This is a genomic window from Neobacillus cucumis, from assembly GCF_002860255.1.
GTDB lineage: Bacteria > Bacillota > Bacilli > Bacillales > Cytobacillaceae > Neobacillus > Neobacillus cucumis_A.
Window position 1 is genome coordinate 1 of the sequence record NZ_PGVE01000090.1, and the last position, 57671, is coordinate 57671.

General features: G+C 38.1%; 62 protein-coding genes (1 of these 62 running past the window's edge). 14 read left to right on the plus strand and 48 right to left on the minus strand.

Annotated features, from left to right (window positions below; genetic code table 11):
• Window positions 1–11: 11 nt before the first annotated feature.
• The 17 genes from CVD27_RS23375 to CVD27_RS23455 all read right to left on the minus strand — a co-directional run bounded on the left by CVD27_RS23375 (window position 12) and on the right by CVD27_RS23455 (window position 15861).
• Entirely contained in the window at window positions 12–776 is a 765-nt protein-coding gene (locus CVD27_RS23375; protein ID WP_101650930.1) for a peptidoglycan DD-metalloendopeptidase family protein, read from the minus strand.
• Window positions 777–953: 177 nt separating this feature from the next.
• The gene (locus tag CVD27_RS23380) at window positions 954–2117 is read right to left on the minus strand and encodes a hypothetical protein (protein WP_101650932.1); all 1164 of its coding nucleotides are present in this window, start codon (window positions 2115–2117) and stop codon (window positions 954–956) included.
• Window positions 2092–2643 carry an RNA polymerase sigma factor SigX gene (gene sigX, locus CVD27_RS23385; protein WP_101650936.1) on the minus strand — a complete coding sequence of 184 codons (552 nt, stop codon included), beginning with the start codon at window positions 2641–2643 and terminating at the stop codon, window positions 2092–2094. Before sigX ends, CVD27_RS23380 begins: the two co-directional genes overlap by 26 nt.
• Window positions 2644–2908: 265 nt before the next feature.
• Window positions 2909–4690 carry an ATP-binding protein gene (locus tag CVD27_RS23390; RefSeq protein WP_101650938.1) on the minus strand — a complete coding sequence of 594 codons (1782 nt, stop codon included), beginning with the start codon at window positions 4688–4690 and terminating at the stop codon, window positions 2909–2911.
• Complete coding sequence (locus CVD27_RS23395; RefSeq protein WP_101650939.1) at window positions 4687–5403, minus strand: response regulator transcription factor; 717 nt, start codon at window positions 5401–5403, stop codon at window positions 4687–4689. The genes CVD27_RS23390 and CVD27_RS23395 overlap by 4 nt, the downstream gene beginning before the upstream one ends.
• Before the next feature lie 167 nt (window positions 5404–5570).
• The gene (gene ccsB, locus CVD27_RS23400; RefSeq protein WP_101650941.1) at window positions 5571–6758 is read right to left on the minus strand and encodes a c-type cytochrome biogenesis protein CcsB; all 1188 of its coding nucleotides are present in this window, start codon (window positions 6756–6758) and stop codon (window positions 5571–5573) included.
• Entirely contained in the window at window positions 6759–8384 is a 1626-nt protein-coding gene (gene resB / locus CVD27_RS23405) for a cytochrome c biogenesis protein ResB (protein ID WP_101650943.1), read from the minus strand. It abuts the gene before it with no gap.
• A 23-nt stretch (window positions 8385–8407) separates the two neighbouring features.
• The gene (gene resA / locus CVD27_RS23410; RefSeq protein ID WP_101650945.1) at window positions 8408–8932 is read right to left on the minus strand and encodes a thiol-disulfide oxidoreductase ResA; all 525 of its coding nucleotides are present in this window, start codon (window positions 8930–8932) and stop codon (window positions 8408–8410) included.
• A gap of 96 nt (window positions 8933–9028) precedes the next feature.
• Complete coding sequence (gene rluB / locus CVD27_RS23415; protein WP_101650947.1) at window positions 9029–9766, minus strand: 23S rRNA pseudouridine(2605) synthase RluB; 738 nt, start codon at window positions 9764–9766, stop codon at window positions 9029–9031.
• A 257-nt stretch (window positions 9767–10023) separates the two neighbouring features.
• The gene (locus CVD27_RS23420) at window positions 10024–10560 is read right to left on the minus strand and encodes a spore maturation protein (RefSeq protein WP_101650949.1); all 537 of its coding nucleotides are present in this window, start codon (window positions 10558–10560) and stop codon (window positions 10024–10026) included.
• A gap of 6 nt (window positions 10561–10566) precedes the next feature.
• The gene (locus CVD27_RS23425; RefSeq protein WP_101650951.1) at window positions 10567–11154 is read right to left on the minus strand and encodes a nucleoside recognition domain-containing protein; all 588 of its coding nucleotides are present in this window, start codon (window positions 11152–11154) and stop codon (window positions 10567–10569) included.
• On the minus strand, window positions 11147–12289 hold the full coding sequence (locus CVD27_RS23430; protein WP_101650953.1) for a D-alanyl-D-alanine carboxypeptidase family protein: 1143 nt from the start codon (window positions 12287–12289) through the stop codon (window positions 11147–11149). Before CVD27_RS23430 ends, CVD27_RS23425 begins: the two co-directional genes overlap by 8 nt.
• A gap of 151 nt (window positions 12290–12440) precedes the next feature.
• Window positions 12441–13331, minus strand: coding sequence for a superoxide dismutase (locus CVD27_RS23435; RefSeq protein WP_101650955.1), 891 nt, complete (start codon window positions 13329–13331; stop codon window positions 12441–12443).
• A gap of 142 nt (window positions 13332–13473) precedes the next feature.
• On the minus strand, window positions 13474–13962 hold the full coding sequence (locus CVD27_RS23440) for a YpuI family protein (RefSeq protein ID WP_101650957.1): 489 nt from the start codon (window positions 13960–13962) through the stop codon (window positions 13474–13476).
• Between the two features lie 29 nt (window positions 13963–13991).
• Entirely contained in the window at window positions 13992–14411 is a 420-nt protein-coding gene (locus CVD27_RS23445) for a hypothetical protein (protein ID WP_101650959.1), read from the minus strand.
• 106 nt (window positions 14412–14517) lie between these two features.
• Window positions 14518–15105, minus strand: a complete 588-nt coding sequence (gene scpB / locus CVD27_RS23450) for an SMC-Scp complex subunit ScpB (protein WP_101650961.1) — start codon at window positions 15103–15105, stop codon at window positions 14518–14520.
• The gene (locus CVD27_RS23455; protein ID WP_101650963.1) at window positions 15106–15861 is read right to left on the minus strand and encodes a segregation/condensation protein A; all 756 of its coding nucleotides are present in this window, start codon (window positions 15859–15861) and stop codon (window positions 15106–15108) included. It lies immediately after the preceding gene.
• 212 nt (window positions 15862–16073) lie between these two features.
• On the opposite strand from CVD27_RS23455, the gene CVD27_RS23460 reads away from it, so the two are divergent.
• Both CVD27_RS23460 and CVD27_RS23465 read left to right on the plus strand, forming a co-directional pair.
• Complete coding sequence (locus CVD27_RS23460) at window positions 16074–16160, plus strand: YjcZ family sporulation protein (RefSeq protein WP_101650965.1); 87 nt, start codon at window positions 16074–16076, stop codon at window positions 16158–16160.
• A gap of 150 nt (window positions 16161–16310) precedes the next feature.
• Window positions 16311–16829, plus strand: coding sequence for a DUF309 domain-containing protein (locus tag CVD27_RS23465; RefSeq protein ID WP_101651267.1), 519 nt, complete (start codon window positions 16311–16313; stop codon window positions 16827–16829).
• Between the two features lie 21 nt (window positions 16830–16850).
• Here the strand turns inward: CVD27_RS23465 and CVD27_RS23470 are convergent, their stop codons facing one another.
• Window positions 16851–17201: a GNAT family N-acetyltransferase gene (locus tag CVD27_RS23470; protein ID WP_101650967.1), complete on the minus strand. Its 351-nt coding sequence runs from the start codon at window positions 17199–17201 to the stop codon at window positions 16851–16853.
• Window positions 17202–17695: 494 nt separating this feature from the next.
• Here CVD27_RS23470 and CVD27_RS23475 point away from each other — a divergent pair, with 494 nt between their 5' ends.
• Window positions 17696–18559 carry a DUF1002 domain-containing protein gene (locus CVD27_RS23475; RefSeq protein ID WP_101650969.1) on the plus strand — a complete coding sequence of 288 codons (864 nt, stop codon included), beginning with the start codon at window positions 17696–17698 and terminating at the stop codon, window positions 18557–18559.
• Between the two features lie 68 nt (window positions 18560–18627).
• Here CVD27_RS23475 and lysA read toward each other — a convergent pair whose 3' ends face one another.
• From lysA to CVD27_RS23565, 18 genes are all read right to left on the minus strand, one after another.
• Window positions 18628–19932, minus strand: a complete 1305-nt coding sequence (gene lysA, locus CVD27_RS23480; RefSeq protein WP_101650971.1) for a diaminopimelate decarboxylase — start codon at window positions 19930–19932, stop codon at window positions 18628–18630.
• A gap of 172 nt (window positions 19933–20104) precedes the next feature.
• Window positions 20105–21595, minus strand: coding sequence for a spore germination protein (locus tag CVD27_RS23485; RefSeq protein WP_101650972.1), 1491 nt, complete (start codon window positions 21593–21595; stop codon window positions 20105–20107).
• On the minus strand, window positions 21579–22157 hold the full coding sequence (locus CVD27_RS23490) for a stage V sporulation protein AE (RefSeq protein WP_101650974.1): 579 nt from the start codon (window positions 22155–22157) through the stop codon (window positions 21579–21581). Before CVD27_RS23490 ends, CVD27_RS23485 begins: the two co-directional genes overlap by 17 nt.
• A gap of 82 nt (window positions 22158–22239) precedes the next feature.
• On the minus strand, window positions 22240–22662 hold the full coding sequence (locus CVD27_RS23495) for a stage V sporulation protein AB (protein WP_101650977.1): 423 nt from the start codon (window positions 22660–22662) through the stop codon (window positions 22240–22242).
• Complete coding sequence (locus CVD27_RS23500) at window positions 22652–23272, minus strand: stage V sporulation protein AA (protein WP_101651268.1); 621 nt, start codon at window positions 23270–23272, stop codon at window positions 22652–22654. Before CVD27_RS23500 ends, CVD27_RS23495 begins: the two co-directional genes overlap by 11 nt.
• An 88-nt stretch (window positions 23273–23360) precedes the next feature.
• Window positions 23361–24119, minus strand: coding sequence for an RNA polymerase sporulation sigma factor SigF (gene sigF, locus CVD27_RS23505; RefSeq protein WP_101650980.1), 759 nt, complete (start codon window positions 24117–24119; stop codon window positions 23361–23363).
• A gap of 12 nt (window positions 24120–24131) precedes the next feature.
• Window positions 24132–24572: an anti-sigma F factor gene (spoIIAB, locus tag CVD27_RS23510; RefSeq protein WP_101650982.1), complete on the minus strand. Its 441-nt coding sequence runs from the start codon at window positions 24570–24572 to the stop codon at window positions 24132–24134.
• Window positions 24573–24923 (minus strand): anti-sigma F factor antagonist, encoded by a 351-nt coding sequence (spoIIAA, locus tag CVD27_RS23515; RefSeq protein WP_101650984.1) that lies wholly within the window; start codon window positions 24921–24923, stop codon window positions 24573–24575.
• A 162-nt stretch (window positions 24924–25085) separates the two neighbouring features.
• Complete coding sequence (locus tag CVD27_RS23520; protein WP_101650986.1) at window positions 25086–26258, minus strand: D-alanyl-D-alanine carboxypeptidase family protein; 1173 nt, start codon at window positions 26256–26258, stop codon at window positions 25086–25088.
• Window positions 26259–26414: 156 nt separating this feature from the next.
• Window positions 26415–27719 carry a pyrimidine-nucleoside phosphorylase gene (locus tag CVD27_RS23525; protein WP_101650988.1) on the minus strand — a complete coding sequence of 435 codons (1305 nt, stop codon included), beginning with the start codon at window positions 27717–27719 and terminating at the stop codon, window positions 26415–26417.
• 58 nt (window positions 27720–27777) lie between these two features.
• Window positions 27778–28599, minus strand: coding sequence for a purine-nucleoside phosphorylase (locus tag CVD27_RS23530; protein WP_101650990.1), 822 nt, complete (start codon window positions 28597–28599; stop codon window positions 27778–27780).
• Between the two features lie 17 nt (window positions 28600–28616).
• Window positions 28617–29801, minus strand: a complete 1185-nt coding sequence (deoB, locus tag CVD27_RS23535) for a phosphopentomutase (protein ID WP_101650992.1) — start codon at window positions 29799–29801, stop codon at window positions 28617–28619.
• Between the two features lie 226 nt (window positions 29802–30027).
• Complete coding sequence (gene xerD / locus CVD27_RS23540) at window positions 30028–30921, minus strand: site-specific tyrosine recombinase XerD (RefSeq protein WP_101650994.1); 894 nt, start codon at window positions 30919–30921, stop codon at window positions 30028–30030.
• A gap of 5 nt (window positions 30922–30926) precedes the next feature.
• Window positions 30927–31154: a YqzK family protein gene (locus tag CVD27_RS23545; RefSeq protein WP_101650996.1), complete on the minus strand. Its 228-nt coding sequence runs from the start codon at window positions 31152–31154 to the stop codon at window positions 30927–30929.
• 125 nt (window positions 31155–31279) lie between these two features.
• Window positions 31280–31744 carry a ferric iron uptake transcriptional regulator gene (gene fur, locus CVD27_RS23550; protein WP_101650997.1) on the minus strand — a complete coding sequence of 155 codons (465 nt, stop codon included), beginning with the start codon at window positions 31742–31744 and terminating at the stop codon, window positions 31280–31282.
• Window positions 31745–31852: 108 nt separating this feature from the next.
• Window positions 31853–32500, minus strand: a complete 648-nt coding sequence (gene spoIIM, locus CVD27_RS23555) for a stage II sporulation protein M (RefSeq protein ID WP_101650999.1) — start codon at window positions 32498–32500, stop codon at window positions 31853–31855.
• Between the two features lie 153 nt (window positions 32501–32653).
• Window positions 32654–33820: an endonuclease Q family protein gene (locus CVD27_RS23560; protein WP_101651001.1), complete on the minus strand. Its 1167-nt coding sequence runs from the start codon at window positions 33818–33820 to the stop codon at window positions 32654–32656.
• Window positions 33817–34371 (minus strand): NUDIX hydrolase, encoded by a 555-nt coding sequence (locus CVD27_RS23565; protein ID WP_101651003.1) that lies wholly within the window; start codon window positions 34369–34371, stop codon window positions 33817–33819. Before CVD27_RS23565 ends, CVD27_RS23560 begins: the two co-directional genes overlap by 4 nt.
• A gap of 75 nt (window positions 34372–34446) precedes the next feature.
• Between CVD27_RS23565 and mciZ the strand changes: the two genes are divergently transcribed.
• Together mciZ and CVD27_RS23575 are read left to right on the plus strand one after the other, a co-directional pair.
• The gene (gene mciZ, locus CVD27_RS23570; protein ID WP_101651005.1) at window positions 34447–34581 is read left to right on the plus strand and encodes a Z-ring formation inhibitor MciZ; all 135 of its coding nucleotides are present in this window, start codon (window positions 34447–34449) and stop codon (window positions 34579–34581) included.
• A gap of 63 nt (window positions 34582–34644) precedes the next feature.
• Window positions 34645–35556 (plus strand): aldo/keto reductase, encoded by a 912-nt coding sequence (locus tag CVD27_RS23575; protein ID WP_101651007.1) that lies wholly within the window; start codon window positions 34645–34647, stop codon window positions 35554–35556.
• A 25-nt stretch (window positions 35557–35581) separates the two neighbouring features.
• Here the strand turns inward: CVD27_RS23575 and CVD27_RS23580 are convergent, their stop codons facing one another.
• The 3 genes from CVD27_RS23580 to CVD27_RS23590 form a co-directional block, all read right to left on the minus strand.
• Window positions 35582–35836, minus strand: a complete 255-nt coding sequence (locus CVD27_RS23580; RefSeq protein ID WP_101651009.1) for a YqkE family protein — start codon at window positions 35834–35836, stop codon at window positions 35582–35584.
• A 102-nt stretch (window positions 35837–35938) separates the two neighbouring features.
• A complete protein-coding gene (locus CVD27_RS23585; protein WP_101651011.1) occupies window positions 35939–36607 on the minus strand; it encodes a CoA transferase subunit B in 669 nt (222 codons plus the stop codon).
• 23 nt (window positions 36608–36630) lie between these two features.
• Window positions 36631–37320: a CoA transferase subunit A gene (locus CVD27_RS23590; protein WP_101651013.1), complete on the minus strand. Its 690-nt coding sequence runs from the start codon at window positions 37318–37320 to the stop codon at window positions 36631–36633.
• 183 nt (window positions 37321–37503) lie between these two features.
• Between CVD27_RS23590 and CVD27_RS23595 the strand changes: the two genes are divergently transcribed.
• From CVD27_RS23595 to CVD27_RS23610, 5 genes are all read left to right on the plus strand, one after another.
• Complete coding sequence (locus CVD27_RS23595) at window positions 37504–38409, plus strand: hydroxymethylglutaryl-CoA lyase (RefSeq protein WP_101651016.1); 906 nt, start codon at window positions 37504–37506, stop codon at window positions 38407–38409.
• 74 nt (window positions 38410–38483) lie between these two features.
• Window positions 38484–38624, plus strand: coding sequence for a hypothetical protein (locus tag CVD27_RS28380; RefSeq protein WP_180960417.1), 141 nt, complete (start codon window positions 38484–38486; stop codon window positions 38622–38624).
• A gap of 241 nt (window positions 38625–38865) precedes the next feature.
• The gene (locus tag CVD27_RS23600; protein WP_101651018.1) at window positions 38866–39786 is read left to right on the plus strand and encodes an alpha/beta hydrolase; all 921 of its coding nucleotides are present in this window, start codon (window positions 38866–38868) and stop codon (window positions 39784–39786) included.
• 93 nt (window positions 39787–39879) lie between these two features.
• On the plus strand, window positions 39880–40086 hold the full coding sequence (locus tag CVD27_RS23605; protein WP_101651019.1) for a CDGSH iron-sulfur domain-containing protein: 207 nt from the start codon (window positions 39880–39882) through the stop codon (window positions 40084–40086).
• A gap of 126 nt (window positions 40087–40212) precedes the next feature.
• A complete protein-coding gene (locus CVD27_RS23610) occupies window positions 40213–41541 on the plus strand; it encodes an IS3 family transposase (RefSeq protein ID WP_101651021.1) in 1329 nt (442 codons plus the stop codon).
• A gap of 53 nt (window positions 41542–41594) precedes the next feature.
• Here the strand turns inward: CVD27_RS23610 and CVD27_RS23615 are convergent, their stop codons facing one another.
• Window positions 41595–41936, minus strand: coding sequence for a YolD-like family protein (locus CVD27_RS23615; RefSeq protein WP_101651023.1), 342 nt, complete (start codon window positions 41934–41936; stop codon window positions 41595–41597).
• Between the two features lie 19 nt (window positions 41937–41955).
• Complete coding sequence (locus CVD27_RS23620; protein ID WP_101651025.1) at window positions 41956–43215, minus strand: Y-family DNA polymerase; 1260 nt, start codon at window positions 43213–43215, stop codon at window positions 41956–41958.
• A 144-nt stretch (window positions 43216–43359) separates the two neighbouring features.
• Here CVD27_RS23620 and CVD27_RS23625 point away from each other — a divergent pair, with 144 nt between their 5' ends.
• Window positions 43360–43551, plus strand: a complete 192-nt coding sequence (locus tag CVD27_RS23625; protein ID WP_101651027.1) for a YqzH family protein — start codon at window positions 43360–43362, stop codon at window positions 43549–43551.
• Window positions 43552–43689: 138 nt separating this feature from the next.
• Here the strand turns inward: CVD27_RS23625 and CVD27_RS23630 are convergent, their stop codons facing one another.
• The 3 genes from CVD27_RS23630 to CVD27_RS23640 all read right to left on the minus strand — a co-directional run bounded on the left by CVD27_RS23630 (window position 43690) and on the right by CVD27_RS23640 (window position 48778).
• Entirely contained in the window at window positions 43690–46875 is a 3186-nt protein-coding gene (locus tag CVD27_RS23630) for a DEAD/DEAH box helicase (protein WP_101651029.1), read from the minus strand.
• A 113-nt stretch (window positions 46876–46988) separates the two neighbouring features.
• Entirely contained in the window at window positions 46989–47783 is a 795-nt protein-coding gene (locus CVD27_RS23635) for an SDR family NAD(P)-dependent oxidoreductase (RefSeq protein WP_101651030.1), read from the minus strand.
• Between the two features lie 29 nt (window positions 47784–47812).
• Complete coding sequence (locus CVD27_RS23640; RefSeq protein ID WP_101651032.1) at window positions 47813–48778, minus strand: MBL fold metallo-hydrolase; 966 nt, start codon at window positions 48776–48778, stop codon at window positions 47813–47815.
• A 221-nt stretch (window positions 48779–48999) separates the two neighbouring features.
• Here CVD27_RS23640 and proC point away from each other — a divergent pair, with 221 nt between their 5' ends.
• Both proC and CVD27_RS23650 read left to right on the plus strand, forming a co-directional pair.
• Window positions 49000–49842 carry a pyrroline-5-carboxylate reductase gene (gene proC, locus CVD27_RS23645; protein WP_101651034.1) on the plus strand — a complete coding sequence of 281 codons (843 nt, stop codon included), beginning with the start codon at window positions 49000–49002 and terminating at the stop codon, window positions 49840–49842.
• Window positions 49843–49936: 94 nt separating this feature from the next.
• Window positions 49937–51055, plus strand: coding sequence for a glycosyltransferase (locus CVD27_RS23650; RefSeq protein WP_257984469.1), 1119 nt, complete (start codon window positions 49937–49939; stop codon window positions 51053–51055).
• Between the two features lie 68 nt (window positions 51056–51123).
• On the opposite strand, the gene rnz is transcribed toward CVD27_RS23650, so the two are convergent.
• A complete protein-coding gene (rnz, locus tag CVD27_RS23655; protein WP_101651036.1) occupies window positions 51124–52047 on the minus strand; it encodes a ribonuclease Z in 924 nt (307 codons plus the stop codon).
• A gap of 239 nt (window positions 52048–52286) precedes the next feature.
• Between rnz and zwf the strand changes: the two genes are divergently transcribed.
• Window positions 52287–53753 carry a glucose-6-phosphate dehydrogenase gene (zwf, locus tag CVD27_RS23660; RefSeq protein WP_219621330.1) on the plus strand — a complete coding sequence of 489 codons (1467 nt, stop codon included), beginning with the start codon at window positions 52287–52289 and terminating at the stop codon, window positions 53751–53753.
• 135 nt (window positions 53754–53888) lie between these two features.
• On the opposite strand, the gene CVD27_RS23665 is transcribed toward zwf, so the two are convergent.
• The 3 genes from CVD27_RS23665 to CVD27_RS23675 all read right to left on the minus strand — a co-directional run.
• The gene (locus CVD27_RS23665; RefSeq protein WP_101651040.1) at window positions 53889–55166 is read right to left on the minus strand and encodes a DNA polymerase IV; all 1278 of its coding nucleotides are present in this window, start codon (window positions 55164–55166) and stop codon (window positions 53889–53891) included.
• A gap of 82 nt (window positions 55167–55248) precedes the next feature.
• A complete protein-coding gene (locus CVD27_RS23670) occupies window positions 55249–56370 on the minus strand; it encodes a tripeptidase T (protein ID WP_101651043.1) in 1122 nt (373 codons plus the stop codon).
• A gap of 126 nt (window positions 56371–56496) precedes the next feature.
• Window positions 56497–57671, minus strand: partial view of an acyl-CoA carboxylase subunit beta gene (locus CVD27_RS23675; RefSeq protein ID WP_101651045.1) — the 3' portion only. The gene runs 376 nt beyond the window's last position; only the last 1175 of its 1551 coding nucleotides appear in the window; its start codon lies off the right edge, out of view; its stop codon occupies window positions 56497–56499.

Consider the following 57671-nt stretch of genomic DNA (forward strand, 5'->3'; position numbering starts at 1 on the left):
CTGCGGATTTTTCAGTGTAATGACGGAACAATAAGTATCTGATTTGGTTTAATGAGATCTGTAGTTAACTGGTTAAGATTCTTTACTTCGATAACAGAAGTATTCTTTCTTTCAGCTATGGATGACAAGGTGTCTCCCACTTTAACAATGTACTTCTCCTTTTTTCCAGTGCCTTGTATACTGTTATTCTGTTGTGAGTGGAGCTGAGAACTTGCTGCTAGCACTGAATCCCCCCTGCTTGCAATCCCCGCCTGTACCCATTCACCAACATCCGCTTTACCTAAAACCACTTCAGGGTCCAATGCATATTTCTTATCATATCTCCACTCTAATTGATGTGCTTCAAAATGAAGATGTGTTCCTGTAGCTTGTCCTGTTCTGCCCATCTTCCCAATAATATCTCCTTGTTTTATCAATTGATCTTTAGATACATTCCTTCTATTTAAGTGTGCATAAACTGTCACAAAATGACTGGGATGCTTAATAAAAACTACATTTCCATATGTATTAGAATAATAGGATTTCTCCACAACACCATCCTCAACGGCAAGTATGGGAGTATCAATTCTTCCAGCAATATCAATTCCTTTATGTCTCCCTTGGCGTGTTCCATATGTATCGGAAATGATGCCGTCTGCCGGCCAAATCCAATGACCATTTATCACTACAGCTGATTTTATAGTTGCTGCTTGTGAATGTTTACCTCCTAAAAATAATAAACTGACACAAAGCGCCATAAGAATGGCAATTAAAAATCTCTTTATGTAGTCACGCATTACCTTGTTTTCCTCCTTAATATCTTGTCCTCTCCCCACACAATATGTTCAAAAGGTTCCAATTAGAACGAACATAATCGTAAGTTCTTTGGGGAGATTGAGCATATTTGTTATAATTTGGAGACTTCTGTTATTTTATTCATAAAAAAAATCAACCACAGGGGTTGATTGAGATTTTTATGGTATGTTACGTGAGTTGGGAGCGATTGGGACATTAATTGCTTTTTTTAAATCAAATGGGCCTAGGTAGGGCAAAGTTGAGTTCTTTATCATCACCTTCTCAGCCCCAAACTCCTTTGCGGTTAACAGAAGAGCTTCAAAAGACCATAACGTTTGCTGATTATCCTCTAAGCTGGAACTCTTATTAAAGGAAAGATACATAATTTTATTAGAAATTGATACATTACTTATTGTCGGCATTGACGATAAAGAACTTTTTAGGCCCATAGATTGATCTGTCTTCATAGCTTCAAAAGCGGAGTTTATATCCTTATACGTTTCAATTGATGGTGTTAAGAATGGTAAATCACTTCCCTCGGGGTAATAAAAGAAGTAGGCGTGGTTATTTTCTGAAGCAACATCCGTATCCTCCAACCTGCCAAAATTACCTAAATCTATACCTGGCTGCCCATCTGTTGTAAACTTGATCTTCTTTATATTGCTATTGGATGAGATATCTTTCTTAATAATATTAATAAAATTTATCTCATTAGTGGACCCTTGACCATATTGATGATTAGAAGGGACATCAACTATTACTGTACTTCCGCTCTTATCTAATTCAATCTTCGCATTTATAGGGTAAAAGTCTGATAAGCCCCATTCTTCTTCCTGTAAATTTGCCATAATATCTGTATACTTAGTAAGCCAGGATTGTCCTTGATCTTGATTTACAATAATAGAAACTGGGATAAGTATCTGAGCTTGGGCATCAGGAATCCAGTAGGTTAACACCATCCCATTACCAATATCATCTGTATAAACAGCTGTTTTAACGGTTTCTGTTTTCATTAGATCCGCTTGTTTTGTTTTTGGAGATTCTGTACCTTCGGAAGAAGAACTCTCCTTTTTGTCTCTAGCTGCTGTATTACCACTAGAATATTTTTCTTCTTGGGAACTCTGATGCGGGAATTCTGTCCCATCCATTAACTTTGGAACTAAGATAGAGAAAAGAAGCAAAACAGCTGCTACAGCTAGGCCTGGCAGCATCCATGTTTTAGTTTTTTTCTTTTTAAGAGAAATATTTTGGTAAATGTCATGAGGATCGCGATGATCTTGTACTCTGGGCATTTGCCTTAATAGTTCTTCGAGCTCTCTATCGCTCCACTCTGACTTTTTCACTAATTAATCCCTCCTTTTCATAAAACATTTCCATATGCTTCTTCAATACTTTTAAGGAGCGATGCTGTGTAGTTTTTACTTTGCTTTCTGTCCAGCCTAAAGCCTGTGCAGTTTCTGCAATTGATAAATCTTGTAAGTAACGCAGGATAATGACAGACCGTTGATCCAATGAACAGAATTCCAGACACCTGTATATCCATTTAATCTCTTCTTTTTGGACTGTAATTTCTTCTGGAATTGGATACTCATCCTTTACCTGATTGGTTGACCAATCAAATTTTTCAAGTAATCTATTCTTCCAGCCCTTTTGTTTACGGAAGTAATCAATTGCAGCATTTCTTGCAATAGAAAAGAGCCATGTTTTCTCACTGCTTTTCCCTTCAAAACGATGATAAGCTTTGAATACCCGAATGTACACTTCTTGAACAAGATCCTCGGCTTGCTCCTTATTTCTAACCATATAGAATAGAAATTGAAAAACGTCGTGATGATATTTTTGATAAAGGTCATCGAAAACGGAGTCCATCCATTCCCCTCCCCGTTCATTATATTAGTCGATATATTTATAGAAAAGTTTCACTCATATAAATATAGACTTTTTTTAGATAAAAAGGAAGATATTTCAAGGTAAATACTGGATTACTCCTTTTATTTCTCAGAAAAAATAGCTCATCTGCATAGATGAGCTACTCTCTTATACCTATTGTAATTAGATAAGCAATTGGTCAAGGTACTTCCATATTTAAATGTTCCTTGTGAATCAAGAACAATCGGCATTTTTTTTGTTTATATTACTTTTTTCGTGGAAGAAAAAAGGAAAATGTCGTCCCCTTGCCCATTTTACTCTGCACAGCAACGGAGCCATGATGAGCATCGATAATATTTTTGGCAATAGCAAGTCCTAACCCCGTACCTGCCCTGCCCCTGGTTCGAGCTTTATCTGCTTTATAAAACCGTTCAAATACGAACGGCAAATCTTCTTCAGGGATACCAGACCCGGAATCTTTTACTTCCATTTTAACTCCTTTGTCTTCATTTACAACAATTACTTTCACTTGTCCACCTTTTGGTGTATGTCTTATCGCATTGTCAATTAAATTAGTTAACACTTGTTCTATTCGGTCCGGATCAAATAACACTGTTGAACTTTCGTTTTCCACTTCAGCATATAAAAGGATTTCATTATCCTTTGCTATACCTTGAAATTTGTAAATAATCCGATTTATAAAAGCGGAAAGATTTACCTCTTCCATGGATAAATGAATATGGCCTGCTTCCATTCGGGCCAAATCTAACAATTCGTTAACAAGACGTCCCATTCGCAACGATTCATCATAGATGACTCTTGCCATCTCTTTTTTCTCTTCCTGCGTTTCAGCTATATCATCCACAATGGCTTCACTATAGCCTTGTAACATAGATATTGGGGTTCTCAATTCATGGGACACATTTGCAATGAAATCTTTTCTCATTTTTTCCAATTGTCTTTCCTCTGTCATATCTCTTAGAACAGCAACAGCACCACGAATAAATCGATTGCTATAAAGCGGACTAACTAAAATCACCCAATGACGGCCTTGAAGGGATATTTCACCAATTTGCTCTTTTTCCGTTTCCAATGATTTCTGAAAAAGTTCCATTACTTGAGATGGTATGGCTTCAGCATCAGTTGTGAAACCACCTTTTTCATAATACCAATATTGTAAGAACCGGTCTGCTGGTGGATTGGTAATCAATATAGTCCCATCCCGATTAAAGGTGATGACCCCATCAGCCATACTGCTTAAAATACTCGCAAGCTGTTCTTTTTCTTGGCTCAATGCATTCATATTAAACTTTAATTGTCTGCCCATTTGGTTAAAGGCAGTGGCCAATTCCCCAATTTCGTCATGTGTCAAAATCGGGACTTTTGTGTCAAATTTCCCTCTGGCCACTTCAAAAGCGGCTTCTCTCATCTTTCTGAGCGGGGATGTTATTCTGGTTGACAAGAAGAACGCAAAGATAGTCGTTAAAATAATAGCTACACCTGCAACGAGCAAGATATATTTCGTTGTTTCATTGGATGTTTCCTTCATTACTTCAAGCGATTGATAAATAAATACTGCACCGTTTTTCTCACCAGGAAGATGCAGAGGAACACCAATAATCGAATAACTTGCATCTTCGTTGTTATTTTTTGACGATAGGTTTGAAACTTTTTCTATGGTTTTTTTATGATGAAAAACGGCTGAGAAGTCCGGGTCATTCTGAATATCTTTAAAAGACAGCTTTTTATTCTTATCCGTATTTGGAGAATAATAGACTTCATGATCATTTTTTACAATGACAACTTTGGTTACATCATCAATAATCTCCCAAGAAATTTCTAACCCCAGTGGAAATTTGTCGTTAGGATGTGCTTCCAGGACATTTGCAATTTTCTCAGCTGTATTAGTCAAGGTATTCTTTGTTTCGAGAATGTTATGGTTTTGGAAAAGCTCTAGCAGCATGACTGTTAAGATAAACAGTACAAATGAAACTAATAAAATAATGGTAAACCAGAGTTTACCGACGACACTTCGTAAAAAGGTCATTCATTAATTACCTCGAATTTGTAACCCACTCCCCAAACAGTAACAATCATTCTTGCAGCCTGCTCTGAAACTTTGTTTAACTTTTCACGGAGACGTTTTACATGAGTATCTACAGTTCGTAAATCACCAAAAAATTCGTAATGCCATACTTCTTTTAATAATTGTTCACGATCAAATACTTTGTCTGGGGCCTTTGCCAAGAAATAAAGCAACTCGTATTCTTTTGGTGTTAAGCTGACTTCCTTGCCATCGGCAGCTACCCGATGTGCATCATTATCTATTGTTAGGTGTGGAAAAACAATCACATCTTTTGTAGTTGTTTCAGTTTGTAAATAACTAGTTTGAGACGAACGTCTCAATAGTGCTTTTACACGCAGGACAACTTCCCTTGGGCTGAATGGTTTTACGATATAATCATCTGTTCCGACTTCAAATCCCTGCACTCGGTTGATTTCCTCACCTTTAGCAGTCAACATAATAACTGGAGTTGCCTTTTTTTCCCTTAACTCACGGCAGACTTCTATTCCATCCTTACCAGGCATCATTAAATCAAGCAATATAACGTCATAATCATTTGCCAAAGCTTTCGATAAGGCTTCATTTCCATCTTCTGCTTCGTCAATTATATATTCTTCACGCTCTAAATACATTTTTAATAAACGTCGAATTCTTTCCTCATCGTCTACTACTAAAATTTTCACGTCTTTTTCCATTATTAATCCCCCCATGGAGTTTATTTTACAAAATGGAACAGCAATTTGCTACATATTCAAGGTAAATACTCCTATAACTGTGTCAATAATTTGACAAATCGTTTTTTTTATAAAAAAGTTCTTGATTTTATAAAAGCCCTCACTAACTAAAGTGAAGGCAAATACATTTAAGATCCGGCATAGGAATGCAGTCCTGCAATAACTAAATTAACCGCAACTAAATTAAACATAATGATGACAAAACCGATGACCGCAAGCCATGCAGATTTCTCTCCATGCCAGCCCTTGGATAAACGTAGATGCAAAAAGGCTGCATAAAAAAGCCATGTGATTAATGCCCATACTTCTTTTGGATCCCAACCCCAGAATCTTGACCATGCCATCTGCGCCCAAATCATCGCAAAGATCAGGGCACCAAGTGTAAACACAGGAAAACCAATTAAGACGGAGCGATAACTAATCTCATCGACAAAATCCAATTTAATATTTTTCACAAGCGGTTTAAGTGCAGCAGCAATTCGCTTTCGTAAAATAGAGCGTATTATTCCATATAAGATCAATCCACCAAATAAAGACCAAATAACGGTATTTAACTTTTTAGCATTAATGAAAGCCGGCATTTCAACCAATGGGTTAAAACCATTCTTGGTTAGTAATTCACCCTTATTTGGTCCTGTAATTGCAGGCATTTTGTACTCAACAGCAACCTGATTTTCATGTTTATCTACCCAGTTAAACTTTTCACTATAACCCATAGCAGAAAAAATCGATGAAACTGCTACAAAGCCAAGTACAGTGACAAGTGCAAACATAACAATTTCGAGCCAAAAGGTTTGTTTACTTGATTTAGTTTGATCAATTGCTTTTACAAGATAAATTAGTCCCGCGGCAAAGCTAATCGCCAATATTGCTTCTCCCATTGCAGCAGTTGTTACGTGTATATGGAGCCAATAACTTTGTAAGGCTGGGATTAATGGAGTAATTTCCCTTGGAAACATACTTGCATAGGCAATTACCAAAATTGCAACAGGCATTGTAAATAAGCCAAGTAATGTTGTTCTATAAATAAAGTAAATAACAATAAATGCACCAACAAGAGCCATTCCAAAAAAAGTTGTAAACTCAAACATATTACTTACTGGAGCATGACCTGCAGCTATCCATCTAGTAATAAAATAACCAAGCTGGGAAATAAAACCTACAACGGTTATAAAAACAGCAATCTTCCCCCATGTGTTTGTTCCTGGTTTTTCACTTGATCCGTTCTTCGATTTAATTGAACCACCATAAAATAACGTGGCAATTAGATAAAGAATAAACGCAATAAATAATAAATTACTACTTATTGTTGCCAACTAGACTCCCTCCTTATCCATAGTTTCCTTTTGTTGTTGATCTTCTGGGATGTCAAGCTTGGTACCTTTTAAAACCGTCTCAATTTCCCTTTTCAAACCATACCAATTTTTATTAGTATGGGCGGCAACCCATACTTGTCCATTTTTATTCTGAACCCAAATCCGTCGGTGGTTCCAATAAGCACCTTGTATAACACCAATCATAAAGATAATTCCGCCAATAATTATCACCCATAAGGATGAATCCTTCCTTACGGTAAAACCAGAGACATTCTTGGTTTCAATACCTTGAAATGCCATTTTATACGTATTTTCTCCAAATGGTTCAATGGTCTGCTTAATGGCAACAAAACTTGTTTCAGGTTTAGATTTATCCGGTGTAGTCATACTGAACACAAAGGCAGGATTATTTGGCAAACGAGATTTTGTTGAAGGTTCGCCATTTTTATCAAATTCAAAGTCTGGAAAATAATTAATAATCTTCACGGAATACCCATTGCCTAAATCATATTTTGGTTTCGGGTCCTCTAAATCGATTTTAACCATTCCAAATGCCTGACCCGTTTTTTTATTAGCCAAGGCGAAAGTCATTGCTTTTAACTCACTGCGATAGGATGACTGAAAAATCGAATAGCCTTCAAAATCCAATGGGTGATTAACTTTGACTTTATATTCCTTCAGTTTCTTTAGTTCAGGTTTTTCACCTGGTAGATTTTTGCTAACCCGTTCATACAGGACAACATTAGACTGATAGTTTTTTACCACTTGACCGGCTTCTTCAATCGCTTTTTTAAACGTTTTATCTTTGTTTTTATCATAGTGCTGCAGAATAAACTGATTATTTTTTATGTAATACTTTTCACCGGTTTCTGGTACTACAGCCGTTTCTCCCTCTTTTACCCACAAGTCCTCATTAACATAAAATCCCGGGATAAAACGGAGCATTGCACCAAGTAAGAAAATAATCAAGCCCACATGGTTTACATACGGTCCCCATCGGGAAAAACGACCTTTTTCTGCTAACAAGTCACCGTTTTCTTCACGAACCTGATATCGTCTTTCCTTTAAATGGGTCTTGATAACTTGCAAATCCTTTTGATCAACTTTCTCGGTTACACCAAAAATTCTCTGACGTATTAAGAATCCTTCATGCCTTGTTACTCTTTGAGCTTTTAAGGCCTTGTATAGGGGTATCACTCTGTCTAGACTGCAAATCACCAATGAAATTCCAATCATAGCAATTAATAATAAATACCACCAAGATCCATATAAATCATCTAAACCTAATTGGTAATACATTTTTCCTAACCAGCCGTATTCCTGCTCATAATAAACTTCCGGCGGCAAGTTAATATACATTTTTTGCGGAAAGATTGTTCCAAGGGTAGATGCAAGTAATGTAATCACAATCAGCCAAATCCCCACTTTGACTGATGAAAAAAAGTTCCAAATTTTATCAATTATTGTCTTATTGTATGTTTGTGAACGGCGTGCACTTCCTTCGTAGCGCATGTCAAGAAGTTCTTTGTTATTTTTCTCATGCTCATCCAGCACTTTTCCACAGGCTTCACACAACACGGTTCCATGTGGATTCACATGACCGCATTCACATTTAACATCGTTCATTGTAAAAAACTCCCTCAGGTCCCTTAAGGTTTTATTTGCTCCATAAATGCCTTTATCTTATTTTCAGTTAGTTGTCCAGTATAATATTTGACTACCTTGCCGTTCTTGTCTACAAGAAATGTAGCTGGTAAAAGGTCAACCCCGTAGACATTCATAACTTCCTTCTCAGTGTCAATCATAATTGGAAAATCTAACCCAAGCCGCTCCGCAAATTGATTTACAGCAAGTTCTGGTTCTTGGATGTCCACAGTCAGGACTTGAACACCTTTATCCTTATATTGATGGTACTGATTGTTAATATATGGCATTTCTTTCTTACATGGAGGGCACCACGTTCCCCAAAAGTTTAAGAATACCCCTTGGCCCCGATATTCAGAAAGCCGATGTTTATTTCCCTGCATATCAACTAACGCAAAATCTGGTGCTGTGTCCCCAACCGCAACTTTTTGTTTCGTATCTTTTGTAAGATTAGCATAAAGTGAATAGGCAACGGCAGCACCTAAAACAATTAAAATAAGCGTTCTAATCATTAATCGTCGTCTTTTCATAGATTCCCCTCCAGTAAATCCCCCGACACATTTGATTAAAATTATAGCATTTACAACAAAACCATAGTGTTAACACAACAAACAAATGTGACGATTTTATGAATTTTTCTTCGACTGATCCATAGCAAGAGCTCTTAGTAGTTTTACTTCGTGTGGTGTCAATTCTCTTGCTTCCCCTGCTTTTAAGCCGCTCAATGTCAAAAACCCATAGCGTTCGCGTTTTAATTTCAAGACTTCATTACCAATCGCGTCAAACATTCTTCTAACCTGACGATTGCGCCCCTCATGAATCGCAATTTCAACTATAGCAGTCTGCTTTTGTCTATCCGCTGAAAGAAGCTTTACTTTAGCCGGTGCTGTTTTGCCATCTTCGAGACGGATTCCTTTTTCTAATTTTCTTAGATTTTCCTTTAGTGGAATCCCTTTGGTTTTAGCAACATAAACTTTGTCAATCTCATTCTTAGGGTGCATAAGCAAATTGGCAAATTCCCCGTCATTGGTTAATAACAACAATCCTGAAGTATCATAATCAAGCCGCCCGACAGGAAAAATTCTTTCTTTATACTGTGAAAAATAATCAGTGACGACCTTCCTCCCCTTGTCATCGCTTACACTTGAAATAACGCCTCTCGGTTTGTAAAGAAGAAAATAAACAGGCTCTTCTTTTTCTATCTGTATTTCATTAACTTCAACTCTATCAGACGGAGTAACCTTTAATCCTAGTTCTGTAACTACTTTGCCATTTACCTTTACTTTGCCTTCTTTTATTAGTTCTTCGGCCTTTCTTCTAGAGGCAATTCCTGCTCGAGCAATTACCTTTTGCAATCTTTCCATTTATTTCACCTCAAAAAATTCTGTTAGTAGCTGACTTTGTTTGTAAAAAAGAAATTCATTTCTATTGAAATTAGAAAAAAATCACTATTCTATCCTAATGAATTATGACACAATTTCTTCACTTTTCAAAGTAACGGGTATTAATTACAACAAAAAAGAATTAGTGATGTTTTTTTATAACTTAATAAATGATATGTTTATTATATTTTCCAGCAAAAAAAGCATGCTCCGCTAAGAACATGCTTTAAGCTTTAGATTTATGCTGTACCAAAAATAAGGACGACTATTAAAATAGAAACAATAATTCCTACTACGTCTGCTAAGAGACCAACCTTTAGAGCATCACCCATTTTCTTTATCCCGACCGCTCCAAAATAAACGGTTAAAACATAAAAGGTTGTATCCGTACTACCTTGAAGAACTGATGCCAATCGTCCAATAAACGAATCAGGTCCGTAAACACCAATTAAATCACTTGTCATGCCAAGGGCTGCGGTCCCAGAAATAGGTCTAATAATGAGTAAGGGGACAATTTCAGCGGGTACTCCCATTGTCTTCATAAAAGGCCTCAGCCAGTTCATTAATGCGTCTAAAGCACCTGATGCTCGAAAAATGGAAATGGCAACAAGCATCCCTACTAAAAAAGGAATAATGGATACCGCAATTTTAATCCCCTCTTTTCCGCCCTCAACAAATCTCTCATAGGTCGGTACACGTTTGTACGTGCCATATAATAAAATAAATCCTATTAGTAAAGGAATAAAAGTTAGCGAAATATACGATAGGAACCCCATACTTCATCATCCTTTTCGACGTCTGCGATAATAAAAATAGCGGTCGATCAATACTGCACCTATTGCCGATAGAATCGTAGCGATAATGGTTGGGACAACGATTTCAGTTGGAGATGCGGAATGATAGTTTATTCTTATCGCAATAACTGTTGTTGGAATTATGGTAATACTCGCTGTATTGATGGCCAAAAAAGTTACCATACTTCGAGAGGCTTCGTTTTTTCCACCATTTAATTTTTTTAGCTCTTCCATAGCTTTTATGCCTAATGGGGTTGCAGCATTTCCTAAACCAAACATATTTGAAATCATATTTGATAGAATGTATCCCATTGCAGGATGATTGGCAGGTACATCTGGAAACAATACCTTTACCAGCGGGCGAAAAAATTTCGTAAGTTTCCGAAGAAGTCCAGATTCCTCGGCTATTTTCATCATGCCGAGCCAGAATACGAGTACACTGATTAGTCCAATACATAAGGTGACTGCTTCTTTCGCTCCATCAAAGACGGCTTTATTCACTGCCTCCATGTTACCGTTTATTAATGCAAAGACAATACCAATAACAGTCATCGCTACCCATATGTAATTAACCATTGACGTTCACACCTATGACTGCCAAAAACATTTCTTTAACAGAGTTAAGCCAACCCTTTTTTTCCTTTTTCTGAACCTTTTCGAAATATATTGGAGCTTCTTGAACAACTCTTCCATCTAAATAAACTTCAGCCTTCCCAACGATTGCTTCGCCGTGGGAAATCAAGCTTTTTCGCGGCTTTTCTAGTTTATATTTAATGGAGAACTGATCCATTTCCTCACTGGTTGCTGGGTAACAAATCGTTTTTTTGACATATAAATGTCCCTTATAAGCTTTGTTTTTAGCAATGTCCACTTGGCCCTTTGGTAACACCTCGGCCATATCAAAAGCTTTAAAACCATTTTCGTACATAGAGATATGATCATTCCAGTCATCCGGACCGTTCAAAGTTACAGCAATTAAATTCATATCGCCTTTTGTTGCTGTTGTGACCAGTGTACGTTTCGCACGTTTGGTATATCCTGTTTTTCCTCCCGTCGCATATTTATATTTCGTAAGGAGGCGATTTTTGTTTCTCCATACCCGATCCCACTGTTCTGTAGGGTTTGAGGCTCGATAGACCTTTGTACCAGATACTTTTTGAAAGGTTTTATTTTGCATAGCATAACGCATTAGAATGGCCATATCATAGGCTGTTGAATAATGATCTTCATGATCATCCAGTCCATGCGGATTTGCAAAATGGGTATCATACATTCCAATTTCCCTTGCCTTCTGATTCATTAAATAGGCAAAGCCATCAACACTTCCACCAACATATTCGGCAATTGCCACTGCTGTGTCATTTCCCGATCTTAGCATTAAACCGTAGACAAGATCCTTTAACTTTATTTTTTCTCCAGGTTTTAAATATACCGATGACCCTTCAGCCCTTGTTGCTTGCTCACTTACCTTTACATATTGGTTCAATTTTCCCGATTCAATCGCAAGTATAGCAGTCATGATCTTTGTTATACTAGCGATTCTTCTCTTTGTATGTGCATCCTTATCAAACAAAACCCGCCCAGATTTTTGTTCAATCAACACAGCACTCGAAGCACTTACACCAAGGGATGCATCAACCTTTTGAGGAATGTTTACAATAAATAGTGAGAGCATGAGGGTTATTATTACTAGCTTTGAAATCATTCTCATCAGATTAACCTCGTCTCCTTTATATCTATCAAACTTGTCCAGCACCGGCGCTAAAAGGCGCCTCCGCTTTTCTTATTTGTACAAGTTTATGCGGGACGAGTTCTGTTATGACACTAAATAAACAAAACTCGCCAATTGGCGAGCCTGTATTTTAGAAAGCCAGCATGTTTTTATCAGCCGCCTTTTCAAACCTTGCCTCAACATCATGCCAGTTTATAAGATTCCACCACTTGTCAACATATTCTCCTCTATTATTTTTGTATTGTAAATAATAAGCATGCTCCCATACATCTAATACTAGTAACGGAATGGTATCCCATTGTGTAAGAATCATATGACGCTCCGACTGCAGAACCTCCAAATGTCTTGCTCTAGGACTCCAGACCAAAAGTGCCCATCCAACTCCCTCGACTTGCTTGGCAGCTTCTGAAAAATGCCGCTTAAAGGCATCAAAGCTTCCGAAATAACTCTCCATCTCCCCTTTTAGTAAACCGGTGGGACTTCCACCTCCATTCGGACTCATATTTTTCCAGAAAATTGTATGCAGATAATGTCCGGACCCGTGAAAAGATAATTCTCTAGACCAATGCTTTATAAGTGAAAAATCATTAGTTTCTCTTGCCTTCTTTAAATTGATTTCAGCACGATTTAATCCATCTACATAAGCACGGTGATGTTTTTCATGATGGAGCCTCATAATTTCCTCGGATATATACGGCTCTAAAGCGTTATATTCGTAAGGTAGTTCTGGTAATGTATGTCCGCCGGGAGGAAGTGTTTTTTCTATAATCCAAATTTTACCGACTTCTTGTTTATTCCTAAAATAATATTCCATATTACGGTGAATGTTCTCTGCTTTTTCTTGAAGACTAATAAGTTCCTCATTTGATAGATCTCGATTCGTGTTTTCAATTAATTCCGTAAATTCATCAAGTTTGTCCCATAATTCCGAGTCTGCACCAACTTTTTCAGTTTGAAGAAATTGTTTCATTTGCTCATTCCAAACAAACAAGTCGTTAACATATCTGCTAAACCGTCCCATTCAATTCCCTCATTTCAGATTAAAAATAATCCTCCTAAATGGTATGAGAAACATCATTCATTAAGAACGAGAAAAGGCTGTTCTTTTCAAAGAACAGCCTTTTCTCAATAATATTAATTTCCTAACCCTGCAAATAATATTGTTACTTAGATTGAATCATTTTTGTTCTGTAATCTGTTTCATAGTATTCAAGTTCTTCCCTTATTCTCTGGAAATCACTTTCTAAACTCTTGATAAGATTTGAGATTTGTTCAGATACATTTCGATAAAATTTAATAGAGTTCCTGCCTGTATAAGCTGATCGGCTATTTTCAAACCAAGCATCATTCTTAGGGGAGAAAAACTCTTCAATACATTGATGATAAATCTTATATAGCGTTTTTTCAGCTGCAGCCTTTTGAAAAGGTTCGCTTTGTAAAAGAACGGAGCAGGCTTCTAATCCTTCTTCACTATAAACTACTAATTTACGCATGTTTGCAAGAATTAATTTAACATATGCTCGATCTTCTTCTGTTTCAACATTTAATTGGGCGATTGTCGTTTCATTTAAAAAATTCTCTAGTATTGAAATTGATTTTGTTAAAAAATCTTTAACATCATTTAGTTGTGTTTTCACCAATGTATTTCCCATGATTACCCTCCTAAATTAACCTTGCTAATTTAATGTGATTGCAAAATGAACTCAAGTGGAGAACGAAGTTCAAATTCTTTGTTCTGCTGAATACCTAAAATGATTTCAGGTAATTTATTAAAATTTATATCTTGAAAATAAGAAGCAAATTCATACTTAGAATTAATATATAATCTTTTTCGGCTGCGAAGTCCTGGATTTTTTAAAAGGCAAACAAGTGCAACAATATCCTTAAAATAAACTTCAGTGTTTCCTTGAATTATTACAGGGTCTTGCTTGTACGGAGTAAACTCTTGAAAGAGCTCATCAAAATACCTAACATATAAAACATGAAGTGTCTTTTCCTGTCCGTCTTCGAAAAACGTTACTTCACTTCTGTTAAAAAAGTCCTCTGAAGTATTTGATTTTTCTTTCTCTAATTCATATCCCTTACACTCTTTGATTAGCAATAGACTCCCTCTCCTTATCAACTAAGCTGCTGCACAATAAATATGAGAAAAAAGTATTTTTTAAATTGTATATTTATTTTAGCATAAATTTCTTCAGAAGATTGAGTTAAGAGTTAATTGTTTCTTGAAATTTCTCAAAAAACAAGTCTGCTTCCTCTTGAATATATTCCTCTTCAACTTTTTCAGGTAGCTGCGGCAGTTCTTTTAAATTTTTTAAACCAAAATAGTCCAAAAATTCTTTTGTCGTTCCATACAGAATAGCTCGTCCTGTTCCTTCGGCTCTGCCAACCTCTTTAATTAACACCTTTGCCATTAAGGTATGGAGCGGGCGTTCTGTTTTCACACCACGGATTTCCTCAATTTCAGCACGAGTAATCGGCTGTTTATAAGCAATGATTGCCAAGGTTTCTAAAGCAGCCTGCGATAAGGTTGAAGTATGAGGAGAATCTACTAGCTTTTTTAAGTATGCAGCATTTTCCTTTTTGGTGGCAAGCTGAAAAGTACCTGCCAATTGTACAATCATAATGCCTCTTTTGTCATCACGTTCATACTCTTGCCGCAGATTCTCGATCAATTCACTAGCATGTAGTTCATCGACATCTAATACCTCCGCTAGTTGTTTTAATGATAAACCCTCATCTCCAGCGGCAAATAATAGACTTTCTAATATGCTGTTCCAATTTATGATTTCCATCTAATTTGCCCCTTCCTTAACAGCTTCAACAAAAATATCCCCAAAATTTTCCTTCTGCTCTACATCAACGACTTTTCTCTTAATTAGCTCTAATACCGCTAAAAAGGTGACTACTATATGGTCCTTTGCTGGGTATGGGAATAAGTCATTAAAATTTTTCTTTCCCTTCAATTGTATTAATTCATCCATGATTTCGGTCATTCTTTTCTCAATCGAAATCTCCTGACGGGCAATCTTTGTTGCCATTGGCCTCTGCAATTTCTTTCTGCGCAATAGTTTCTGAAAAGCAGCAAGCATATCATACAATGATACATTTAATTCGGTTTGTTCAGGATTACTCTCTTTGGTAAAATCAGAGAGATCACTTGGGGGTTTCGTATACATCAGCCCTCGTTCTTCTTCTAAGGTTTTTAAATCATGTGCTGCTTCTTTATATTTCCTGTATTCAATTAAGCGTTCTACAAGCTCATCTCTGGGGTCTTCCTCATAAGCCATTTCTTGGTCCACTTCATCTAATTCCTCTTCATGTTTCGGCAAGAGCATTTTACTCTTAATCGCAAGTAATGTCGCAGCCATAACTAAGAATTCACTGGCAACGTCTAGCTGCAATTCATTCATTGTTCGGATATATAATAAATACTGCTCGGTAATTTCAGCTACTGGAATATCATATATATCAATTTCGAGCCGATTAATCAAATGGAGAAGTAAATCTAACGGCCCTTCAAATGCATCAATTTTTACCTGATAAGGCATCTTCATTCACCAAAATTCTAAAAAATAAAATTAACTGAATTCCTGTTTCATAATAACTATTATAAGTATAGAGGATTCAAGTTTGTTATCCAATAGAAAAATCACCCTTTCCTCTTTATATCGTAAAGACTGGATGTTTGCCCATAACAATGGACAAATCTCCTACATATGATGTCATTGAAAGAACAAAAACTTACAAGGAGGTCTTTCATATGGATGGCGGATTTGGAGCCGGCTTTGCTTTAATCGTCGTTTTATTCATTTTGCTAATAATTGTTGGTGCTTCCTGGGTTTACTAAGTAGTTGTAAGCGCCCATTGGACGCTTATTAAAACATTAAGGAATATGGAAGCAAAGGGACCCATCGATACTGGTGGGTCTTTTTTTATAGTTAAAGGGAAAGCCCATTATGATAAACTAAACCTAGATCATTTATTAAGGGGGGATTTTTTGTACCCAAAAGAGTATATCCAATTTTTAGCTCATTTTCATGGTGATAGAGATTATTTTGAGTGCCACGAAATTCTTGAGGAATATTGGAAAAAAAATGAAGGAAGGAAAAATTCCATCTGGGTCGGATTTATTTTATTAGCCGTATCAAATTACCATCACAGAAGAAGCAACTTTATTGGTGCCAAGAGAACAATAGAAAAAGCAATAACAATTTTTAAAAACCAGTCCGAATGTCTAACACAGCTTGGAATTGAATCACAATCGCTATTCGCCTTATTAAAAGAGCGTTTATCGATTATTTCAAACAAACAGGAATATGTTAGCTTTAACCTCCCCATCAATGATCACGTACTATTGGAACTGGGCAGAAGATACTGTGAAATGCATGGCTTGGTTTGGGGTAAAGACAGTGATTTATTTAATGTCCATCTTGTTAATCGTCACTCCTTACGTGATCGAACAAGCGTAATTGAAGAAAGAGCTCAATCATTAAAATTAAGAAAAGGCAACGGCTAATCCGTTGCCTTTTCTCGTATCTTAACATACATCACACTTTTCAATAAATGGAGCGGTGTTCTCATTTGAAATAATTACTTTATCCGTATAGATTTCTTTTAATGCCTTCACCATTTTTTTCCCAATCCCTTGAAAACGATGTGATGGGTTTACAGATATGTGCTGAATGATAATCGTATTGCCGGAATGATCAAAAAGGACTCCTAGTAGCCCGATGATATCTTCTTCCTTCCAAAGAAAAAGCTGCCAATCCTCTTCTGTTTCGTATTTCTTCATGGTTAACTGGAGCTTCTTCAAGTCCTTTTCAGTTGGCATAAAGGACAACAAGCCCATGGCAATCTTTTCGAAAGTCTTCTTGTATCGAATTAACATTTTGATCCCTCATTATATTAAATAAACCGTTTTTCCGTCTGGTTTAACAATAGTATATTTTTTCCAAATTATCGAATAATAAACATTTATTCATTATATGTAATTTGAATTTATTATGTTTCATTAAATAACATCATACATAAATAATGGGCAATCTCCAAATTAGTTATCCATTATTTACCAGGAACAATGAAAATCCAGTAAATTAATCCCCATATTACTGAAAGACCAATTAGAATACCAAATAACAACCAGTTACTTTTCATAACAGAAAGTTTCCTCCAAAAAACATGCATTCATCCTGCCATCATTCTACACTAAATAACAAAAATAATCTATTTTCTCTTATAATTGTTGCAGAATATCCGCGAAAAGTTGTGAAACTATGAAACTCCCAGGTAAAATATTACGTTTATATAAAGGGTTTCGGTTATATTATTAAAAGGGCTTTTATATTTTATTTTACGACAGCAAAACTTCCAAGGAGGCATACTATGAAAAAATTATTCATTCTTCTTATTGTATCACTAATAAGTTTATATCCTATCCACAGCTTTGCTGATATGGCCGAAGGGGATATGATTGTTACTTTAGGAGCAAATTTAACAGAAGAACAAAAAGAAAGTTTGTTAACAGAGATGGGTGCACCTTCAGATGTACAAATTGTTACTGTTACCAACCAGGAGGAACATCAATATTTAGGAAAGTACGTTGCGAATTCTCTAATAGGCACAAAAGCCATTTCATCTTCGGCTATTACTATTGCACCAAAAGGAGCAGGTATTACTGTTAAAACAAAGAATATTAACTGGGTAACAGATGAAATGTATGTTAATGCACTAATTACAGCAGGAGTTAAAGATGCTAACATCTATATTACTGCACCTATTTCTGTGTCTGGTACAGCCGCTTTAACAGGAATTATTAAAGCATATGAAATTTCTGCGGACAAAACCATTCCTGAAGAGGTCAAACAGGCAGCTAACCAAGAGATGGTGGAAACAGCAAAGCTGGGGGACTCTATTGGGGATAAGAATGCGGCTGCATTGATTGCGAAGGTAAAAGAGGAAATTGCTAAAAACAAGCCGAAAAATGATGCGGAATTAAAGAGCATTATTGAACAAGCGGCTAAAGATTTAAATGTAACTCTATCAGATGCAGAGATGAACAGGCTAATTGATTTTTTTAACAAGCTTAAAGATTTAAATATTGACTGGAATCAGGTTAGCGACCAGCTGAATAAAGCAAAAGATCGGATTTCGAAATATCTACAATCAGAGGAGGGGCAAGGTTTCTTAGAAAAGCTAAAACAGTTTTTCATATGGCTGATTGATGCCATTAAATCCATTTTTTCTTAAGGATTAGAAAAGCTGCCGCAACATGCGGCAGCTTTTTTATTTTCATATATATATTCAAGTTATTTCACTTACTTTAATGGTAAATCCAATCTGACTAAGTCCTCATAAGATTCTCTTTTCACCACAAGTGCAGCCCTTCCATTTTCAACAAACACAACTGCTGGACGAGGAATCCGATTGTAATTATTGGCCATTGAATAACCGTATGCACCTGTACAGAATACTGCCAAAATGTCCTCTTCCCCTGCTTCTGGAAGTGGTAAATCCCATATTAACATGTCTCCTGATTCACAGCATTTTCCAGCAATAGACACGGTTTGATTGGCTTTAGCTAATGGTTTATTAGCAAGAACCGCTTCATATTTTGCTTGATATAGGGCTGGACGGATATTATCACTCATTCCCCCATCAACTGCTAGATATTTTCTTACGCCTGGAACCTCTTTTGATGAACCTACCTTATATAAGGTAATACCAGCATCACCTACAAGTGAACGCCCTGGCTCAATCCAAATTTCCGGCATTTTTAAGGAATGCTGTTCAGCTAAGTGTTTTACTTCTGTAATAATTTCCCGGACATATTGTGAAGGTTGAATCGGTTCATCTTCCTTAGTATAGCGAATACCGAAGCCGCCGCCTAAATTTAGGACTTTGGCTTCAAAAGATAGCTCAATTTTCCACTGTTCAAGCTTTTCAACTATTTTTTTGGCTGCCAGTAAGAACCCAGTAGTTTCAAAAATTTGAGAACCAATGTGACAATGCAGTCCCAGAACATCAAAAGAGTCACATTCCATTGCTATTCTTAATGCCTTTTCAGCTTGCCCATTTTGAAGATCAAAACCAAATTTTGAATCTTCCTGACCAGTTAAGATGTAATCATGAGTATGCGCTTCAATTCCAGGTGTAATCCTTAATAGAATATGGACAAACGCATTTTTCTCTCGACACAATGTTTTTAGCAGTTCGAGTTCAGTAAAGTTATCAACGACAATACAGCCAATCCTATGATCTAACGCCATTTCTAACTCTTCTCTGCTCTTATTATTTCCGTGAAAATGAATCCTTTCCACTGGAAATCCTGCTACAATAGCCGTATATAACTCTCCTCCAGATACAACATCTAGAGATAACCCCTCTTCTTCCGCCAACTGAATCATTGCAACGGTTGAAAAAGCTTTGCTGGCATAGGCTACTTGGGCAGTCACGTTTAACTCATCAAATGTTTGTTTAAAGCCCCTAGCCCTTTCTCTCATTAAGGCCACATCATACACATATAAAGGAGTACCGTATTGCCGTGCTAATTCAACGGCATCTACTCCGCCTATTTCCAGATTTCCATTCTTATTTACACCAGTTGATCCGTAAAAGTACATTCCCTCTCCCTCTCTTCGCTCCACTACTATAGTCTATGAGACCAGCTAAAAAACAAATAGACAGAATCTATATAAGATACTGCCTATTTTTTTTATTAAACTAACCTTTTATTTAAATAAAATAACTTTAGCATAACTTAAAAAAAACTGCAATTATAAAACAAGCATTCATCTATTTCCTATTTGCACCAGGCGGTTGACGGAAACGATTTCTCGGCCGTACGATACTTGGCCTTAGCAAGGAGCCTGGAATGGCACGACGTACGAGAATTTGCATAAATCCCTTTGGTTCGAAAGGAAGAAACGGCCAAAAATATGGTGTGTTGAAAGCCCGCATTCTTACAACAAATAAAAACATTAATGTACTGCCGACGATAAACCCTGGTGTATGGAATAGGGCTACCAGGATCATTAGAATCAATCTGGCAATCTTGTTTGCTACTCCTAACTCATAACTTGGAGTGGTAAAGGTACCTATACCTGCTACGGCCACATAAAGGATAACCTCTGGTACAAAAAGCCCAACATCAATAGCAATTTGTCCAATCAATACAGCAGCAATTAAGCCCATGGCTGTTGATAATGGGGTTGGAGTATGTATAGCGGCCATTCTTAAAAATTCGATACCAAAATCAGCTAATATCAATTGGACTACTACCGGGATATTCGTTTGTTCGTTCGGTCCAATAAAGGCAATTTTTTCAGGTAATAGGGACGGTTCCATTACAAATAGCAGCCATAACGGCAGCAATAAAATGGAAGCTAGGATTCCTAGAAATCTTGTCCATCTTACAAAAGTACCCATTGCTGGGGATTCTCGAAATTCTTCCGCATGCTGAACATGATGAAAAAACGTTGTCGGTGTAATGATGACGCTTGGTGATGTATCACAATAAATAATGACATGACCTTCTAATATATGTGCAGCGGCCACGTCCGCTCTTTCTGTATATCTTACCATTGGAAAAGGATTCCACCCCTGTTTGACGATAAATTCCTCAATGGTCTTATCCCCCATTGGTATCCCATCCACTTGAATTGCCTTTATTTCTTTTCTAAGAATATTAAGTAAATCCGGGTCAGCGACATCCTCTAAATAGCCGATTGCCACATCTGTTTTTGATCTTTCTCCTACTTTAATCATTTCAAAGCGGAGTCTCTCATCACGGATTCTTCTTCTTGTAAGAGCAGTATTTAGGATGATATTTTCTACAAATCCATCACGTGAACCACGGACAACCTTCTCAGTATCCGGTTCTTGAGGAGACCTGCCAGGATAGCTCCTTACATCAACGGCTAATGCCGTATTTTCCCCTTCAATTACAACGACAATTTGGCCTGAGAGTACTAAATCAACAAGTTCATCTAATTGATGAATAGGTTGGACGGATTGATTGAGAAGCCGATTATAAATGAGTTTATAGATGTCCAATGTTTGTTTTTCATGATCATTTATTTGGACGAGTTCTTCTATTAATTCAATGATATAACGAGTATCACATAGACCATTACAGTAATAAATTTGGACATCTTTTTTGAGAACTTTCAGCTTTCTAACGCCTAAGTCAAAGCTTATGCCCAGCCCAACTCTTTGTTTCATATAATTCTCTATTTCATTCACTGATTCAGGGATTGGCCATTTTTGCTCATTGCTCCTTGACATGAAAGCCACTCCTTTCAAGTATAAGTTCTACAGCTTTTTTGGTTATCGGTGCACCCAACTTGTAAGAGTCGTGCCGTGCCATTTTTCCGATATCACCCACTCCTACGATAAGGGGGATATCTAATTCATCTAAACAATAAACCGTATCACCATTTATCCTCCCTATTTCTAATTCTTGTATTCCATACTTATCAACACCATAGGGAGTTAAGACTCCATCACGATCAATGCTTACGTCCACTCGTGTCCATTCCTCATGTCTAGACCTTGCTGCAACCGCAATGGCTCCTAAAACTTCTATATCTTTATGCGTAGCAACATATTTTAAAGCTTCTTCTCCAGCACCTTCACCCACGATACCGCTGTCATCAAACATTACTAAAACGGGATCGTGTGGTGTCTTTTTTATTAATCTAACAATTTCCGGCCCCGTTAATTTGGAAGGATTTCCATAGGAACTGGTAATACAACGCCCACCTATCTCTTTGGCTACATATTCAACAGCCCTTTTTGCATATTCATCACCGTCAGTAATCAAAATGACGCGCCTCCGAATACTCATACTTTGATGTCCTTCCTAATTAAAGAGTTATTGACTTAGAAACTCTGCCGTCATACCTATTGGGTCAATCCTTACCGCTTTTTTAATGATGAATAAAGTAAAGCCATTGAAAGATTGACCCGAAAATTTTTCCTAATACGATAGCCATTATTAAAATAATAATTTGTCCATCTAGCCGAATCCTTTTGGCAAGGATTGGAAAAACATTTACCACTTCAGTTAATCCAGCTGCCAGCATTCCAACAAATACTCCTCCGGTTAGTCCAAGGGGAATTAAGAAATAGGATGAGATATGAAGCCCCGGGTCCCGTAAGCTGGCAAACACGCCCACAAGGACCCCCAATACTACTGCCCATTCGTAATATTGAATCATACTTAATGATTTAGAAAGCTGTGTTAGCCTTGGGATAATCCCTAAGACTGTTAAAAATGCAACAAAACCTGCACCAACCATCAATCCACTTGCAAGCCCTATAAAGATAACCATCAAGATTTTAATCATCATTGATATGCTTCATACTTTCTTTATTTTCATGAATGACAACATAATTATCTAAATCAAGCTGATAATTAAAGATCTCTACCTCAAGTGGACTGGGTTCTTCATTTAAACGATGTTTGAACACATGATTAAAAAAAAGAATCATTCCAAGACCGAGACCAATTGAATAAGGAATCTGAAAAAGCAATGGTTTATCTGCTTTTTTTTCAGTAATAATGGTGTATATTTTTTCCTGAACGCTTCTCATACTGACATCATCATGAAAATTCATGATGGTCATGGCCGAACCAAAAAACATTAAAAACCATATTAGGATAAAGATAGGCAGTGAAACCTTCTTTTTCTTAAAAACCACTTCGACAATTGTCTGAGCGGGACCAATGGATTGGACATCCGCATCTTCAAACATTGTGGTAATTTTTTGAATAACCTTCATGACATCGATGACGATAATATTTTGATCCCTTTCCGTAACCTGATAAATCGTCATTAATTTTAATTTTGATAGGACCGCTTCTGGGGCAATAATTTGGGCAACATCCTTTAAAAGGATTTTCTCTTCTGGTCGGACATGAACACGGTGCCGCATGCGAATGTAGATTGTTTTTTCCAAAACATTCACTTCCCACACAATGATTTCCTCATCAATAGTATGGATAATTTCAAGTCCTTTCATGTAAGAAAATGAAAAACCGTATGGATCAGAGATCCATACGGTCCTTCATTTGTTGTAGTATTTTTTTTTCAAGTCTTGAAACCTGTACCTGAGAAATTCCCAGCCTCACTGCCACCTCAGATTGGGTTTGATCTTTATAATATCGCAAATAAACAATCAATCTTTCCCGTTCATCTAACTCTCGGATTGCTTCTTTTAATGCAATTTTATCAAACCATTTCCCTTCATTACCGTCATCAATTTGGTCAAGTAATGTGATTGGATCTCCATCATTTTCATAAACCGTTTCGTGAATAGATGATGGTGTCCTGCTTGCTTCTTGTGCAAGGATTACATCCTCGGGTGGTAGTTCTAGATGAGCTGAAATTTCATTTACAGTCGGTATTCTTCCCAGCGTTTTTGATAATTCATCCTTTGCTTTTCGGATTCTGTTCCCCATTTCTTTCAATGAGCGGCTAACCTTAACGGTCCCGTCGTCACGGATGAAACGTTGAATCTCACCAATAATCATCGGCACTGCATAAGTGGAAAATTTGACATCATAGGATAGATCAAACTTATCAACAGATTTTAATAATCCAATACAACCAATTTGGAATAAATCATCCGGGTCATAACCCCTGTTTAGAAACCGCTGGACAACAGACCAGACAAGACGCATATTTTTTTCAACGATTAAATCTCTTGATTCTTGATCTCCAGCTTGGCTCTTTTTAATGAGCTCTTTTACTTCATGATCTTTTAAGTATGTTTGACTTTTATCGTTCTTGACCTCCACATCCATCGGCAAGTCTCCTTAATTGCAAAGCATTTTGTTAAGTTTTAAATGCTTCCGTAATCTAACCTCGGTTCCGCTGCCTGGCTGTGAATGAACCTCTACCTCATCCATGAAATTTTCCATGATGGTGAAACCCATACCGGAACGTTCTAAATCCGGCTTTGTTGTAAATAATGGCTGACGAGCTTCCTCCACATCTGCTATACCTAAACCAACATCTTTAATTGTCATGTCTATGAGACTGTCTTCAATCGTTACATTAATATAGACAATCCCGCTAGGATCATTTTCATAACCATGAATAATCGCATTAGTTACAGCCTCTGATACGACTGTTTTAATCTCAGTCAGTTCATCCATTGTAGGATCCAGCTGAGCAATAAAAGCAGCAACAGTTACACGGGCAAATGACTCATTTTGACTTAAAGCACTGAATTGAAGATTCATCTCATTCTTCACTCAGGCCACCCCCAATCTTTGCAATGCAAATTCCTCTGTCGGTTCCATTTTGATGATTTTAAATAAACCAGACATATCGAATAATCTCTGTATTGCAGGGGAAATCGCACAAACTACCATTTCTCCGTGCACCTGTTTTATTTGTTTGTATCTACCTAAGATAACCCCTAGCCCTGAACTATCCATAAAAGTTAGTTGTTCTAGATTTAACACAATATGCCGTATATCATTTTTTTCAATAACTGCTGTAGCTTGTTCGCGAAGTTCATCTGCTGTGTGATGATCAAGCTCCCCGCTTAAGCGGATGCATAAAACATCATGTTTTGTTTCCATCTCAATGTTAAGACTCACTATTCCCGGCCTCCTTAATCTGGTATAGTGAGTCAATTCGCTTTTTTAATGGAAATATCCTTCTATACATACAAAACTAGTCCTATTTCGCTAAAATTAGTTTTGTAGTTTGAAGTTTCGACATAATGGTTAAAAGATATTTTTTCTTAAAGGGGCAACGTCCTATTTACCTGACTTTGTAAACATCCCAAACGCACGTTTATAAAGCGTCCACCATCCTGCTTCTTTCACACTCTTACTTGCTACCAATGGACTTTCAAGAATGACTTTTCCATTCTTAACAAGCTGTATTGTTCCAACTTGGTCGCCTTTTGTAATAGGAGCCTTAATCTTTTTCTGTAAAGTGATTCTTTGCTTAACATCCTGGGTTTTTTCGCCCTTTTTTGTCAGGATAGAAATCGGTTCACTAGTAACTGCTTCAATAGTCTTTTCCTTGCCCTTACTTACTTTGGCCAGCCCAATGGTTTGATTTCTTTTAAACATTGGATGTGTTTGATATTGGGCAAAGGCATAGTTAAGCAATTTAGTCACTTGTGCATTTCTTTCCTTGGAGGTCGGCGCACCAAAAACAACAGCAATGACACGCATGCCATCTTTTTGGGCTGTCGCTGTTAAGCAGTACTTTGCCTCTGCAGTAAAACCGGTTTTTAATCCATCTACGCCAGGATAGAAGCGGACTAATTTATTAGTATTAACCAGCCAGAATTTTTTGTCAGTATTTTCACGAAGGTAGGCTTCGTACATGCCTGTAAATTTTGTAATACCTTCATATTTAAGCAGTTCTTTTGCCATGATAGCCATATCAGATGCTGTGCTATAATGACCGCTGACCGGAAGTCCGGTTGTATTTTTAAAGAATGTATGCTTTAATCCCAGCTCTTTCGCTTTTGCATTCATCATATCGACAAACGCATCTTCAGAACCTGCTATTCTTTCTGCCATTGCCACAGATGCATCATTTCCCGAACCAATGGCAATTCCTCTTAACATTTCCTTGGTGGTCATTTCTTCACCTGGTTCAAGAAAGATCTGCGAACCGCCCATGGAGGCTGCATACTCACTTGTTCTTACTTTTTCATTCCAGGATAGTTTGCCTTCGTCTATGGCCTCCATAATGAGGAGCATCGTCATAATTTTGGTCATACTCGCAGGCGGCAGTTCTTCGTTACTATTCTTTTCATAAAGGACTGTGCCTGTGTCTCGTTCAATTAAAACTGCGGATTTAACATTGCTGACAATATCAGTATCTTTTTTCTCTTCAGCAGCAAAAGCAGATGGAATCCATAAACTAGTTAGTAAAAAAGATGTCACAATGAAAGAGACAAATCGTTTCATTCCCATAACCCTCCATTCTTTATAGTATCCATTTTTTCCAGATTCCTTTTCTTTATACAATTATTTCCTATAAAACCAAATTAAATAAGCTGACTAAATAAATAAGGGTGACAGGCACCATGTGAAAATTTCACATGGTGCCTGTCACCCTGGTTTTTATTCTGTTATTTCTCCATGAATGAGGATTGGTGCGTCAATCTTTTGTGATGAAATCTTAATATTTTCATAAAGCTTCTCTTTTACTTCATCTACATTTTCAAAATTGCTGTAGATGGTGACTAAAGATTCTCCTTGTTTCACTTGGTCGCCGATTTTCTTTCGTAATACTAGGCCGACAGCAAGATCAATGGTTGATTCTTTTGTGGCCCTTCCGGCACCGAGGATCATGGCTGCCGTTCCCACTTCATCTGCAACTATTTCGGCTATATAGCCATCTTCTTTTGCTTCAAGTTCAAACGTATATTTTGCCTGAGGCATTTTGGAAGGATTATCAACAATAGAGGCATCCCCGCCTTGAGAACTCAAAAAGACTTTTAATTTTTCTAGTGCAGTACCATCCTTAATTGCGGTATCAAGTTTATGACGAGCCTCTTCTAATGAACTTGCTTTTTCAGCTAAATAAACCATATGGCTGCCAAGAGTTAAACACAGTTCAGTTAAATCCTCCGGACCTTCTCCTTTTAAGGTATCAATCGCCTCTTTTACTTCAAGAGCATTTCCAATGGCATATCCAAGCGGCTGGCTCATATCTGAGATAACAGCCATCGTTCTTCGGCCTACATTATTTCCGATTCGTACCATTGCCTTTGCCAATTCTCTTGAATCATCCAGTGTCTTCATAAATGCACCGGCTCCAGTCTTAACATCAAGAACGATGGCGTCAGCCCCTGCTGCAATCTTTTTACTCATAATAGAACTTGCAATAAGCGGGATACTGTCGACGGTTGCCGTAACATCACGTAATGCATAAAGTTTTTTGTCTGCAGGAGTTAGATTTCCACTCTGTCCGATAACAGCAATTTTATTCTTATTTACTAATTCTATGAATTCTTCATTTTCTATTTCAACATGAAAGCCTTTAACTGCTTCTAATTTATCGATTGTTCCACCTGTATGACCTAAACCCCGTCCAGACATCTTTGCAATCGGGACTCCTACAGCTGCCACTAGAGGACCTAAAACAAGCGTCGTTGTGTCACCGACACCGCCAGTTGAGTGTTTATCCACCTTTATTCCCTCGATTTTGGATAAATCAATTTGGTCACCAGATTCAACCATTGCCATGGTTAAATCAGCTCTTTCCTTTTCAGTCATCCCTTTAAAATAGATAGCCATCGTTAAAGCACTTACCTGGTAATCCGGAATAGAACCGTCCGTATAGCCGTTTACGACAAAGGTAATCTCTTCGGTAGATAATTCGAGCCCATCTCTCTTTTTTTCTATTAAGTCAACCATTCTCATTCGTTATCACCACATTTTTATGATCAAATTGAACCCCATTATTTAAAGGAGCTTTATCTTATTGTCCAATTACTTTAACAATTTCTTTAATATATAAAAGGAAGTCGGCTTTTACTTTTTCTGTTGTTTCGATGACTTCATCATGGGTTAATGGCTGATCAAGGATACCTGCAGCCATGTTTGAGATACAGGAAATCCCAAGAACCTTAATCCCACTATGACGAGCCACAATTACCTCGGGGACAGTAGACATCCCCACTGCATCTCCTCCTAAAACACGGATCATTCGGATTTCTGCCGGTGTTTCATAAACAGGGCCTGGATTTCCAAAGTATATACCTTCTTTAACATTTAGGTTTAATCGGCCGGCAATATCTTTTGCCATTCTTCTTAATTCTTTAGAGTACGCCTCAGACAAATCAGGGAATCGGACTCCAAGCTTAGCATCATTAGGTCCTATCAGTGGATTTGTTCCCATATTATTAATATGATCCGTTATAATCATTAAATCACCAGGGGAAAAACTTTCATTAACGCCGCCTGCAGCGTTGGTGACAATTAATACTTCCACACCCATTTCCTTCATCACACGAACGGGAAATGTCACTTTATCCATACTGTAACCTTCATAGAAATGAAATCTTCCTTGCATGGCTACAACCTCTACTCCATTTAACAAACCGAATACAAGTTGTCCAGCATGACCTTCAACCGTAGAAATAGGGAAATCAGGGATTTGGTTATATGGTATTTTAACAGGATTTTCAATTTCATCCGCTAATACACCTAGTCCTGAACCTAAGATAAGGCCTAATTTAGGTGCATTTTGATATTTTTCTTTTAAGAATTGAGCTGCATTTTGGATGCTTTCAATGTTCATTTTTTCCTCTCCTTATTTCATTTCAGTTCATTTAAGAAGCTTTTACCATAGTTAGGCATCTTAACATTGAAGTTTTCAGCAACGGTCGCACCAAGGTCTGCAAATGTTTCACGTAATGGAAGTTCCTTGCCTGCATTCATTTTCTTAGAATATACAAGTAATGGAACATATTCACGTGTATGGTCTGTCCCTGGAGCAACTGGGTCATTTCCGTGGTCAGCTGTAATCATTAACAAATCATCATCTTTCATTTTTGCAAACACTTCAGGCAGGCGGGCATCATATTCCTCAAGCGCTTTTCCATAGCCTTCTGGATCACGGCGGTGACCATATAATGCATCAAAATCAACCAAATTTAAAAAGCTAATCCCTGTGAAATCCATATCAAACGTTTCCACAAGCTTATCCATACCATCCATATTGGATACTGTTCTAAGAGATTTTGTTACCCCTTCTCCATCATAAATATCAGAAATTTTCCCAATAGCGATTACATCGAATCCTGCGTCTTTCAATTCGCTCATTACGGTTCGATCAAATGGTTTTAAGGCATAATCATGACGGTTTGCTGTGCGCTTAAAGTTCCCAGGTTCACCTAAGAATGGGCGCGCAATCACTCGACCTACCATGTATTTTTCATCAAGTGTTAATTCACGCGCAATTTTACATATGTTATATAACTCTTCTAGCGGGACAATCTCTTCATGCGCTGCAATTTGAAGAACAGAATCAGCTGACGTATAAACGATCAATGCTCCTGTTTTTATATGCTGTTCACCAAGCTCATCTAATATTTCAGTCCCACTCGCAGGTTTATTTCCAATTATTTTCCTGCCTGTTCGTTTTTCTAATTCAGTAATTAGCTCATCTGGGAAACCATCTGGAAACACGCGGAATGGTGTTTGGATATTTAGTCCCATAATCTCCCAATGCCCAGTCATTGTATCCTTCCCGTTAGAGGCTTCCTTCATTTTTGCATAGTAGGCTAACGGCTTGTCTGCTTTACTTATTCCTTTAATCTCACGTATATTACTTAAACCTAATTTACCCATATTAGGCATATTTAGACCGTTCATTCTTTCTGCAATATGACCAAATGTATCTGCACCTTTGTCACCGAACTTCTCAGCATCAGGTGCTTCCCCGATTCCAACCGAATCCATAACGATAATAAATATACGTTTGTATGTAGTTACTGTCATACACTTACCTCCTTTGACATAGAAAACGTTTGCAACCTAGATAGAGACAATTATAGGTTGTCCGCTTAAAAATAGGTTTATGAAAGTGAACGAACAAATTATTCGTCAGAAGTCTGACATCTTTATTTTACTCTAAGTTTTTGAAAACACAAGAAAAAAAGCCGTTAAATTCAGAACGACTTTTACACTTTTGTGAATTTGTTTTTTTTAAATTGCTATCATTCTATTAAGCTCTGGGATGGAACTTACTATATACATCCCTTATCTTTGATTTCGATATGTTTGTATAGATTTGAGTTGTTGAAATGTCTGCATGTCCTAACATCTCTTGAACGGCCCTTAAATCAGCACCATTCTCAAGCAAATGTGTAGCAAAAGAATGGCGAAGGGTATGAGGCGTTAGTTCCTTATCGATTCCCGCTTCTTGTGCTAGTTTCTTTAAAATTTTCCAAAAACCCTGTCTTGTTAACCGGTGCCCCTGATGATTTAAGAAAAACGCATCGTCCTTGTGCTTCTCTTTAACAAAAAGGGGTCTACCATTTTCTATATATTGCTTAATTGCTGCTAAGGCAGTTTTCCCTATTGGAATAATCCGTTCCCTATTGCCAGTTCCAACACACCTTATAAATCCAAGTGTTAAATGAATATCTTCTATCTCCAGTCCTATTAATTCACTTACGCGGATCCCTGTTGCGTAAAGGAGTTCAAGCATAGCCTTGTCCCTTAAACCAAAGTGATCATTCGGGTTAGGTGCATTAAGCAGCTTTTCTACTTCCATTAAGCTCAAAACCTTCGGAAGAGCCCTTTCTAGTTTAGGTATTTCTATTAAAACAGAAGGGTCCTGTTCAGCTGCCTTTTCTCTTAATAAAAACTGATGAAATGCTCGAATAGATGCAATATGTCTTGCTATCGTTTTTGAGGACTTCTTTTGGTCCTTTAAAAAATTTAAAAAATGAATAATATGAATTCGCTGAATCTCTTTTAATGTATGGATTACTTCCACACTTTTTAGATAGTGAAGGTAGCTCTTTAAATCCCGTTCATACGAAATAATCGTATTCTTAGCCAACCCTTTTTCTACTATTAAATAATCCAAAAAACTTTTTAATTGGTCTTCCATCACGATTACTCCCCATTTAAATAAAACAACATCAGCCTATCGATTATTGATGAACTGTTTTCTTTCACTGTGCTCGAAACTTTTAAAGCAGTTCCTTCCGGTTCATCATAGCGATGATAATTTTGATATTCTTCAGATACCCACATGATACCATAATAAAAGAGAATCGTGCACCCAGTGAAAATGATAAATACTTTTAATGTCTGAAGCGCTACTTTAAGAAAAGAGACCATTTAACATCCCCCAATTACTGATTATCTATTAAAAGGTATGCCAAATTAGATAAAATTTATACCTGCTCTGTTTCTAAAGACAAAAGAAAAAGTCCTTTTCAGTGAAAGGGACTTTGGGTTTTATATTATTCTGTTTTCTCATCTGATTGTTCTTTATCAATACACCTGTGGCAAATTCCATGAAAAGTAAGGCGATGGTCCTTTATCTTAAAATTCCATCTCTGCTCAACAACAGCTTCCACATCTTCTAGTAAATCCTCCTGAATCTCATCAACAGCACCGCATTCAATACAAACCAGATGGTGGTGGAAATGTGCTGCACCTTCCTGGCGAAGGTCATAGCGTGAGACTCCATCACCAAAATTTATCTTATCGACAATTTTCAACTCTGTTAGTAATTCTAATGTTCGATAAACAGTTGCTAAACCTATCTCAGGCGATTTTTCTTTTACGAGGAGGTACACATCTTCTGCACTTAAATGATCCTCTTCATTTTCTAACAAAACCCGAACAGTTGCTTCTCTTTGGGGAGTTAATTTATAACTCGCTGAATGCAGCTGTTTCTTAATTCTCTCTAATCTAGTTTCCATCCTGAAGGCCCTCCCTCGCCACTGTTAATTCTCATTATAACAGATGAGCAAAGAGATTCAAAATAAAATTATTATAAATAAGAATTTATAATTTATATTAAATAATAATTATTTTAACATAATCGAACTTATAATACTTTTCATTAACCATGGTGATAAATAGGCCTCTATTCCTGAAGCTACTGAAATGAAGAGAACGGCTGCTATTAAAGCCACAATATAGCGCTTAAAAAATGGCATAATGGGTTGAGCATATTTCTTCAAAAATTGCCGTTTAATCATTCTAATTGAAAAAATCACTGAGAATGCAGCCATCAATATAAATACAGGAATAATAATCAGATTTTGCGGAAGAATAGACGCAAATGCTAACATAAAGCCTTTCCAACCCATTTGACTTACCAAAAATCCAACAGTAAAACCTACAACCATTCCTTTAAGAAATAAGAGAATCAATATTATAGGAAGTCCTATAATTGAAATCCCTAGAATCCACATAAGACCAATAAATTTACTGTTATGCATAAAGCTTTGCAAAAATAAATCGTTATCCTCTGTTACTGTTCCGTCGGAAACTTGACCGAAAAATTGTGATAAATAATAGAATAAATCTTCCTTTTGAGTAATGCTCATGCTATTAACCACAATCGCCCCAAAAATTACCCCCATTAAAAATAATACAACTATAAATAAAAAGATTGAGGAATGTTCGCGAAAATAACTGGCGGCATCTGACTGGTACAATCGTTTTTTCATCTTTAATTTCCTCCTACTATCTAAGGCTCGGTTATTAAAGTTTATGCTAGTCTAGTTATTCTATGACGAAAAATTTTTTAATAGATTTACAAAATAATTAAAGATATGAACATGACAAAAAACCGGCAGTCTCGCCGCTGCCGGGTATGATTACTATTGGTCTGCAATTTTTCCATATTTCCCACCGCCTCCGGCTGCAAGGTTTATGCTGCCGTCTCTTGCCTTCATAATAAGATCAGCAATTTTGACAGGTACTACTTCGGCTAAAGCTCTATATGGAACTTCATGCAGGATGGCCATTTCACTGCCAAAATGATTGACTAACTTTTCCAATAGACGCGGCCCTAATCCCGGGATAAACTCCAGGGGGACTTGATGGACATACGGCGGACGCCCTGGAGGACTTGAATCAGCAGTCTTTAACTCTAGGATTCGATCCGCTACTCCTTTAATAATTTTACTGCCTCCGCACTGATTACATGGTTGATTGTCATGACCAAGTGGAGTTAAACATTCTGTACAAACGGTTTTATGGTACTTACCCAATAAGGGGTCCAGACCATAATTGGCAATGATATACCTGTCGTCCTCTCTTTTTAATGCTTTTTGCAATTCTAAAAATGTCGGCTCTTTCATTGCGATTACTTGATATTCACGGGCGATTTTTGCCAGCGAATGTGCGTCAGAATTGGTTACAAACGTATATTGATGAAGCTCACCTAACTGGTCCGCCATGTGTGTATCTGAACTTAATCCAAGTTCAATTCCATCAATTAAATCTGGGTCTAATACCTCAGTCAGCGACCTTTTAACCCCCTTGCCATAAAGACTCTTAAAGGGAGTAAACACATGGGCAGGAATGAAAATGCCACCTAATTCTTTAACCTTTTTTTGCAGGATTAAACCTGTTACATAAACCCGTTGTGAACTTAGCTGAATATTTTTTAAATGTTCCGAAAGCCAAGAAGAAAACTCCCGCATAATTGAAAGATTCGGGAAATAACAAAGAAGATGGATAGGGCCATTGGACTGTTCATCATAAATCTCTAATTCAGAACCAGGAATAACGGTTAAATCTCCAAAAACCAAACCGCCATCAGGATGTTCATTAATTTCCCCGCTGCGTATTAGGCTTTCCATTTCCAAAATCACTTCAGGAGAATGACTGTCAATGATTCCTACCATATTAAGTCCCTTTTCATGTCTGGCATGTTCAATTATATTGGTAAACGTTAGTGATTTAGCACCCGTAATTTTGACCGGCTTACCTGTCCATGTCCGGCCAATATGTATGTGCAAATCTACATAATAGCGATTCATTTATGCTTCAACGCCTCTTGTAATTGTAGATATTGAACGGCAAAAATGGTTTTGGCATCAAAAATTTTCTGGTTTGTTATGTATTCCTTCGCCTCGTCGAGACTTATTTCTTCCAGATTCACAAACTCATCTTCGTCAAGACTAGCAGCGTCCTCTTTTTTGATAAGTCCTTTTGCTAAATACACATGAACAATTTCATCGGCAAAACCTGGTGAGGTATAGAATGATGTTACTAGTTCCAAACTGCTGCACACATATCCCGTTTCTTCTTCTAATTCTCTTCTTGCACAAATTTCAGGTTCTTCCCCTTTTTCGAGTTTACCAGCAGGAATTTCCACAATCGTTCTCTCCAATGCTTTCCGATATTGTTCAACCATAACGACCTTATTATCGTCTGTCACAGCGATGACAGCCACAGCGCCTGGGTGTTTAATTATTTCACGTTTGGATTGTTTTCCATTCGGCAGCTCGACATCCTGTAGATGAAGGCTGATGATTCTTCCTGAAAATATTTCTTCACTTTTAATTGTTTTCTCTATAAGGTTGTCCATTATCGTCAACTCCTGTTCTATTCCGTAAAAACTTACGCATACATTTTACCATACTTTAATTGGAGGAGTATGGAAATGAAAATGTATATTCATGAGCAGGGAATCACTCTTGTAGGCAAGGCCTGGGAAATCGTGCAAAAATTAAAGGAGTATAACAAAGAGTATGGTTTAGTTACCAATTGGGTTCAGGATGTTTCACAAAAAAAGTAGCTCCCATTTGTAGTATGCCCTTTTCTTTATTAATATTGTAGATAAAGGACAGGGGGGATACTTTTGAAAAAAAGAAGACTAGGTCATTCAGAATTGTATGTTTCGGAATTGGGTCTCGGCTGTATGTCCATTGGTACAGAGGAAAAAGCAGCCAGAAATATAATCGAGACCGCACTTGAGGAAGGTATTAACTATTTTGATACAGCTGACCTCTATGATTTTGGTGAAAATGAAAGAATTGTCGGCCAAGCATTAAAATCTGTACGTGAAAAGGTAATTCTTGCAACAAAGGTGGGTAACCGCCCGAAACCGGATAAATCCGGCTGGACTTGGGATGCTTCGAAATCCTATATTAAAGAAGAAGTAAAAAATAGTTTAAAACGTCTAGGGACTGACTATGTCGATTTATATCAACTACATGGCGGAACCATGGAAGACCCTATTGATGAAACGATTGAAGCGTTTGAAGAATTAAAAGCAGAAGGATTTATTCGCTACTATGGCATCTCATCCATTCGACCAAATGTCATCCGTGAATATATAAAAAAATCTAGTATTGTGTCTGTTATGATGCAATACAGTATTTTGGACCGCAGACCAGAAGAAGAAGCTTTACCACTTTTACATGAACATGGAATCGGCGTTGTCACACGCGGACCGCTTGCTAAAGGGCTCTTGAGCGATCAGCTGCTGAACAAGGCATCTGAAAAAGGCTATTTGGATTACAATTACGAAGACTTATCAGATATTTTACCGCAGTTAAAAGAAAAGGTGGCTCCTTCTCGGTCGTTTACAGAGGTCGCTCTACAATATAATTTGGCAAACCCTGCTGTTGCCTCCGTTGTAGCCGGAGCGAGCAGCCCGGAACAAATTAAGAGCAATGCGGCTGCTGTAAGAAGCAAGGCTTTAACTGTCGAGGAAGTATCAATTATCAAAGAAATGACCAAGGCAAGTACCTATTTGGAACATAGATAAAAACAGGGGAGCTGTGGCTCTCCTGTTATTTAAATTCCTTCCAGTTCATAGCACTTTCATTTAATAGTTCCTCAAATGATTTGTTCTTTTCTTTTAATCTTCTTTCTTCTCGTTTTCTTTGTTCTTCCTCTTCTTTTTTTCTATCTTCTTCAGCCTTTAGCTGATTCTGCTGTTCCTTTAACTGCTTCATTAAGTCTGAATTAATTAAATCTTTCAGTGTTAAACCTGTATCTTCCTTTTTTGGTTTAGATTGATTGGTTTGTCTTTTTTGTTTTTTCATTCTAAACTCCTCCATAAATAAAATCCTATTCTATTATAACATTACTAAAAAAGCACTTAGTATAAAAAAACAGGCTGGACTTTACTCAGCCTGTTTTTACTGTTAATAAGCCTCTAATTTAACATTTTCATCTACATGTAATGTGGCATCCGTGGAATTTACAACTTCCTCAACTGTATACCCGCTAGCCACTTCTACTAGTCTTAACCCGGAATCCGTAACATCCATCACTGCACGCTCAGTGATAATACGGTTCACTACCCCTTTTCCAGTTAGCGGTAACGTGCATTGTTTTAATATCTTTGATTCACCTTTTTTATTAACGTGTTCCATAATGACAATAATCTTCTGGGCGCCATGGACAAGATCCATAGCACCGCCCATTCCCTTAATCATTTTTCCTGGAATCATCCAGTTGGCCAAATCTCCTTGTTCCGATACTTCCATTCCTCCGAGAATCGCTAAATTTACATGTCCCCCACGAATCATGGCAAACGATTCAGCACTATCAAAATAAGCAGCCCCGCTAATGGCTGTGACTGTCTCTTTTCCTGCATTTATTAAATCAGGATCTACATCTTCTTCACGTGGGTAAGGTCCTATACCGAGAAGACCGTTTTCTGATTGTAAAACCACTTGTTTATTATCTGTAATATAGTTCGCAACGAGGGTTGGCATACCGATCCCTAGATTGACGTAAAAGCCATTTTCTATTTCTTTTTCTGCTCTAATTGCAATACGTTCTCTGACATTGGCTTTATCATTTACCATAGCTATTACTCCCTTCCCTCTCTCTATTTTTTTACGGTTAATCTTTCAATCCGCTTTTCCTGTTTCCCTTCAATAATGGCTTGAACATAAATACTTGGTGTATGGATAAAATTAGGATCTAACTCACCTATTTCATAAAGAGTTTCTACCTCTGCAATTGTTATTTTTCCAGCCGCTGCAATCATTGGATTAAAGTTACGGGCTGTTTTATGGTAAACAAGATTCCCCATCCTATCACCTTTCCAAGCCCTTATTAGACTAAAATCAGCTGTAAGCGCTTCCTCTAACAGGTATTCTCGGCCATTAAACGTCTTTGTCTCTTTCCCCTCAGCAATAGGTGTTCCTACCCCAGCAGGAGTATAAAAGGCTGGGATTCCTGCCCCGCCCGCTCGTATTTTTTCAGCCAATGTTCCTTGTGGGGTTAGCTCTACTTCCAATTCTCCAGTTAAAACCTGTCTTTCAAACTCTTTATTTTCACCTACATAGGAGCCAATCATTTTTTTTATTTGTTTATTATTTAAAAGCAGACCTAACCCCCATTCATCTATTCCGCAGTTATTTGAAATGACTGTTAGGTCCTTTACACCCTTTTCAGCCAGGGCTAATATCAAATTTTCTGGAATGCCGCATAAACCAAATCCGCCAACCATCAATGTTGCTCCATCCTGGATATCGGCAACTGCATCCTGAAAGGATGTGCATAGTTTCTTCATCTTTTCTCTCTCCCCTTACATTTTGTTTTATTACAAGCTAAAAACAAGCTTTTCTACTACTTAACCATTTACTATTTCTATTTTCAGATAAAAAATTCCTCTAATTTTGTCAAAATTCTATTAACTCTTGCTTTTCAGAAAATCCCACCGCTACAATGAAGGTATGAACCTTGGAGGGGGAAAATGATGTTTAATTTACCTAAAAAAGTGACGATTATCGAGGTAGGTCCACGTGATGGGCTTCAAAATGAAAAGTTGTTGGTCCCTACTGAAATTAAAAAACAATTTATTTCCAGTTTAAGGAGTGCCGGACTTCAAGAAATGGAGCTGACTTCATTCGTATCACCGAAATGGGTGCCCCAAATGGGAGATGCTGCTGAAATTACAACTGATTGCCTTGATGATAAAACGAGAAACATTGTTCTTGCACCTAACCGAAGAGGAGTTGATCGGATTTTTTCGACTGATTGTCAGGCTGTTGCCGTCTTTGTCGGCGTTAGTAATAGCTTTAATTTAAAGAACATCAATAAATCTACAGGGGACAGTTTAGCTGAATTAAAGCCGGTTATCCGTGAACTAAAATTAAATAATTATTTTGTTCGTGCCTGTATTTCTACAGCTTTCTATTGCCCATATGAAGGAAAAATAAGCCCGAAGGATACTCTAGAACTTTGCCATGAATTTGTTCATGCCGGGGTTGATGAATTAAGTGTTGCTGATACGATTGGAATGGCGGCACCCAATGAGTCTTATTCTCTTTTTTCTCAATTAAAAGCGGAGTTTCCTCAGACCCTTTTAACCGCTCATTTTCATGATACACGCAAGCTTGCCCTTGCCAATATTCTTGCTGCCCTCCAAGCGGGAATTGACCGATTTGATACATCTGCCGGGGGACTGGGCGGCTGTCCGTTTGCACCCGGAGCGGCTGGAAATGCAGCAACCGAGGACGTAGTTTATATGCTTGAACGAATGGGGATTGCTACTGGTGTGGATCTGGATAAACTGATGGCTGCTATTGACGTTGTTATTCCTTATTTATCAAGGAAAATCGAGACTGGCTACTACCGCCTTCATGCTCAAACTGTCTAGATAAATCTTATGAATAATCTGTCTCCTCCTCAACCATCTTAATAATTGAGACTAATATGAAGGGAGACTAAAATATGAGCCAGAAGCGTGAGAAAGGAAATAGTCAAAGCGGAAAAAATTATGCGGATACCGCAGGCGGCGGCAAAAGAATGATTGCTGCAGAAGAAATGGAAAAAGCCCTCCACCCCGCAAAAAGACAAAATTCAGAGCAATAAGAAAAGCGGAAGCGCCCGTTTAGCGAAGTATACTAGTCGCTGGGCGCTGGAGCTGGACAATTTTCAAAGTCAATTATTACAATTTCTTATCTCATGAAAAGCGGAAGTGCCCTATATACCTTAAGCCGCTCATTGGTGTCAGCGGCTTTTTTTATGTTAAAATTAAATCTGTTAATTTATGGGCATGGTTTAGGCGTTTTACATATTTTATTAATACCTTATTCCTGTGGGGGGCGCCAATTTGAAAAAGGCATTTCGAACTCTTTTTGTTTTATTGTTTTTCTGGGTATCTCTTGGTTTGTATTTTACTAACCGTCTGATGTATATGAAAAAGAAGGACGAGAAATTGATTTTAATGCGTGAAAAAGAAGCGGGCAGATATAATCCTGAGGAATTTAAGGCACTTCCAAAGCGGGACGTGGACATACCCTCACCGTTTGGTTATACCATTAAAGCACTTCTTGTCGAACCACACCAGACGAATCGGTATGTAATTATTTCTCATGGTGTGACAGAAACCAAAATTAACTCCATTAAATATGCAAACCTTTTCTTAGAACGTGGCTTTAATACCTTAATTTACGATCATCGCCGCCATGGAGAATCGGGCGGAAAAACGACGAGTTTTGGCCATTATGAAAAATTTGATCTAAAAACCGTTGTTGACTGGCTTAAAACTGAGATAGGTCCTCCTATTGAACTAGGAATTCATGGTGAATCGATGGGTGCTGCCACAATGCTTTTATATGCCGGACTATTGGAAGATGGGGCCGATTTTTATATCGCCGACTGTCCTTTTTCTGACTTCAAGGAACAGCTTGCCTATCTGATAAAAAAAGATTTTAAGTTAATTCCCGGCCTTTTACTGCCAATTGGAGATGCATTTTTACGCCTTCGTGACAAATATTCGATCCGGCATATTTCACCGATTTCAGTTATTGAAAATATTAAGCATCCCGTCTTGTTTATCCATAGTAAAAAAGATGATTTTATTCTTCCATCCATGTCTAAGGACTTATTTGAGCAAAAAAAGGGCCCCAAAATGCTTTATATTGCGGAGAATGGACGTCATGCCCAGTCGTTTAATGAAAATCGGGCTGATTATGAACGAGTGATTGATGAATTTCTGCAAAAATATGTTGACCACCCACTTCCAAGCTAAAAATTTTAACTTGATTAACTAGTTATTGATTGATTTTCCTTAGAATTCCATTTATCCTCAATGTTAGAACGAATATTTTAAGGGGTGCTTATTATGTCAAAGGTTCAAATCAGGGTCAATGATAATGGTTCATTAAGAATTACCGGTGATGTAGAATTACTTGATGGGGAAGGCAATGTTTATACAACTAAACCATCCTTTTCTCTATGCCGCTGCGGTCTTTCTAATAATAAGCCGTTTTGCGATGGCTCTCATAAAGGGAAATTTGATTCACAAGTTAGAGTGAGTAAGGAAGATTAAAGAAAATGGGCGGCTTCCCTAATATGGTACCTAGAGATAGGACACTTGAAAAAGAGTGTTTCATCTCTAGGTATTTTTTTATATACTTATATATCAAGATATGGGGATTAGGGGAACGACACAACTATGAGTAAAATAACATTTTCTTCTAAAGAAATAAAAATACTTCAAAAAAACCCAAATGTACACCGTGTAAGTAGTTTAGCTATTACATATACAGATGATTTCAAAAATAAATTTATGGACGAATATCTGGCAGGTAAACTCCCTAGACAAATCTTTGAGGAGAATGGTTTCGATATAAATATTTTAGGTATTAAACGGATCGAACAATCTGCACATAGGTGGAAAAAAGCTTATGAAAAAAATGGGCTAATTGGACTTTCAGACGCTCGAAAAACAGCCTCCGGCAGGCCTTTGAAGCGAGAACTGACTCAAGCAGAAATTATAGAGAGACAGGAAGCAAGAATTAAGTTACTGGAAGGACAAGTAGAACTCTTAAAAAAGCTAGAAACGACAGAAAGGAGGCTGCGAAGCAAAAGTCAAAATCTCGAAACAAATAATATTTTTCAGTTGATTCATGAAACCATAGAACAAAATCAGTTTAAGCGAATGACAAGGTATTTTTGTGATCTTTTAGGGGTGTCTCGGTCTGGATATTATAGTTACCTAAAAGCTGCGGACAGCCGGTTTGAAAGAGAACAAAAGGACTTAGAAGCAAAAGAAATAATAATGAAAGCGTTTAATCGACGTGGCTATAAGAAAGGATCACGTTCCATCAAAATGATCTTAAACAATGAATACGACTTTGAAATTAGCAGAAAAAAGATACAAAGAATTATGAACAAGTATGAGATCATTTGTCCCCATAGAAAAGCAAATCCATATAAAAAAATAGCAAAAGCGACAAAAGAACACCAGGTGGTTTCAAACAAATTAAACAGAGAGTTTAAACAAGGAATTCCAGGAAAAGTACTATTAACGGATATTACCTACTTGCCATATAACGGAAAAGATATGGCTTATTTGTCAGCCATAAAAGATGCCTCAACCAATGAGCTTTTGGCTTATCATGTTTCAGATCGTATCACTTTAGATATCGCCACAAAAACAATCGATAAACTAATGAAAAATAAGAAAATCAACTTACATTCGAAGGCATTTATCCATTCGGATCAAGGGAGCCATTACACAAGCCCAAAATATCAGAAATTGTTAAAGAAACATAAGTTAGGACAATCAATGTCTAGAAGGGGAAATTGTTGGGATAATGCCCCGATGGAGTCATTCTTTGGCCATTTAAAGGATGAAGTCAACTATCAGTCCTGTAAATCATTAGAGGAACTAAAAGCGAAAATAAATCATTACATGGTTTACTATAACAATTATCGTTATCAATGGAATTTAAAAAAGATGACCCCTATTCAGTATAGGAATCATCTCTTAGCATCTTAACTCTTTTTTTCATATGTCCTTGACATGGGTGCCAGATTACCCGAGCCGCTCTTTTATTTTATATTATCAGTTAACCGGATATCAGCAATATCTGTAATCGGTATTCGGTGTACTTCCTCAAAGTGATCAATTACGTGAAGCTTTTGCGTCAATTCATCCCAATAATGGATTTTGCCGATGACCATTTCATATTTACGATTCTGATAATAGGTGATTGTAACAAACTGGTTAAACTCAATTGCTTCAGATATTGTCTCGTTCATCAACTCCAACTGCTGCTCATCCATCTCTCTTTTCGTTTCGTATTGATCTTCTTTTACCCAATCCCTAAGCAGCTTTACGTGCTCAGGAAGCATCATGGATGTCCATTTGATTTTTCCGCGGTCGCGAATCATAGGTATTTCCTTCTTTCATTTACATTTTATGCCCCCCGACTAGTGTGGCTCGATGTTTAGCGGTTCCGGCAGCCGTATAAGATACAGCCCGAAGCAAGGAACCAGATCCGAAACGTCTTCGGATGGAATCCACCACATAGCCAAGTTCCCTCCTCTTAGACGCACCCATGTCAAACAAATCAAGCTGCAGTTCCCGATCATCAACAATATTTCCAATGGCGATTGAAATTTGCCTTACTGTTTTACCGCTATAATGTTCATTAAATAATTCGAGGCAGACACGGTAGAGCTCCATTGTTACATTTGTGGGCTGGCTGATTGTTCGAGAACGATGAAACCCGCCGCCAAATTCATCTTGACTATATCCAACTCCGAGGCTAATCGTTCTTCCTGCCTTCCGATGCGTTCGTGTTCTTCGGGCAACCTCCTCACATATTTCTAACATCACAGCCTTAATCTCTTGCTCCTCTTTATAATCCCTTAACAAAATTTGACTCTTTCCAAAACTGATTTGCCCTTGAATAATCGGTGCTCCTAAATCGGATAGATCTACTCCCCAGGCATGATAATAAAGCTGGTTTCCCATAATTCCAAACTTCTTTTCCAGCTTTTCTAAATCATAACGGGCCAGGTGGCCCACAGTGAAAATCCCCATGCTATTTAATGTCTTTTCGACACGTCTGCCAATTCCCCACATTTCTCGAAGTGGTGAGACGTTCCAAAGTTTTTTCTGAACATCTTCATAAGTCCATTCCGCCACACCTTTTTTCTTAGCATCAAGGTCAAGGCAAAGCTTTGCTAATAACATATTAGGTCCAATTCCAATGGAACAAGGCAGCTGAAATTCCCGCTCAATATCCTTTTTTATTTTTTCCGCAATGGTACAGGCGTCGCCCCACAAATGAACGGCACTATCCACTCTAATAAAACTTTCATCGACACTATAGACATGGATCGCTTCCTTTGGAACATAGCGGTTAAACACACGGGTAATTTCAGTTGAAATTCGTAAATAAGTGGCCATTTTCGGTTCGACAATTTTAATCTTGGGGTCATCTGGAATTTCAAACAAGCGTGAACCCGTTTTAATGCCAAACTCTTTTTTTAAGCACGGTGAAGCCGCAAGCACAATACTTCCCTGCCGCTTTTTCTCCCCCACTACAGCTAAGTAACAATTCAAAGGGTCAAGACCTTCCATAACAGCGGCACAGCTTGCATAAAAACTCTTCATGTCCACACATAAAATTTTATTTTTGGGCATTGCGCTGTAATCAATCATGACTTTTTCCCTCACTGTTTAAATATCGAACATCTGTTCTTTAGTCTATTCATATTTTAAGGGAATATGCGTTCGTATTCAATGGAAATTTTTTGAGAGGTTTCCAGCTGGTAAAAGCGTTATAATGAGGGGGAGGTGTCGTTGATGGATAAAAAACTAGTGGTCAAGATGATTAAAAATTGTTTTAAACAATATTATGAAACGGATTCCATCCCAATTGGCGAACAGGATTTGAACCTGTTAACCAATCGAATTCTTCAATGGAAAGAGGACGAGCCCACAGCGGATTTATATGAGGTTGTAAATGATGTAGTATATGAATTCTTAACTAATTAAAATAAGCCTCTTTAAAGAGAGGCTCAGGCTGTTGAAAACTTTCGATAGCCTTTTTATTTAGGCTTTTCGACAAGGCTGCTGATTTACGCTCCAGGCGCTTCGCGCCTGGAGCTCCAATCAACAGGTGTATTTCTATATTTAAGAAAGAATCTCCCGAATGTCTTCTTCTGTTAAAAGGGAGGTTTTCTGTTCATTAGAGGATTGGATAATTTCTTCAATCAGGTGCCGCTTTTTATCCTGAAGCTCACTCATTTTTTCTTCGATGGTCCCACGGGTAACAAGTTTAATCACTTGGACAGTATTTTTTTGACCAATCCGATGAGCCCGGTCTGCTGCTTGGTCCTCCACTGCAGGATTCCACCAAATATCATACAAAATCACCGTATCAGCTCCAGTCAAATTGAGGCCTGTCCCGCCAGCTTTTAAAGAAATCAAGAAGAAGTCACGTTCCCCTTCATTAAAACGACGGCAAATTTCCACTCTTTCTTGAGCAGGGGTTTGACCATCCAAATAGAAAAAAGGCAGAGCTTGCATTCCTAAATTTCTCCCTATTAACTCAAGCATTTTAGTAAACTGCGAGAAGATTAGGACCCTGCGCCCGGAGAGTCTGGACTCCTCCACAATTCTAAGCAGCATGTCTAATTTTGCAGAGTTTCCTTTGTACCCTTCAACAAACAAGCTTGGGTGACAGCAAATTTGCCGCAAGCGGGTTAGACCCGCAAGAATTTTTATCCTGTTTTTCCTGATAGTTTCCTTATCAAGATGTTTTAGAGTATCCTCCCTTAATTTTGCCAAATAAGCAGCATACAGCTTCTTTTGGTCAGGAAGAAGTTCAGCTATTTCTATAGACTCTAGTTTTTCAGGAAGCTCTGATGCTACATCCTCCTTCATTCTGCGCAGCAAAAAAGGACGGACTCTACGGGCAATTTTCTTCTTGGTAAGCTGGCTAAATTCTTTCAATCCCTTAAATAATTCAGGAAATACTACATGAAAGATCGACCACAATTCTTCCGGTGAATTCTCCACTGGTGTACCAGTAAGTGCAAAACGGTAATTGGAATTAAGCTTTTTTACACTTTTAGCGGTTTGCGTAATCGGGTTTTTAAACGCCTGTGCCTCGTCAAAAAAGATGGTATGAAAGGATTGCTTCTCATACCATTGAATATCCCTGCGCAGTATCGGATAGGAGGTGATGACCACATCCATATCCATGGCCTCTTTCTGAATCCTGTTCCGTTCCCGCTTGTGACCATCCACCACAACTGCTTGCAGCTCTGGAGCAAATTTCATTATTTCATTTAACCAGTTGTAGGATAAAGAAGATGGACAGACAATTAGAACTGGCTGTTTTTGATTACGAATAAAAGTAAGCTCCGACAGAATAAATGTAATGCTCTGCAATGTTTTACCAAGTCCCATATCATCTGCAAGAATTCCGCCAAAACCATAATGGGCCAGAGTTTTCATCCATTGATAGCCGTGTTTTTGATATTCACGCAGGATCAACTCCAAACCTAAAGGCAGCTCAAACCTTAAACTAGCAGGATTACTTAGGTTTCCAAGAAACTGACGGAAGGAGTCCTCAAGCATAAGTACCTTACTGTCATCCACTGAATCAAGGAGAGAAAGCCCTTGTAGAACGGAAACCTCGAAAATGTTTTCATTTTCATCCTTTTGGACAGGAACTTCTTTTAAGAAACGCTGAATTTCTTTAAACTCTCTCGTCTCTAACGAGAGTAGACTGCCATTACGCAGACGATAATATTTGCGCTTTTCTTCCAGAGCCATTAATACTTCTTTAATTTCCTGTTGGGAAATACCTTTAAGTTCGAATTTAAATTCAAGCCAATTCGTTCGTTCTTTTTTTAGCTTTACCCTAAGAGCCGGGCGTATGGTTGTCCCTCTAAAGATTCGGTTTCTAATAGCTGTTGTAGCATAAATTTGAACTAGTTTTTGAAGCTTCGGAACTACATGGTAAAGGAATTCATATTCTAGTTCTTCATTGTGTAAAAAATACCCGCTGTCGGTCTTAACGAAAGAACTTTCCTCCATCAATTCTATAATTAGATTTTCCTTTTCTTCGTCTCTAATAATCTGGACGTCCGCAAAACCACCCCTATCTTCCAACGGGTTAATAGCTAGGTGATCATAATGAAACTCTAAACCGGCAAGCAAACGGTTTTTTACCCGATCCAAGTACAGTTTGGCTGTCAAAGGCGTCTTCATAAATCTTTTGGCAAGTAGATTCGATAACTTAACATGCCCTAGTTTTTTCAAGCCTGGAACTACTTTTTCCAAAAACGGCTGTATCTGCCCTTGAGGAATAAAAATTTGGTTTGTCCCCGTAGCGTCCAGCATCTGTTTAAGCTCAGCCAGATGTTGACAATCCTCGGCGTTCAAGTTAATCATTTTATCGGCAGACATAACGGACCCATAGGCGTCTAATACCATCATTCGAGACAGGCCTTTTACCTTAAACCAATAACCATTCGTCTCAGCTTCCGAAAATTCAAACTGCAAGGGTGGAAGTTCCTCTGTTAGTTGAAAACTATTAAAAATACACCCGTCATTTTCAAGCTTTACAAGAGGGGCCCTTGTTAGTAAGGTTTGCAATGCTTTCCAAGAAGACGGTGGAATCGCCAGAAGTTCTGTGTTATTCATATCAGAAGAATTTGACACATCATGAACGTGTTGAATGAGATGTTGAATAACAGCATCCTCCTGTGCTTGGAAGCAGTGTTTGTTCGGATCATACAAAAACGAGCTAGAAAGCTGGGAAGAATGACCTGATTGAACTCCTTCTAGGAAACTCCTGATATTTTCCACTTTAGTATGTTCGATGCTCATCTCTATTCCCAGTGAAGGAGATCCTGTTTTACTCCTAATAGCTTTAATAAGAAACTCAACATTAAGAACAAGCCTATTTTCAAAATGTTGTTGATGACCGCTGGGACGTCTTGGCTTGCTTTGAAAAATGTTCAGCACATCTTCAGCTATGTCACTTCGATGAAAAGCTGTAGAAACAAACGGGCTGGTTCCTTTCATTTGAAAAGCATGAATGGTTAACAGAACCGCTGCGATATGCTGGCAATCCTTTTGAAAGGAGGCAAGTGTAGGGCAGCTGCATCTAGAGTGAAAACGCTCATGGCCCTCCTTTTCAATTACAACATAGAAATTCTCTGTTCCGGACACGGTTGCTTCATATCGGTCCGGTCCATATTGTTGAAACATAACTTTATTAGAGCGGAAAAAGGTCTCACCCCTTTTATAGGAAACTGTTCCGCACAATTCTTTAATGACTTTTTGATTTACTTTAATACTCAAATCCCTGACTCCTCCCGAAGGCAGTTCTATTTATCTAATGAATTAATCCATTATACCATTTCTCTGAAATGAAAAAGCCGCCTTTTATAAAGCAGCTTTTTCCAACTATCCTTTTATTTAGAATTAAGCACTCGTTTTCCAATTCGTTCAAACAGCCGCGGAAAAAGCACATAAACAACGCTTCCCATGTTCATCCAGCGAGGGAGATTGATTTCTCTCGTCTTTGTCAGCATGCTCTCCACCACTTTTTGAGCGACATATTCTGGCTGCAGCATAAACCGCTGTACATTCTTTACGTAGGTGCCCTTTTCATCAGCAATATTAAAAAAGTTAGTGGCAATCGGTCCTGGGTTTACCGATGTCACCTGAACATTATAATCATCAAGCTCCATCCTTAAGGCATTTGTATATCCGAGAACAGCATGCTTTGTGGCTGAATACACGCTTGACTTTGGTGTCGCGAGCTTACCGGCCTGGGATGCAATATTAATAATATGGCCGAAACGGCGTTCCCGCATGATTGGCAGCACCATGCTGGTACACGCCATCAAGCCAACTACATTTACATTAAACATTCCCTTAATCTCATCTATTGGGGCTTCATGAGCCTCCCGGAATACCCCAAAGCCGGCATTATTAACTAGTATATCAATATGACCTATTTTCATAAGGATTTGTTCAAAAACCTCTTTTATTCGGTCTGTATCTGATACATCAAGCTGAAATACATCCACACTTATTTGATGCTGCTCTAAGGTTAATTTTAACTGCTCAAGCTTATCAATACTTCTTGCAAGCAGGACAAGATTGGCCCCGTTAGCAGCGCAAAGCTTAGCAATATCCGCCCCAATTCCACCGGAGGCACCTGTTATAACAATATTTTTACCCTTCAATTGTTCCTTCAACATTTAACACCCCATCAGAGTTTAAACCCGATCTACCGGTGTCTTGATTGATAGAAAACAGGTTTACTAGTACTACTAATAATTTCCCCGATAGATGATAAATAGTCAAGCTGGGCGACACTCTCCGAAATAGTTAACATCAATTCGCGCTGATAGACCGTTGGAAAAAGGCGTTTACAAATCTCAAAGACAGTTAATTGTTCCTCTTTTAGCCAGCTATAAACGGTCATCGCCCGTTCATGCTGCCGAGTAAGTCTTTTCTCAATCAGTTCGGCTAATTGATAAACCTCCTCCCCATGACCTGTGTAGACACATTGAATAGGATAGGATAAAAGCTTTTTCATCGATTCGTTATGCTGCAGCTGCGGCTTCGGCCTTTCCGTTTTCCCAGGCACTGGCGGTTCGAGCAATGGATTAGGTGAAATATGAGCTAAAATTAAATCACCAGCAATCAGGATTCCATCCTTCTCCCGAAAGAGTGCAATTTGGCTTTGGGCATGGCCCGGGGTTTCTATAACCTGCCATTCACTAAGCCCGATAGGACGCATCCCCTCTACAAGCGAACCAGTTAATGAACGATTACACGAATATTTAAAAGTATTCCGAAGCCTAGACAGGAAAGGAAAATATTCTTCTGGCAGACCAAATTCTCTGAAAATCACTGAATAGAATTCTTCCTGGAGTTGAAAAAATTCTTCTGTGGGATGAATCCATCGTTCGTTAAGGGGATGACCGTAAACCTCTAACGAGGCAGAAAAAAAATCAAGCATCCCAACATGATCAGGATGATGGTGGGTAAGAATCACTTGCTCAATATTATCGGGGCTTAAGTCTAATTCAGCCAACTGTTGTTTAAAGGAATTCCAGCACTCTTCTGTTTTTACTCCTGCATCAACAAGGGTTAAACGCTCCCCCTTAATCAGATAAGTATTCACATCTCCCACTGCGAAAGGGGTTGGCAGTGGGATTTTGGCGATTCCATTTCTCCATTCTGTCATATAAAAAACTCCTTAACATTATGGTTAAATAAAGAAATTTATTAAAAAATATGAACGTTATGTGTCATTTCATTTATAAATTAAAGTTTAGCCATTTTTTCACGTATTGTCATTTTTTAAGCAACGTTTTTTTAGAAAAGGCGAAAAATTCTTATAATTGATCTCTTGACAAATAAGAGGCTATCAAGCATAATCACTTCATTTCAATAGGAGGAGAAAAGATGAAAAAAATTGCTATTGTTGGCGCTGGTTCTATGGCTGAGGCCATCATATCAGGCTTGCTTGAAAATCAAATAATGGACAGAAAAAACATTTGGGTAACAAATAATGCGAATAAGGAAAGATTGAAACACCTTGAGGAACGGTACGGAATCTGCAGTACGTATGAATTAAACACGCTTTTTGATGGAGCAGACATTGTGATGCTTGCTATGAAACCTAAAGACGCAGACAGAGCCATAGACTATATACATGAACATCTATCGGATGACATGCTTATTGTTTCCGTTCTCGCCGGAATATCAATGAGTACGATTGAAACATTAGCAAGAAAACCCCTATCAATCGCCCGCTCCATGCCTAATACATCGGCAGCAGTTGGAAAATCTGCTACTGCTATTGCCGTAAATGAACGGGTAACCACTGAGCAGCTTGAGAACATTAGGAAACTATTCGAAACAGTTGGTTTAGCAAAGTTCGTTGAGGAAGAACAGCTTGATGCTGTGACAGGGTTGTCTGGAAGCGGTCCTGCCTATATTTATTACCTAATTGAAGCAATGGAGAATAGTGCGGATGAGATAGGTCTTGAAAAACATATTGCCCAAGAACTAATTGTCCAAACCCTAATCGGCGCAGCAGAAATGGTGAAGAACTCATCAAAATCCCCTGAACAGCTGCGACGTGAAGTAACAAGTCCCGGCGGCACTACAGAGGCAGGAATTCGAGTTCTAGAAGAATACGGGGTACAGCAAGCATTTATTTCTTGTATTAAGGCCGCCACAGCCCAATCTAAAAAGATGGGGAAAGCCTTAAGTTCAGAATTAAACGTTGGCAAACCCATGTAAATTTGTATTACCAAACAGGTTTTATACCATAACCTGCTAAGAAAATAATCAAAGGACTGGAAAAATGGAAAATATCCTAATCATTTTGTTCACCATGGGTATTCTGGTTTGGATTGTTTTTTTAATCGATGCCTTATTAGGTTTTCGAAACTTTGATTCTTTAGAATTAGAAAATAGTTTGAATTCAGGGCCGTTATTAACTGTCATCGTTGCAGCCAGAAATGAAGAAAAACATATTAAAGACAGTTTGTTAAGCCAATTGAACCAAACCTACAAAAATGTACAGTGGATTCTTGTCAATGATCGTTCAACAGATACAACTGGGCTAATCATGGAACAATTAGCTCGAGAAGACTCTAGAATGAAAGTCATTCATATTAAGGAATTGCCGGAGGGCTGGCTTGGTAAAAATCATGCCTTGTATAAGGGCGCACTTCAGGCCTCGGGACAATGGATCTTGTTTACGGATGCAGATGTAAAATATGAAAAGGAGGCCTTTGCCAAGGCGCTTCATTACTTTGAAAGGCATAACCTAGACCATTTAACAGCTGCACCAAATTTAAGTGCCAGCCGCTTTTGGCTTAAATCATTTGTCGCCTTTTTTCTATTCGGATTTTCTTATTTTAAACGTCCTTGGATGGCCAATAATCCAAAATCGAAAATTGGAACAGGAATTGGCGCCTTTAATCTTGTATCGAAAAAGGCTTATGAATCATTTGGAACACATAAAAAGTTAAAAATGCGGCCAGATGATGACTTACAATTAGGTATGAAAATGAAACGTGCTGGCTACCGGCAAAGAATTGTCTCAGCACTGCGCCTGCTGGAAGTGGAATGGTATGGAAATCTTAAAGAGGCATTCGTTGGTCTGGAAAAAAATACGTTCGCAGGTTTAAATTATTCAATGGGTATGGTGTTTTTTTCAATTTTTGGTGTCTTCGTTACCAATGTCCTGCCATTCTTAACTATTTTTGCATCAAACAAAACGATTGTCCTGTTAAGCATTGGAAACATAATTACAAGTGGGGTTCTTTATTTTATTATCATCAAAAAGATGACAGTATTCTCCCCTGCTTTGTTTCTTGTGCTGCCAATCACAGCTTTACTCTTTATCTACTCAATTATAAGAGCAAGCTTTCTTACTTATAAACGCGGGGGGATCGTCTGGCGCGGGACAACTTATCGCTTAAGCGAGCTTAGAGAACAGAAGTAAGGACAGGATTTCACAATAGGTCTAAGTAGAAAACAGCACTTACCTTTTATTTTGGTAAGTGCTGTTTTTTATCTAAGGGGAATATGAAATTCTTTAAAATCCTCAGAAATGTCGGTATTCGGAAAAACTTCCTTTGCTTCTCCGACCAGCTCCAGCCATGCCTGTCTGTCATACCGAGAGCTTATATGAGTTAGGCACAATTGTTTGCAGCCGGCTTGTTGTGCAATCTTAGCTGCTTGATGTGTGGTTGAATGGAAATAATCAAAGGCAAGCTGTTCCTCCCCTTTAGAAAAGGTTGCCTCATGTATAAGGAAATCAGCATCTTTAGCAAGCTTTCGGGCATTGTCACAAAATCGTGTATCACCGAGTATGGTAACAATACGTCCCTTTTGAGAAGGTCCTAAGAATTTATCAGGTTCAATCACTCTGCCATCCTCAAGAAGAACCGTTTCACCATTTTTTATTTTTCTAAAAATAGGTCCTGGCTGTACCCCTTCTTCTTGTAATTTGTCAGCAAGCAGCGTACCTGGTCTATCCTGCTCAACAATTCGATATCCGTAGGAAGGAATTCCGTGTTCTAACAAGCGGGCTTCAACTGTGAACTGCTCATCTTTGAAAATAACTCCTTCGTCAATTTCAATTACTTTTAAGGGATATTTTAAATAGGATTGACTTAATGCAAGACTAACCTGTATATATTCTTTAATTCCTTTTGGCCCATAGACTGTAACCTCCGATTCTCCGCCTTGAAAAGATCGGCTTGATAACAACCCGGGCAGTCCGTATATATGGTCACCATGCAAGTGGGTAATAAATATCTTTTCAATCCGCCGTGGTTTAATAGATGTATGTAGTATTTGATGCTGAGTGGCTTCACCAACATCAAAAAGCCAGATTGTCCCTCGCTCTTCAAGTAATTTGAGGGCAATGGATGTAACATTTCGAAGCTTAGCTGGCATCCCTGAGCCAGTCCCTAAGAAAAATATGTCCAATCTAAAGCTCCTTTCTTCTCTGTCTTATTTTATGGATACTATATCACAAACTGTCTTTAAATGCTCTTAGAAGTCGCACGTACATAATTGAAATCAAAATTTTTTGTTACATGCAATTCAATATATTTGCGAAACCTAAAGAAAACAGATAAATTAAATAAAAGCAAAAAAAATACATAACTAGGCTATTAAGAAAAGAGAGGTAACAAAACGTGGAGCAAAACAGGACTTCGTTAATTATGATATTTGGAGCAACTGGAGATTTGGCCAAACGGAAATTATTCCCTTCGCTTTACCGATTATTTTCAAAGAATAAAATGGACAAATTTGCCGTAATTGGGGTTGCAAGAAGAGCTCTTTCAAATGAGGATTTTCAGCGATCTGTTAAGGAATCGGTAATATCGGCTTTAGGAAACAAAGAAAACTTAGATGAATTTGTTTCTCATTTCTACTATCAATCTCATGATGTAGCGGATTCCAGCTCGTATGTATCATTAAGAAAATTTGCTGATCAAATTGATGAAAATTATGAACTTGAAGGAAATCGAATCTTTTACTTGGCAATGGCGCCTGAATTCTTTGGTCCAATTGCCTTGCATTTAAAATCTGATGGTTTGACTGATGTAAAAGGCTACAAACGGCTTGTCATTGAGAAACCATTTGGTCACGATTTAGAATCAGCTAAAGAGTTAAACCAACAGATTAGAAGTGCCTTTTCAGAAAAAGAAGTATACCGGATTGACCACTATTTAGGAAAAGAAATGGTGCGAAACATTGAGGTCATTCGTTTTGCGAATGCCATTTTTGAACCTCTTTGGAATAACCGATATATTTCCAATATTCAAATTACTTCGAGTGAAACACTTGGTGTGGAAGAGCGCGGGCGTTACTATGAAACAAGCGGTGCGTTAAGAGATATGCTGCAAAATCATATGATGCAGATGGTGGCATTGCTGGCAATGGAACCACCAATTAGTCTCACCACGGATGAAGTTCGGTCTGAAAAGGTCAGAGTGTTCAGGTCCCTTAGAACATTCGAAGGTGAGGAAGTAAAACAATATTTTGTCCGCGGACAATATGGTGAGGGAACCATTCAGGATGAAAAGGTTCCGAAATATCGCGATGAAGCCATGGTTGATAAAGAATCCAACACGGAAACCTTTGTAGCTGGAAAGATTATGATTGATAACTTCCGTTGGGCAGGAGTACCATTTTATATCCGTACTGGTAAAAGGATGGCCACTAAATCTACGAAAATCGTTGTACAATTTAAGGACATTCCGATGAATTTATATTATCAGCCAGAAAAAATGTTGAATCCGAACCTCCTAGTTATCCACATTCAACCAGAGGAGGGTATCACGCTGCATCTAAACGCAAAAAAAGCAGGAGGACATCTTGATGCTCAAGAAGTAAAATTAAGCTTTGCGAATACAGGCATTCATGCAATGAATACTCCTGAAGGGTATGAAAAGCTCTTATACGATTGCATGAGAGGAGATGCAACCAATTTCACGCATTGGGATGAAGTAGCATACTCTTGGGCTTTCGTAGATAAGATTTCAGAAGCTTGGGAAAAAACAAAAGCTGAATTTCCTAATTATGAATCCGGAACAATGGGTCCAAAGGCAGCCGATGAGCTTTTAGAAAAAGACGGCTTCTTCTGGTGGCCTGTCACTGATTTAGAGGTTGATATTTGTAAATAAGAAAAGCGCAAGGGGCCGTCTATCGGCGACAAGCACAAGCCGATGGCGCCTGGAGCTGGACAATTCTCGGAGTCGAAATTTATATTCCCTCTTTTAAAATAAAAGCTCCCTTTGTTTTTAACAAAGTGGAGCTTTTTAATGTTCGTCCTTTCGTTTTTCAGGAAAGGTGCGTAAAAAATCCTTATTAAAACTCGTCTCAGTTCCTACATTTTCAACTTGCTCCTTGGAATGTTTGCCAGCACTTTCAATAATATTTTTTCCATATTTTTCGCGCAGGTTGGAAAGAGTGTTTAATAGCGGCTCTTTTTTGGCATCTTTTTCAAAAGAAAATATATCCAATTGCTTATATGCGTGATCCTGATCAACTAATTCATTACCGGTAATCCCTAACAATCGTATAGGATCCCCATTCCATGCCTTTAAAAAAAGGTGCTTAGCAACCTCCGAAATATCCTCCTTATGATGAATCGGATTCAGCAATTTCATGCTCTTCGTAATCGTCTTCCGATCTTTGTACCGAATGGTTATTGCCAAGGCCGTTGCCATAACTGTTTTACGCCTTAATCTAGTTGAAACCGTATCAGCTAATCCTTCTAGTACGTGAAACAACTCTTGTTGATTACTAATATCTCTTGGCAAGGTAGTTGAATTTCCAACACTTTTGAATTCCGAGACGGATTCAGGGTCAACAGGCCGAAAGTCAACGCCATTTGCCCTTTCTTTTATTCGAATTCCATTAATTCCAAGCAGAGATTTTAATTGGATGTCATTTGCTTTTGCTAAATCCCCAATGGTCTGAATTCCAATGGTTTTCAGTTTCTCTGCCGTCTTATGACCGACTCCGTGCATGTCGTTCGTATTTAAGGGCCACAGTACGGAAGGAATATCTCGTTTCCGCAGGATTGTAATTCCCATTGGTTTTTTCATATCGGACGCCGTTTTTGCTAAAAATTTATTTGGAGCAATTCCAATACTACATGGTAAATCCAACTGTTCTAGGATTCTTTTTTGTATACTTTCCGCTATTTCAATTGGACTGCCAAATGAAAAGCTTTCCGTTATGTCCATATAACCTTCATCAATCGAAACCGGTTCGACTAGTTCAGTATACTGTCTAAGAAGTTCAAACATTGCAGTTGATGCCGCCCGGTAGCGCTCAAAATTAGGCTTCATAACCACTAGGTGTGGACAAAGTTTTTTGGCTTCCCAAAGCGGCATCGTTGTTTTTACACCATATTTTCTTGCCTCGTAGCTGCAGGTAACAATAATTCCTCTTCGTTCCTCCACATTTCCAGCAATCGCAACCGCTTTGCCCTTCAAGTCAGGGTCAAAGGCCATCTCAACTGAAGCATAAAAACTATTCATATCTACGTGTAAAATGACTCGTCCGTTTTTCGGATACATTTCTTTCATACAAACACACCCTTAAAACATTTGTTCTTATAATAGTATAACAAAAAAGGAGGCCGCATGGCTCTCCTTCAGCTAGAATTGATTATTGATTTGTTACTTCGTCTATAATGGCAATAGTCATTTCAGCAAGCTTATACAATTCCTCAATCGGCATACGCTCATTTGTCGTATGGATTTCTTCATAACCAACAGCTAAATTTACGGTTGGAATATTGAATCCATTAAATACATTGGCATCGCTTCCGCCTCCACTATGCTGAAGTTCACAGCTGCGGCCAATTTTGGCAGCAGCTCTACGGGCAATTTCCACCACTTGGTCCCCTTCGCCGAATTTAAAGCCAGGATACATAACTTCCACTTCCACTTCCGCTCTGCCGCCCATTTCCGCTGCAACGGTTTCAAATGCTTCTTTCATTTTTTTTACTTGAGCCTGCATTTTTTCAGGAATAAGTGATCGAGCTTCTGCTAAAATATCTACCCGGTCGCAAACGATATTAGTAGCTTGACCTCCTTCAAAACGGCCAATATTAGCAGTTGTTTCATGATCGATTCTCCCTAATGGCATCCTTGCAATGGATTTAGCAGCAATGGTAATCGCTGAAACCCCTTTTTCTGGAGCTACACCTGCATGCGCTGTTTTTCCGTAGATAATGGCTTTAACCTTAGCTTGAGTTGGTGCAGCAACAACTACATTTCCAACTAACCCATCGCTGTCAAGGGCATACCCGTATTTGGCTTTCAACAATGTTGGATCAATTGCTTTGGCACCCTGTAAGCCAGATTCCTCGCCAACAGAGATGACAAACTGAATTAGGCCATGAGGGATATTTTGTTCTTTTAATAAACGAATGGTTTCAAGCATTACAGCTATACCTGTTTTATCATCGGCACCTAAGATGGTTGTACCATCTGTTACTACATAACCGTCTTTAATTGAAGGTTTAACCCCTTTGGCAGGTGTAACAGTATCCATATGGCAGGAGAAATAAATCGGATCTACTCCTTCTTTTAGAGCGGGAAGTGTACAAATTAAGTTTCCTGCCTCATGCCCTGTTACATCCATTGTATCATCTTCAAAAACATCAAGACCTAATTCGGTAAACTTTTGTTTTAATACTTTAGCAATCTCAGCCTCAAATTTTGTTTCTGAATCAATTTGTACTAATTCTAAAAATTCATTCAAGAGACGTTCCTGATTAACCATTATTGACCTCCAATTTATGTACTCACCATTTCTAGCAGAGGTTACTTGTCAAAACACCTCTACTTTTCCTATATCAGTATACCTCTTTAATTGATATATCATCAAATGAAAGAGAGTATGAGTAAATTAAAGAGGGATATTACCGTGTTTTTTGGCGGGTCTGGACTCTTTTTTATTTTTTAACATTTCTAGCGCTTGAATAATTTTTATCCTTGTATCCCGGGGGTCAATTACATCATCCACCATGCCTCTGCTTGCTGCCACATAAGGGTTTGCAAATTTTTGCCGATATTCATCAATTTTTTGCTGCCTGGTAAGCTCAGGGTTATTACTACTGTTAATTTCTTTTGCAAAGATGATATTAGCAGCCCCTTGTGGGCCCATTACAGCGATTTCAGCATTTGGCCAGGCAAATACTAAATCAGCACCTATAGACTTGCTATTTAACGCTACATATGCCCCGCCATAGGCTTTACGTAAAATAACTGTAAGTTTTGGAACAGTTGCTTCGGAATAAGCAAATAAAATTTTAGCTCCATGGCGAATAATTCCCCCATGTTCCTGCTTAACCCCAGGAAAGAAACCGGTTACATCTTCAAAGGTGATAATTGGAATATTAAAGGAGTCACATGTCCTGATAAACCTTGCGGCTTTATCAGAAGAATCAATATCTAGGCCCCCTGCCATCACTTTTGGCTGATTGCAGACTAGTCCAACTGTTTCACCTTTTATTCGTGCAAAACCAACGACAATGTTTTTGGCAAAGTTTTGATGAATCTCCATAAAAGAATCCTCATCCACGACTTGCTCAATCACCTTTCTTACATCATAAGGTCGGACGGCATCAAATGGGACTACATCCATTAAATCCGGACGATAATCATTTTCCTCTTCCACCACTAGTAAAGGCGGCTTCTCTGAATTATTTTGAGGAAGATAGCTTAGCAGTCTCCGTACATTTTCCAAAACCTCTGCTTCCGTCCCCGCTTGAAAATGGGCATTTCCACTAATTGAGTTATGAACATCCGCCCCGCCAAGGTCTTCTGGGGAAATCTTCTCACCCGTTACGGTTTCAATAACCTTTGGCCCTGTAATAAACATTTGACTGATTTTCTCAACCATAAAAACAAAATCAGTAATAGCTGGTGAATAAACGGCACCACCGGCGCACGGTCCCATGATGACGGAAATTTGAGGAATCACTCCTGAGTAAATAGCATTCCGGTAAAAGATATGTCCATACCCATCCAGTGAAACCACACCTTCTTGAATGCGTGCTCCACCTGAATCATTAAGGCCAA

Bases quoted from the DNA above. Each gene is read 5' to 3' on its own strand.
- xerD (WP_101650994.1), bottom strand. From the start codon at position 30,921: ATGGAAGACCAATTAAAAAGTTTTTTGGATTATTTAATAGTAGAAAAA.
- resA (WP_101650945.1), bottom strand. From the start codon at position 8,932: ATGAAAAGACGACGATTAATGATTAGAACGCTTATTTTAATTGTTTTA.
- CVD27_RS23560 (WP_101651001.1), bottom strand. From the start codon at position 33,820: ATGAATCGCTATTATGTAGATTTGCACATACATATTGGCCGGACATGG.
- CVD27_RS23455 (WP_101650963.1), bottom strand. From the start codon at position 15,861: ATGCCTTATCAGGTAAAAATTGATGCATTTGAAGGGCCGTTAGATTTA.
- CVD27_RS23590 (WP_101651013.1), bottom strand. From the start codon at position 37,320: ATGAAGAAACTATGCACATCCTTTCAGGATGCAGTTGCCGATATCCAG.
- proC (WP_101651034.1), top strand. From the start codon at position 49,000: ATGAAAAAAATTGCTATTGTTGGCGCTGGTTCTATGGCTGAGGCCATC.
- CVD27_RS23580 (WP_101651009.1), bottom strand. From the start codon at position 35,836: ATGAAAAAACAAAAAAGACAAACCAATCAATCTAAACCAAAAAAGGAA.
- CVD27_RS23545 (WP_101650996.1), bottom strand. From the start codon at position 31,154: ATGGTCTCTTTTCTTAAAGTAGCGCTTCAGACATTAAAAGTATTTATC.
- CVD27_RS23595 (WP_101651016.1), top strand. From the start codon at position 37,504: ATGATGTTTAATTTACCTAAAAAAGTGACGATTATCGAGGTAGGTCCA.
- CVD27_RS23670 (WP_101651043.1), bottom strand. From the start codon at position 56,370: ATGGTTAATCAGGAACGTCTCTTGAATGAATTTTTAGAATTAGTACAA.
- CVD27_RS28380 (WP_180960417.1), top strand. From the start codon at position 38,484: ATGAGCCAGAAGCGTGAGAAAGGAAATAGTCAAAGCGGAAAAAATTAT.
- CVD27_RS23615 (WP_101651023.1), bottom strand. From the start codon at position 41,936: ATGATTCGCGACCGCGGAAAAATCAAATGGACATCCATGATGCTTCCT.
- CVD27_RS23475 (WP_101650969.1), top strand. From the start codon at position 17,696: ATGAAAAAATTATTCATTCTTCTTATTGTATCACTAATAAGTTTATAT.
- zwf (WP_219621330.1), top strand. From the start codon at position 52,287: ATGATATTTGGAGCAACTGGAGATTTGGCCAAACGGAAATTATTCCCT.
- CVD27_RS23375 (WP_101650930.1), bottom strand. From the start codon at position 776: ATGCGTGACTACATAAAGAGATTTTTAATTGCCATTCTTATGGCGCTT.
- CVD27_RS23525 (WP_101650988.1), bottom strand. From the start codon at position 27,719: ATGAGAATGGTTGACTTAATAGAAAAAAAGAGAGATGGGCTCGAATTA.
- CVD27_RS23530 (WP_101650990.1), bottom strand. From the start codon at position 28,599: ATGAACATTGAAAGCATCCAAAATGCAGCTCAATTCTTAAAAGAAAAA.
- CVD27_RS23420 (WP_101650949.1), bottom strand. From the start codon at position 10,560: ATGGGGTTCCTATCGTATATTTCGCTAACTTTTATTCCTTTACTAATA.
- CVD27_RS23435 (WP_101650955.1), bottom strand. From the start codon at position 13,331: ATGGGACGGTTTAGCAGATATGTTAACGACTTGTTTGTTTGGAATGAG.
- CVD27_RS23520 (WP_101650986.1), bottom strand. From the start codon at position 26,258: ATGAAACGATTTGTCTCTTTCATTGTGACATCTTTTTTACTAACTAGT.
- scpB (WP_101650961.1), bottom strand. From the start codon at position 15,105: ATGGAAATCATAAATTGGAACAGCATATTAGAAAGTCTATTATTTGCC.
- CVD27_RS23585 (WP_101651011.1), bottom strand. From the start codon at position 36,607: ATGGTAAATGATAAAGCCAATGTCAGAGAACGTATTGCAATTAGAGCA.
- fur (WP_101650997.1), bottom strand. From the start codon at position 31,744: ATGGAAACTAGATTAGAGAGAATTAAGAAACAGCTGCATTCAGCGAGT.
- CVD27_RS23425 (WP_101650951.1), bottom strand. From the start codon at position 11,154: ATGGTTAATTACATATGGGTAGCGATGACTGTTATTGGTATTGTCTTT.
- mciZ (WP_101651005.1), top strand. From the start codon at position 34,447: ATGAAAATGTATATTCATGAGCAGGGAATCACTCTTGTAGGCAAGGCC.
- CVD27_RS23390 (WP_101650938.1), bottom strand. From the start codon at position 4,690: ATGACCTTTTTACGAAGTGTCGTCGGTAAACTCTGGTTTACCATTATT.
- sigF (WP_101650980.1), bottom strand. From the start codon at position 24,119: ATGGATGTGGAGGTCAAGAACGATAAAAGTCAAACATACTTAAAAGAT.
- CVD27_RS23565 (WP_101651003.1), bottom strand. From the start codon at position 34,371: ATGGACAACCTTATAGAGAAAACAATTAAAAGTGAAGAAATATTTTCA.
- CVD27_RS23635 (WP_101651030.1), bottom strand. From the start codon at position 47,783: ATGTTGAAGGAACAATTGAAGGGTAAAAATATTGTTATAACAGGTGCC.
- rluB (WP_101650947.1), bottom strand. From the start codon at position 9,766: ATGGAAAGATTGCAAAAGGTAATTGCTCGAGCAGGAATTGCCTCTAGA.
- CVD27_RS23485 (WP_101650972.1), bottom strand. From the start codon at position 21,595: ATGTCAAGGAGCAATGAGCAAAAATGGCCAATCCCTGAATCAGTGAAT.
- resB (WP_101650943.1), bottom strand. From the start codon at position 8,384: ATGAACGATGTTAAATGTGAATGCGGTCATGTGAATCCACATGGAACC.
- CVD27_RS23440 (WP_101650957.1), bottom strand. From the start codon at position 13,962: ATGGGAAATACATTGGTGAAAACACAACTAAATGATGTTAAAGATTTT.
- CVD27_RS23490 (WP_101650974.1), bottom strand. From the start codon at position 22,157: ATGAGTATTCGGAGGCGCGTCATTTTGATTACTGACGGTGATGAATAT.
- deoB (WP_101650992.1), bottom strand. From the start codon at position 29,801: ATGACAGTAACTACATACAAACGTATATTTATTATCGTTATGGATTCG.
- sigX (WP_101650936.1), bottom strand. From the start codon at position 2,643: ATGGACTCCGTTTTCGATGACCTTTATCAAAAATATCATCACGACGTT.
- CVD27_RS23610 (WP_101651021.1), top strand. From the start codon at position 40,213: ATGAGTAAAATAACATTTTCTTCTAAAGAAATAAAAATACTTCAAAAA.
- CVD27_RS23625 (WP_101651027.1), top strand. From the start codon at position 43,360: ATGGATAAAAAACTAGTGGTCAAGATGATTAAAAATTGTTTTAAACAA.
- spoIIM (WP_101650999.1), bottom strand. From the start codon at position 32,500: ATGAAAAAACGATTGTACCAGTCAGATGCCGCCAGTTATTTTCGCGAA.
- CVD27_RS23495 (WP_101650977.1), bottom strand. From the start codon at position 22,662: ATGATGATTAAAATCTTGATGGTTATCTTTATAGGGCTTGCAAGTGGA.
- CVD27_RS23605 (WP_101651019.1), top strand. From the start codon at position 39,880: ATGTCAAAGGTTCAAATCAGGGTCAATGATAATGGTTCATTAAGAATT.
- CVD27_RS23395 (WP_101650939.1), bottom strand. From the start codon at position 5,403: ATGGAAAAAGACGTGAAAATTTTAGTAGTAGACGATGAGGAAAGAATT.
- CVD27_RS23650 (WP_257984469.1), top strand. From the start codon at position 49,937: ATGGGTATTCTGGTTTGGATTGTTTTTTTAATCGATGCCTTATTAGGT.
- CVD27_RS23430 (WP_101650953.1), bottom strand. From the start codon at position 12,289: ATGAGAATGATTTCAAAGCTAGTAATAATAACCCTCATGCTCTCACTA.
- CVD27_RS23620 (WP_101651025.1), bottom strand. From the start codon at position 43,215: ATGATTGATTACAGCGCAATGCCCAAAAATAAAATTTTATGTGTGGAC.
- lysA (WP_101650971.1), bottom strand. From the start codon at position 19,932: ATGTACTTTTACGGATCAACTGGTGTAAATAAGAATGGAAATCTGGAA.
- CVD27_RS23665 (WP_101651040.1), bottom strand. From the start codon at position 55,166: ATGAAAGAAATGTATCCGAAAAACGGACGAGTCATTTTACACGTAGAT.
- CVD27_RS23640 (WP_101651032.1), bottom strand. From the start codon at position 48,778: ATGACAGAATGGAGAAATGGAATCGCCAAAATCCCACTGCCAACCCCT.
- CVD27_RS23470 (WP_101650967.1), bottom strand. From the start codon at position 17,201: ATGTTAATTCGATACAAGAAGACTTTCGAAAAGATTGCCATGGGCTTG.
- CVD27_RS23460 (WP_101650965.1), top strand. From the start codon at position 16,074: ATGGATGGCGGATTTGGAGCCGGCTTTGCTTTAATCGTCGTTTTATTC.